50 protein-coding genes and 1 tRNA gene (1 of these 51 only partly in view) are annotated in these 56,070 nt (G+C 66.9%); 36 read left to right on the plus strand and 15 right to left on the minus strand.

What is annotated here, in order from left to right; translation table 11 throughout:
• Both SB816_RS24260 and SB816_RS24265 read left to right on the plus strand, forming a co-directional pair.
• Positions 1 to 269: GTP-binding protein (locus tag SB816_RS24260; protein ID WP_410547652.1), on the plus strand; the 269-nt coding region annotated here is incomplete at its 5' end.
• Positions 270 to 404: 135 nt separating this feature from the next.
• Complete coding sequence (locus SB816_RS24265) at positions 405 to 1,304, plus strand: LysR family transcriptional regulator (RefSeq protein WP_116792300.1); 900 nt, start codon at positions 405 to 407, stop codon at positions 1,302 to 1,304.
• A gap of 731 nt (positions 1,305 to 2,035) precedes the next feature.
• Here the strand turns inward: SB816_RS24265 and SB816_RS24270 are convergent.
• Positions 2,036 to 2,112, minus strand: a tRNA-Met gene (locus SB816_RS24270).
• A 67-nt stretch (positions 2,113 to 2,179) separates the two neighbouring features.
• On the opposite strand from SB816_RS24270, the gene scpB reads away from it, so the two are divergent.
• The 8 genes from scpB to typA all read left to right on the plus strand — a co-directional run bounded on the left by scpB (position 2,180) and on the right by typA (position 13,837).
• A complete protein-coding gene (gene scpB, locus SB816_RS24275; RefSeq protein WP_410547653.1) occupies positions 2,180 to 3,397 on the plus strand; it encodes an SMC-Scp complex subunit ScpB in 1,218 nt (405 codons plus the stop codon).
• A 35-nt stretch (positions 3,398 to 3,432) separates the two neighbouring features.
• Positions 3,433 to 5,205, plus strand: a complete 1,773-nt coding sequence (gene rluB / locus SB816_RS24280; RefSeq protein WP_410547654.1) for a 23S rRNA pseudouridine(2605) synthase RluB — start codon at positions 3,433 to 3,435, stop codon at positions 5,203 to 5,205.
• Between the two features lie 476 nt (positions 5,206 to 5,681).
• A complete protein-coding gene (gene rimP, locus SB816_RS24285) occupies positions 5,682 to 6,185 on the plus strand; it encodes a ribosome maturation factor RimP (RefSeq protein ID WP_054501415.1) in 504 nt (167 codons plus the stop codon).
• Positions 6,182 to 7,660 (plus strand): transcription termination factor NusA, encoded by a 1,479-nt coding sequence (gene nusA, locus SB816_RS24290; protein WP_006396231.1) that lies wholly within the window; start codon positions 6,182 to 6,184, stop codon positions 7,658 to 7,660. Before rimP ends, nusA begins: the two co-directional genes overlap by 4 nt.
• A 92-nt stretch (positions 7,661 to 7,752) precedes the next feature.
• Positions 7,753 to 10,803: a translation initiation factor IF-2 gene (gene infB / locus SB816_RS24295; RefSeq protein WP_144655022.1), complete on the plus strand. Its 3,051-nt coding sequence runs from the start codon at positions 7,753 to 7,755 to the stop codon at positions 10,801 to 10,803.
• Between the two features lie 23 nt (positions 10,804 to 10,826).
• On the plus strand, positions 10,827 to 11,228 hold the full coding sequence (gene rbfA / locus SB816_RS24300) for a 30S ribosome-binding factor RbfA (protein ID WP_410547655.1): 402 nt from the start codon (positions 10,827 to 10,829) through the stop codon (positions 11,226 to 11,228).
• A 39-nt stretch (positions 11,229 to 11,267) separates the two neighbouring features.
• Entirely contained in the window at positions 11,268 to 12,017 is a 750-nt protein-coding gene (truB, locus tag SB816_RS24305; RefSeq protein ID WP_006388334.1) for a tRNA pseudouridine(55) synthase TruB, read from the plus strand.
• Positions 12,014 to 13,837 (plus strand): translational GTPase TypA, encoded by a 1,824-nt coding sequence (gene typA / locus SB816_RS24310; protein WP_006388335.1) that lies wholly within the window; start codon positions 12,014 to 12,016, stop codon positions 13,835 to 13,837. Before truB ends, typA begins: the two co-directional genes overlap by 4 nt.
• Before the next feature lie 181 nt (positions 13,838 to 14,018).
• On the opposite strand, the gene SB816_RS24315 is transcribed toward typA, so the two are convergent.
• Positions 14,019 to 14,411, minus strand: a complete 393-nt coding sequence (locus tag SB816_RS24315) for a tautomerase family protein (RefSeq protein ID WP_116792296.1) — start codon at positions 14,409 to 14,411, stop codon at positions 14,019 to 14,021.
• Positions 14,412 to 14,517: 106 nt separating this feature from the next.
• Between SB816_RS24315 and SB816_RS24320 the strand changes: the two genes are divergently transcribed.
• A complete protein-coding gene (locus SB816_RS24320; RefSeq protein ID WP_054501412.1) occupies positions 14,518 to 15,378 on the plus strand; it encodes a LysR family transcriptional regulator in 861 nt (286 codons plus the stop codon).
• A gap of 19 nt (positions 15,379 to 15,397) precedes the next feature.
• Here the strand turns inward: SB816_RS24320 and SB816_RS24325 are convergent, their stop codons facing one another.
• Positions 15,398 to 16,342 (minus strand): LysR family transcriptional regulator, encoded by a 945-nt coding sequence (locus tag SB816_RS24325; RefSeq protein WP_410547656.1) that lies wholly within the window; start codon positions 16,340 to 16,342, stop codon positions 15,398 to 15,400.
• A gap of 133 nt (positions 16,343 to 16,475) precedes the next feature.
• Between SB816_RS24325 and SB816_RS24330 the strand changes: the two genes are divergently transcribed.
• Complete coding sequence (locus SB816_RS24330; protein WP_410547657.1) at positions 16,476 to 17,459, plus strand: Bug family tripartite tricarboxylate transporter substrate binding protein; 984 nt, start codon at positions 16,476 to 16,478, stop codon at positions 17,457 to 17,459.
• A gap of 70 nt (positions 17,460 to 17,529) precedes the next feature.
• Positions 17,530 to 18,954, plus strand: coding sequence for a M20 family metallopeptidase (locus tag SB816_RS24335; RefSeq protein WP_054501409.1), 1,425 nt, complete (start codon positions 17,530 to 17,532; stop codon positions 18,952 to 18,954).
• 69 nt (positions 18,955 to 19,023) lie between these two features.
• On the opposite strand, the gene SB816_RS24340 is transcribed toward SB816_RS24335, so the two are convergent.
• The gene (locus SB816_RS24340; protein WP_054501408.1) at positions 19,024 to 19,650 is read right to left on the minus strand and encodes a TIGR00730 family Rossman fold protein; all 627 of its coding nucleotides are present in this window, start codon (positions 19,648 to 19,650) and stop codon (positions 19,024 to 19,026) included.
• A 76-nt stretch (positions 19,651 to 19,726) separates the two neighbouring features.
• On the opposite strand from SB816_RS24340, the gene polA reads away from it, so the two are divergent.
• The 3 genes from polA to SB816_RS24355 all read left to right on the plus strand — a co-directional run bounded on the left by polA (position 19,727) and on the right by SB816_RS24355 (position 24,338).
• A complete protein-coding gene (polA, locus tag SB816_RS24345; RefSeq protein WP_144655025.1) occupies positions 19,727 to 22,444 on the plus strand; it encodes a DNA polymerase I in 2,718 nt (905 codons plus the stop codon).
• A gap of 154 nt (positions 22,445 to 22,598) precedes the next feature.
• Positions 22,599 to 23,432, plus strand: a complete 834-nt coding sequence (locus SB816_RS24350) for a ZIP family metal transporter (protein ID WP_064526897.1) — start codon at positions 22,599 to 22,601, stop codon at positions 23,430 to 23,432.
• Positions 23,433 to 23,549: 117 nt separating this feature from the next.
• Positions 23,550 to 24,338 carry a dienelactone hydrolase family protein gene (locus tag SB816_RS24355; protein ID WP_054501405.1) on the plus strand — a complete coding sequence of 263 codons (789 nt, stop codon included), beginning with the start codon at positions 23,550 to 23,552 and terminating at the stop codon, positions 24,336 to 24,338.
• A 690-nt stretch (positions 24,339 to 25,028) separates the two neighbouring features.
• Here the strand turns inward: SB816_RS24355 and SB816_RS24360 are convergent.
• The gene (locus tag SB816_RS24360) at positions 25,029 to 26,690 is read right to left on the minus strand and encodes a Na/Pi cotransporter family protein (protein ID WP_054501404.1); all 1,662 of its coding nucleotides are present in this window, start codon (positions 26,688 to 26,690) and stop codon (positions 25,029 to 25,031) included.
• A 175-nt stretch (positions 26,691 to 26,865) separates the two neighbouring features.
• Between SB816_RS24360 and SB816_RS24365 the strand changes: the two genes are divergently transcribed.
• Positions 26,866 to 28,257, plus strand: coding sequence for an L-serine ammonia-lyase (locus SB816_RS24365; RefSeq protein WP_410547658.1), 1,392 nt, complete (start codon positions 26,866 to 26,868; stop codon positions 28,255 to 28,257).
• Positions 28,258 to 28,397: 140 nt separating this feature from the next.
• Here the strand turns inward: SB816_RS24365 and htpX are convergent, their stop codons facing one another.
• A complete protein-coding gene (gene htpX, locus SB816_RS24370; RefSeq protein ID WP_410547659.1) occupies positions 28,398 to 29,279 on the minus strand; it encodes a protease HtpX in 882 nt (293 codons plus the stop codon).
• Positions 29,280 to 29,433: 154 nt separating this feature from the next.
• On the opposite strand from htpX, the gene SB816_RS24375 reads away from it, so the two are divergent.
• Together SB816_RS24375 and SB816_RS24380 are read left to right on the plus strand one after the other, a co-directional pair.
• The gene (locus tag SB816_RS24375) at positions 29,434 to 30,288 is read left to right on the plus strand and encodes a DMT family transporter (RefSeq protein WP_054501402.1); all 855 of its coding nucleotides are present in this window, start codon (positions 29,434 to 29,436) and stop codon (positions 30,286 to 30,288) included.
• Between the two features lie 36 nt (positions 30,289 to 30,324).
• Positions 30,325 to 31,176, plus strand: coding sequence for a sulfurtransferase (locus SB816_RS24380; RefSeq protein WP_054501401.1), 852 nt, complete (start codon positions 30,325 to 30,327; stop codon positions 31,174 to 31,176).
• Positions 31,177 to 31,249: 73 nt separating this feature from the next.
• Here the strand turns inward: SB816_RS24380 and SB816_RS24385 are convergent, their stop codons facing one another.
• The gene (locus SB816_RS24385) at positions 31,250 to 31,819 is read right to left on the minus strand and encodes a phosphonate degradation HD-domain oxygenase (RefSeq protein ID WP_049072430.1); all 570 of its coding nucleotides are present in this window, start codon (positions 31,817 to 31,819) and stop codon (positions 31,250 to 31,252) included.
• Positions 31,820 to 31,872: 53 nt separating this feature from the next.
• Positions 31,873 to 32,736, minus strand: a complete 864-nt coding sequence (locus tag SB816_RS24390; RefSeq protein ID WP_006388352.1) for a LysR family transcriptional regulator — start codon at positions 32,734 to 32,736, stop codon at positions 31,873 to 31,875.
• A gap of 160 nt (positions 32,737 to 32,896) precedes the next feature.
• Here SB816_RS24390 and SB816_RS24395 point away from each other — a divergent pair, with 160 nt between their 5' ends.
• From SB816_RS24395 to SB816_RS24415, 5 genes are all read left to right on the plus strand, one after another.
• Complete coding sequence (locus SB816_RS24395; protein ID WP_064526894.1) at positions 32,897 to 34,027, plus strand: putative 2-aminoethylphosphonate ABC transporter ATP-binding protein; 1,131 nt, start codon at positions 32,897 to 32,899, stop codon at positions 34,025 to 34,027.
• A 28-nt stretch (positions 34,028 to 34,055) separates the two neighbouring features.
• Complete coding sequence (locus SB816_RS24400; protein WP_116791101.1) at positions 34,056 to 35,786, plus strand: putative 2-aminoethylphosphonate ABC transporter permease subunit; 1,731 nt, start codon at positions 34,056 to 34,058, stop codon at positions 35,784 to 35,786.
• A 27-nt stretch (positions 35,787 to 35,813) separates the two neighbouring features.
• Complete coding sequence (gene phnX / locus SB816_RS24405; RefSeq protein ID WP_054501397.1) at positions 35,814 to 36,635, plus strand: phosphonoacetaldehyde hydrolase; 822 nt, start codon at positions 35,814 to 35,816, stop codon at positions 36,633 to 36,635.
• Positions 36,636 to 36,750: 115 nt separating this feature from the next.
• The gene (locus tag SB816_RS24410; RefSeq protein ID WP_059269632.1) at positions 36,751 to 37,773 is read left to right on the plus strand and encodes a putative 2-aminoethylphosphonate ABC transporter substrate-binding protein; all 1,023 of its coding nucleotides are present in this window, start codon (positions 36,751 to 36,753) and stop codon (positions 37,771 to 37,773) included.
• Between the two features lie 87 nt (positions 37,774 to 37,860).
• Entirely contained in the window at positions 37,861 to 38,991 is a 1,131-nt protein-coding gene (locus SB816_RS24415) for a TIGR03364 family FAD-dependent oxidoreductase (RefSeq protein WP_410547660.1), read from the plus strand.
• Positions 38,992 to 39,057: 66 nt separating this feature from the next.
• Here SB816_RS24415 and SB816_RS24420 read toward each other — a convergent pair whose 3' ends face one another.
• The 3 genes from SB816_RS24420 to SB816_RS24430 form a co-directional block, all read right to left on the minus strand.
• On the minus strand, positions 39,058 to 40,206 hold the full coding sequence (locus SB816_RS24420; protein ID WP_064526889.1) for an aromatic ring-hydroxylating oxygenase subunit alpha: 1,149 nt from the start codon (positions 40,204 to 40,206) through the stop codon (positions 39,058 to 39,060).
• Positions 40,207 to 40,547: 341 nt separating this feature from the next.
• Positions 40,548 to 41,558, minus strand: coding sequence for an acyltransferase (locus SB816_RS24425; protein ID WP_054501393.1), 1,011 nt, complete (start codon positions 41,556 to 41,558; stop codon positions 40,548 to 40,550).
• Positions 41,559 to 41,778: 220 nt separating this feature from the next.
• Complete coding sequence (locus tag SB816_RS24430; RefSeq protein ID WP_054501392.1) at positions 41,779 to 42,747, minus strand: Bug family tripartite tricarboxylate transporter substrate binding protein; 969 nt, start codon at positions 42,745 to 42,747, stop codon at positions 41,779 to 41,781.
• 176 nt (positions 42,748 to 42,923) lie between these two features.
• Between SB816_RS24430 and SB816_RS24435 the strand changes: the two genes are divergently transcribed.
• The 12 genes from SB816_RS24435 (at position 42,924) to SB816_RS24490 (ending at position 53,071) form a co-directional block, all read left to right on the plus strand.
• Complete coding sequence (locus SB816_RS24435; protein WP_054433369.1) at positions 42,924 to 43,778, plus strand: IclR family transcriptional regulator; 855 nt, start codon at positions 42,924 to 42,926, stop codon at positions 43,776 to 43,778.
• A gap of 82 nt (positions 43,779 to 43,860) precedes the next feature.
• Entirely contained in the window at positions 43,861 to 44,127 is a 267-nt protein-coding gene (locus SB816_RS24440) for an exodeoxyribonuclease VII small subunit (RefSeq protein WP_006393710.1), read from the plus strand.
• 7 nt (positions 44,128 to 44,134) lie between these two features.
• On the plus strand, positions 44,135 to 45,046 hold the full coding sequence (locus tag SB816_RS24445; RefSeq protein WP_054501391.1) for a polyprenyl synthetase family protein: 912 nt from the start codon (positions 44,135 to 44,137) through the stop codon (positions 45,044 to 45,046).
• A gap of 53 nt (positions 45,047 to 45,099) precedes the next feature.
• A complete protein-coding gene (gene dxs, locus SB816_RS24450; RefSeq protein WP_410547661.1) occupies positions 45,100 to 46,962 on the plus strand; it encodes a 1-deoxy-D-xylulose-5-phosphate synthase in 1,863 nt (620 codons plus the stop codon).
• 191 nt (positions 46,963 to 47,153) lie between these two features.
• On the plus strand, positions 47,154 to 47,951 hold the full coding sequence (gene folE2 / locus SB816_RS24455) for a GTP cyclohydrolase FolE2 (RefSeq protein ID WP_006388366.1): 798 nt from the start codon (positions 47,154 to 47,156) through the stop codon (positions 47,949 to 47,951).
• 7 nt (positions 47,952 to 47,958) lie between these two features.
• Positions 47,959 to 48,873 carry a DUF817 domain-containing protein gene (locus SB816_RS24460; protein WP_054501389.1) on the plus strand — a complete coding sequence of 305 codons (915 nt, stop codon included), beginning with the start codon at positions 47,959 to 47,961 and terminating at the stop codon, positions 48,871 to 48,873.
• 234 nt (positions 48,874 to 49,107) lie between these two features.
• Positions 49,108 to 49,482 (plus strand): 30S ribosomal protein S6, encoded by a 375-nt coding sequence (rpsF, locus tag SB816_RS24465; protein WP_020924524.1) that lies wholly within the window; start codon positions 49,108 to 49,110, stop codon positions 49,480 to 49,482.
• A gap of 51 nt (positions 49,483 to 49,533) precedes the next feature.
• Entirely contained in the window at positions 49,534 to 49,857 is a 324-nt protein-coding gene (priB, locus tag SB816_RS24470) for a primosomal replication protein N (protein ID WP_054419768.1), read from the plus strand.
• 107 nt (positions 49,858 to 49,964) lie between these two features.
• On the plus strand, positions 49,965 to 50,237 hold the full coding sequence (gene rpsR / locus SB816_RS24475; RefSeq protein ID WP_006218308.1) for a 30S ribosomal protein S18: 273 nt from the start codon (positions 49,965 to 49,967) through the stop codon (positions 50,235 to 50,237).
• 14 nt (positions 50,238 to 50,251) lie between these two features.
• A complete protein-coding gene (gene rplI / locus SB816_RS24480; RefSeq protein ID WP_020924523.1) occupies positions 50,252 to 50,707 on the plus strand; it encodes a 50S ribosomal protein L9 in 456 nt (151 codons plus the stop codon).
• 145 nt (positions 50,708 to 50,852) lie between these two features.
• A complete protein-coding gene (locus tag SB816_RS24485; RefSeq protein WP_054501387.1) occupies positions 50,853 to 51,692 on the plus strand; it encodes an RIO1 family regulatory kinase/ATPase in 840 nt (279 codons plus the stop codon).
• Positions 51,689 to 53,071 (plus strand): replicative DNA helicase, encoded by a 1,383-nt coding sequence (locus SB816_RS24490; protein ID WP_006388372.1) that lies wholly within the window; start codon positions 51,689 to 51,691, stop codon positions 53,069 to 53,071. The genes SB816_RS24485 and SB816_RS24490 overlap by 4 nt, the downstream gene beginning before the upstream one ends.
• A gap of 73 nt (positions 53,072 to 53,144) precedes the next feature.
• Here the strand turns inward: SB816_RS24490 and SB816_RS24495 are convergent, their stop codons facing one another.
• The 4 genes from SB816_RS24495 to SB816_RS24510 form a co-directional block, all read right to left on the minus strand.
• Entirely contained in the window at positions 53,145 to 54,122 is a 978-nt protein-coding gene (locus tag SB816_RS24495; protein WP_049072445.1) for a bile acid:sodium symporter family protein, read from the minus strand.
• A gap of 134 nt (positions 54,123 to 54,256) precedes the next feature.
• Positions 54,257 to 55,237 (minus strand): 4-hydroxythreonine-4-phosphate dehydrogenase PdxA, encoded by a 981-nt coding sequence (gene pdxA / locus SB816_RS24500; RefSeq protein WP_081273564.1) that lies wholly within the window; start codon positions 55,235 to 55,237, stop codon positions 54,257 to 54,259.
• Positions 55,238 to 55,251: 14 nt separating this feature from the next.
• Positions 55,252 to 55,560, minus strand: a complete 309-nt coding sequence (locus SB816_RS24505) for a hypothetical protein (protein ID WP_054501386.1) — start codon at positions 55,558 to 55,560, stop codon at positions 55,252 to 55,254.
• A 68-nt stretch (positions 55,561 to 55,628) separates the two neighbouring features.
• Positions 55,629 to 56,070: the 3' portion of an Lrp/AsnC family transcriptional regulator gene (locus tag SB816_RS24510; protein ID WP_054501385.1), read on the minus strand. The gene runs 17 nt beyond the window's last position; the window shows 442 of its 459 coding nt (coding positions 18–459); its start codon lies off the right edge, out of view; its stop codon occupies positions 55,629 to 55,631.

Here is a 56,070-nt window from a genome sequence, read left to right on the forward strand (position 1 = left end):
TCGGCCGAGCCGTCTTTCTGGCGGGTGTGTCCCGCGTGCAGGAGCGGTTCGGCACGGCGTTGTTGCGGATGAAGGGGCTGGTCTGCTTCGAGGGCGAGGCTTTGCCCTGCGAGGTTCATGGCGTCCATGGCGAGCTCTATCCGATCCGGCCGTTGCCGCAGTGGCCGGACGACGAGCGTCTGTCGCGGCTGGTCTATATCGTCAGGGGCGCGGACGTTGATGCGGTGCGGGCCGAAGTGTGCGCGGCGCTGGGCCAGTTTCCCGCATGAGGGGCCGGTCGCGGCGCTGCTCGCGGGTGGTGCTTGCCGATTGTCTTGAAAGGGCTGGGTGGCCGTCATTTCATTGCGGAAAATGCATGGAAATACGGTATAACCAGAAAGTCTGATGCAAGAATCGAGACAATCATGGACCGATTGAAAGCGATGCAGGTATTCGTGGAGGTCGCCGACAGAGGCAGTTTGTCGGCGGCGGCGGTTCATCTGGATATGTCGCGGGCGATGGTGTCGCGCTACCTGGCCGAAATGGAGCAGTGGGTCGGCGTGCGCCTGTTGCATCGCACCACCCGCCGCCTCAGCCTCACGCCTGCCGGTGCCGAGACGCTGCCACGTTGCCGGCAGATGCTCGACATGGTGGGCGACCTGCGCAGCGCGGTATCCACGCCCGAGGATACGCCGCGCGGCCTGTTGCGCATGACCACCAGCATGTCGTTCGGCTCGCGGCATCTGGCGCGGGTCATCACCGACTACGTCAAGTTGCATCCGGGCACCTCGGTCGACCTGATGCTGGTCGACCGGACGGTCAATCTGGTCGAGGAACGGGTCGACCTGGCGGTGCGCATCACCAATGACCTGGATCCCAACCTGATCGCGCGCAAGCTGGCCGTCTGCCGTTCCATCGTCTGCGCTTCGCCGGACTACCTGCAGCGCGAGGGCGAGCCGGGGCGGGTCGAGGATCTGTCGCTGCGCAATTGCCTGACCCATTCCTACTTCGGCAAGAGCCTGTGGCGCTTCGAGCGCGAGGGTGTGCCGGTCGATGTGCCGGTCAGCGGCAATATCAGCGCCAACGAGGTATCGGTGCTGCTGCAGGCTGCGCTGGAAGGCGCCGGCGTCGCCATGTTGCCAACGTACTACGCCGCCGAGTACGTGGCGCAGGGGCGCCTGAAGGCCATCCTGCCGCAGGCCAGGCCACAGGAACTCGGCATATATGGCGTCTATGCGTCGCGCCGGCAGATGCCCCTGATCCTGCGCTCGATGCTGGATTTCCTGGTGGAGCGTTTGGGGCCGGCGCCCTGGGATCAGTCCTAAGGTGTTATCGGGAGCCCGCGTTTGGCGGCGCTGGGTTGAGGGCAGGGTATATAGCGGTATAATTTGGCTGCTGCCTCGACGGACCGGGCGCTGTGCATCAGGGCCTTTGTCATCGTCCGCCAGCATGTAGTCTTGGAAAATATCTAAGAATCGTGGTTCCGGCGCATTGGGGTTCGGGCTTGTCAGGCCAGTGTCCTGCACGGCCGGGCGCCAGGAACACCAGGGGAGAGGCGCGCCGGATTTTCCGGATGGCGGCCGCAGGCGCAGTGTGCCATTGGCCGATGCCTGACGATTCAGGTCCTTGATCTCGAATACCGCAATATCGATTACCGCAATGTCGGTTGCCGCGGCTATAGCGCCAAATGATGGCGTGTTCCGCAGGCGCGTTGGCGCTTTTGCCAGCTTCCAGATTTTGCTTGAACAAGTCCGTCGCTGATGGATTTGTCCCCGCCATGGCCGGGGCGCTGCGCGCAGCCCTCTTGAATGGCGTGAGTATCGCCGCGCGAGCCCGCGGCGGTTGGTGGTAAATACAGGATTCTCGTGAGAAATACGCAAATCAGCGCTGTCTGTAGCCGTTCCGCCCATGGTGTGGTTCGGGTGGCTGCGCGGGCCGCCGCCTCGCGCGGGCTTGCCTTGGCCGATAACGCCCTGCATGTCTTGAACGTATTTGTTTTCAACATGCCGGCCGCAAATGAAAAAGGCCCGGCGCATTCGCCAGGCCTTGATCAATTTGGTTGCGGGGGCAGGATTTGAACCTACGACCTTCGGGTTATGAGCCCGACGAGCTGCCAGACTGCTCCACCCCGCGTCTGAGAAATGAATAGTAGCCTTGTTTTCAACCTAACGCAAGTTAGCCCTTTTGAATTTGAATCTCGATGAACGATAGCGAGGCGATACTCGTGCTGGAAACCGCGCTGCTTTGCGCGGTGCAGCCGATGCAACTGTCCGAAATGCGCAAGCTGTTCGGGGACGATGAACAATTCGACAACAGCGCCTTGCGCACGTTGCTGGAAACGCTGCAGAACAACTGGGCCGATGGCGGCCTGGAATTGGTGCAACTGGCGACGGGGTGGCGTTTCCAGAGCCGCCCGCACATGCAGCGCTACCTGGAACGGCTCAACCCCGAAAAACCGCCGAAGTATTCCCGCGCGGTGATGGAAACACTGGCCATCGTCGCCTGGCGCCAGCCGGTGACGCGGGGCGATATCGAAGATATCCGCGGCGTGACGGTGTCGTCGAACATCGTGAAGGCGCTGGAGGATCGGGGCTGGATCGAGGTCATCGGCCACCGCGATGCGCCGGGCCGTCCGGCCCTGTTCGGCACTACGCGTCAGTTCCTCGATGATCTCGGCCTGCGCGCGCTGGACGAATTGCCCGCGCTGGAATCCACGCATGCCGCCGCCGCGCTGGCGGGCCTGGACCTGGGCGAAGTGCAGCAGTTGGCGGATGCCGCCGACGCCGCCGAAGGCGCCGATGCCGCCAATACCCCAGATCTCGTCGAAGGCGCGGAAACCGCAGGCGCAACGGAAGCCGCCGAGCATGCGGAAGGGCGGCAGGCGGTTGCCGAGGCCGATGTGCAAGCCAGTATTCCAGGGGCGGAATTGTCTGTTTCGGACGAAGACGCCCCCATGGCGGCGGATGATGGCGTAGAATCCCCCCTTTCGCGCTCAGAAGAAGACGCGATTCCCGCCGACGATTCCACCGTCCGGGCGCAAGCCGAAAGCTTGTCCGATGCGCCATCCGTGGGCATCGAGAATGCCGGGCGCTTCGATGAAGCCGATGCGCCGGGCGTGGATGTCGCCCAAGAGGCGCATGGCGGGTTGTCAGAAAATCCCGCACAGACTGGCAGTTCCGACGCGCGCACCGAATCCGGCGCCGCGGATGAGCTTGTCGAGCACGCGGAAAGCGCGAAGCCGACCGAACCGATAGACGAGGCCGAACCCCTGGCGCCTGGCGCCGGGCCGTTTGAGCCTGATACCGGCTCCGCCGTGGCGGAGCCTGCCGAGCCGGATTCCGCTCAGCCCGAGGCTGAGCGCGGACCGGCTTCCCCAGATGATGATGCGCCTGCCCCCGGCAGGCCTCCCCAAGTTTGAAATTCGGAGCTGTCCCAGTGACAACGAATACAGCAATGCAGGACGACAATCCCCGTCCGGATGACGCCGTTTCCAATGCGCCCGCGGAAGCCTCCGCCAGCCGTGAGCCGGCCGCCGAAGGCGAGGCCCGTGGCCGTGGTCGCAAGCTGCGCACCCCGTTCCGGCGCCGTCGCGGCGACGCCGCCGCCGAGCAGGCGCCGGCTGCCGAAGGGCATGCCGCCGCGCCCGCCCAGGCTGCCGCCGACACCCCGGACAGTCGCGGGGGCGAACAAGAAGCCGAGCAGGCCCTGTCGTACCTGGACACCGCTGACCGCATGGAGCAGCGCCTGGGCAAGTACCTGAACAGCGAAGCGGTGATGCCGAAGCTGCACAAGGTGCTGGCCGATGCCGGTATCGGTTCGCGCCGCGAGATGGAAGAGCTGATCGTCGCCGGCCGCGTGTCGGTCAACGGCGAGCCGGCCCATATCGGCCAGCGCGTGGCCCCGAACGACCAGGTGCGTGTCAATGGCAAGCCCATCATGCGCACCAACACCAAGAAGCCGCCGCGCGTGATCCTGTATCACAAGCCGGCCGGCGAGATCGTCAGTCATGATGATCCGGGCGGCCGCGCCAGCGTGTTCGCGCGTCTTCCCAAGCTGCGCACCGGCAAGTGGCTGTCGGTGGGTCGGCTCGACCTGAATACCGAAGGCCTGCTGATCTTCACGACCTCGGGCGACATGGCCAACCGCATCATGCACCCGCGTTACGGCACCGAGCGGGAATACGCGGTGCGCGTCCTGGGCGAGATGGACGAGGCGCAGCGTCAGTCGCTGGTCGATGGCATCGAGCTGGAAGATGGCGTGGCCGCGTTCGGCGCGCTCGACTACTTGGGCGGCGACGGCAGCAACCGCTGGTACCGCGTGACCCTGCAGGAAGGGCGCAACCGCGAAGTGCGCCGCATGTTCGAGGCGGTGGGCGTGACGGTCAGCCGATTGATCCGCACCCGTTTCGGCGACGTGGTGTTGCCGCGCACGCTGCGCCGTGGCCGTTGGGAAGAACTCGACGCCTCGCTAGTCACTGCGCTGATGGTGCAGTTGGGCTTGTTGCGCGAAGACGACGAATCCGGCGGCAACCGCCGCCGTTCCAAGCAGCCGCAGTCGCATGACAGCGCCTTGCCCCCCGGCTTCGGCACGATGGAGCGCAATGGCATGAACGGCGCCCGTATCGGCCGCCGCGGCAAGATCCAGGGCGGCCGTGCCGGCAGCGCCGGCCAGGTGGCGGCGTGTCCCTCCGATCCTTTCGGCACCGGTCTGATGATCGCTGGCGGTTACGCCAACGGTCACCCCCTGGCGGGCGAATCCGCCGGCAGCCGCAAGGGTGGCAAGGCCGCGGGTGGTCGCGGCGCGGGTGGTGGCGGCAAGCCGGGCGGTCGTGCGGGTGGCAAGGCGGGCGGCGGCAAGCCGCGCGGCGCGCGTGCCGCAGCCGCCAATGGTCCGGCCGCGGCAGCGGGTGGGGTGGATGCGCCTTCGGGCGCTGGTCGCAAGCCCGCGGGAGGCAAGCCTGGCGGCAAGCCAGCGGCCGCGCGTGGCGGCAATGCCGCTCGCGGCGGCAAGCCGACGGGTGCCGGCCGTGGCGGCAACAAGGCTGACGGCCCGCGCGCGGGTGGCGGTGGCTCGAACGGCGGCAACAAGGGCCCGGGCGCGGGCGGCAAGCCGCGTGCGGCCCGCAATGCGGCGTCGCCCCGTGGCGATGACTGGCAGCCTCGCGGCGCGTCGGCCCATGAGTCGCGCCTGGGCGTGATGGGTGGCCGGGGCGGCCGGGGCCGCTAAACCCGCGCCGTAGCGGCGTCCGCGCGGCGCCGCTGGCTCGATCCGTCCCACATAAACGTAAGCCCGTGACGAATCAGGCGTTTTTCCAGTTTATCTGGTAAAATCAATGGTTTTCATGGCTTCGCGTCTGTCGGTTCGCGCCGTTGCTTTGCCGCTCATGCGGCGTTTTTCATGGATGCGCGGGTTGTAAGGCTATAGGGCTACGGGTCGCTGACGGGTCGTCAGGTGGGTCGTTGCCCGGTTTCATGGCGGGTCCAGGTGGTCGCGGTGGTTTGCGGCGCAGGTGGTCTCGGTGAAACAGGTGTGGGCTGGCTGGCCCTCGCGAAGTTGGCGGGCGCGCTGCAAGGGTGGCGCGAGCCGAAATTTAGGTCGCAATATAGGGCACTGCCCAGCATTGCTCCTTACGTGCAGTAGGGTGGCGGCTGGGCACTGTGCAATACGGTGGGCTGGGCGTGCAGCCCATTTTTTTTGAGTATATGGCTGATTTATTCGCATTGACCGAAGAGGCACTGGCCGGCATGGACGTCGAACTCGTTGACGTCGAACGTGCCGCGCTGGGCCTTTTGCGCGTCACGATCGATCGGGTCGGCGGTGTGCGCATCGAAGACTGCGAGCAGGTGTCCCGCCAATTGTCGCGGGTGTACGAGGTCGAGAACATCGACTACAAGCGGTTGGAAGTCGGTTCGCCGGGCGTTGACCGCCCGCTGCGCAACGAGGCCGACTTCCGCCGTTTCGCAGGCGAACGCATCGAGATCAAGCTGCGCGAGGCATTGGACGGACGCAAGGTCTTTTCCGGTACGTTGACCGTGCCCGAGGACGCGCCCGCAGCTTCGGACGCCGCGGCTGGGATGCACAAGACCGTGTTCGGTCTCGAATTTGAGGCAAAAAAGAACGAAGTCCAGGTGTTGAATTTCACGGTCGAGGATATCGAGCGTGCAAAACTGGATCCCGTTCTGGATTTCAAGGGCAAAAAGCGATGAGTCGCGAAATTCTTCTGTTGGTCGATGCCTTGGCGCGTGAAAAGAACGTCACGCGTGATGTCGTGTTCGGGGCGCTGGAAAGCGCGCTGGCCTCGGCCATGAAAAAGCGCTTCAAGGATGATGCGGACATTCGTGTTGCCATCGATCGTGAAACCGGTGACCACGAAGGTTTCCGCCGCTGGCTGGTGGTGCCCGACGAAGCGGGCCTGCAAGAGCCCGACAAGCAGGAAATGCTGTCGGACGCGGTCGAGATCGTGCCCAACATCCAGGTTGGCGAATACATCGAGGAACCCCTCGAGCCGATCGAGTTCGGCCGTATCGGCGCCCAGGCCGCCAAGCAGGCGATCCTGCAGAAAATCCGCGACGCCGAGCGCGAGCAGGTCCTGAACGACTTCCTGGATCGCGGCGAAACCATCGTGTCCGGCACCATCAAGCGCATGGACAAGGGCGACGCCATCATCGAGACCGGCAAGATCGAAGCGCGCCTGCCGCGCTCCGAAATGATCCCGAAGGAAAACCTCCGGGTCGCCGACCGCGTCCGCGCTTTTGTCCTGCGCGTCGACCATGCGGCCCGAGGCCAGCAGGTGATCCTGTCGCGCACCTCGCCCGAGTTCATCCGTCAGTTGTTCGAGAACGAAGTGCCCGAGATCGAGCAGGGCCTGCTCGAGATCAAGGCGGCGGCGCGCGACGCCGGCGTGCGTGCGAAGATCGCCGTGGTGGCATACGATAAGCGTATCGACCCGATCGGCACCTGCGTCGGCATGCGCGGTTCGCGCGTGACCGCCGTGCGCAACGAGCTGGGCGGCGAGCAGGTCGACATCGTGCTGTGGTCGGAAGATCCCGCGCAGTTCGTCATCGGCGCCCTGGCGCCGGCCAACGTCGAGTCCATCGTGGTGGACGAAGACAAGCACGCGATGGACGTGGTGGTCGACGAGGAAAACCTGCCCAAGGCGATCGGCGCCAAGGGCCAGAACGTGCGCCTGGCGTCCGAGCTGACGGGTTGGCAGATCAACATCATGACGCCGGAAGAAAGCCTGAACCGCCAGGAAGTCGAGCGTTCGGGCCTGCGCACCACGTTCATGAACAAGCTGGACGTCGATGAGGAAGTCGCCGACATCCTGATCGACGAAGGTTTCACCGGTATCGAGGAAATCGCCTACGTCCCGATGCAGGAACTGCTGGAGATCGAGGCGTTCGACGAAGACACCATCAATGAGTTGCGCGCCCGTGCCCGCAATGCGCTGCTGACCGAGGCCATCGCCCAGGAAGAGCGTCTTGAAACGGCGCAGGATCTGCTCGAACTCGAAGGCGTGACGCCCGAACTGGCCGCCAAGCTGGCCGAGCGTCAGGTGCACACGCGTGATGATCTGGCCGAACTGGCGACGGACGAGCTGGCGGAAATCGCCGGCCTGACCGAACAGGAAGCCAGCGACCTCATCATGCGTGCCCGCGCCCATTGGTTCGATGAAGAATAACCAAATGGACACGGGTCTGCGGCGGATGGCCGTCAAGTCCGCCGCAAGTTCACGTTGTTTGTAATAGCTGCATATAGGGAAGAGAGAGCCTAATGTCGAGTAACACCGTCGCCCAGTTCGCTACCGAGCTGAAAATGCCTGCCAATGTGCTGCTGGAACAGCTGCGCTCGGCTGGCGTTGACCTCAAATCGGTGGACGATTCCGTCACCGACAGCGACAAGGCGAAATTGCTCGAATCGCTGCGTCGCGCCCACGGCGCGACCGAAGGCAAGAAGATCACCCTGACGCGCCGCCAGACCTCCGAGATCCGCCAGGCAGATGCCACCGGCCGCTCGCGCACCATCCAGGTCGAGGTTCGCAAGAAGCGCGTGTTCGTCAAGCGTGATCCCTCCGAAATCGCCCTGGAGCAGGCCGCCAGCGCCCGCGCTGAGGAAGAATCGTCCGTCGAGGAAGCACAGCCGGTGTCCGCACCCGTCGTGCCCGAAGCGGCCAAGCCGGCCGAACCGCGCGAAGCCACGCCCGTCCAGGCGCCGGCTCCTGCCCCGGTGCAAGAGCCCGCTGCTGTCGAAGCGCCCGCACCGGTAGAAGCGGCCGCGCCTGTTGAACCCGTCGCGGCCGAAGTGCCCGCCCCCGTTGCGGCTCCCGCCGCCGAAGTCCAGGCCCAGCCTGAACCGGAACCGACGCCGGCGCCTGCTCCTGCCGAGCCCGTGGCCGAAGAGGCCAAGCCCGAAGTCAAGACTGAATCCACCGAGCCCAAGGCTGAAGAAGCCAAGCCGGAACCCGTTGTGCTAGCCAATAAGTCCGAACCATCGTCCTCTCAGGCCGCCGCGCCTGTCGCCCAGGTGCCGCCTGCCGCGAAGTCTGAACCCGTGAAATCCGCCGCCAAGCCGGTCGAGTCCGCTGCGCCCGCCGCCAAGGTCGGGAACCGCGCCGACAACCGCCGCGCCGGCCCGCCGCTCGCCGCCTCCGCCACCGGCGCTGGCCGCGACGAGGCCCGCCGTGCCGCCGAGGCCGAAGCCGCCGCCCTGCGCGAGATGCTGAACCGCCCGCGCAAGGTGCTGCGCGCTCCCGAACCGGAAGCGCCCGCCGCCGCGGCCGCCCCGATTTCGGGCACGCTGCACAAGCCGGCGGGCAAGGGCGCTGCCGCGCCTGGCGCCAAGAAGGATGCCAAGCCCGCCGCGCCCGGCACCAAGAAGACCATCAAGACCGCCGAAGTCGCTTCGACGTGGTCGGATGACGCGTCGCGCAAGAAGCCGGCCGACAAGCCGGCGGCGCCGGCCAGCCGCGACGGCTGGCGTGCCGGCGGCAAGGGCGGTGGCAAGAGTGGCGGCCGTGGTGGCCGCAACCAGCAGAACGACCGCCGCAACGAGCCCGCGCCGCAGGAATTCATCGCGCGTGAAGTGCACGTGCCGGAAACCATCAGCGTGGCCGACCTGGCCCACAAGATGTCCGTCAAGGCTGCCGAGGTCATCAAGCAATTGATGAAGCTGGGCCAGATGGTTACCATCAACCAGGTGCTGGACCAGGAAACCGCCATGATCGTGGTCGAGGAACTGGGCCACGTGGCGATCGCCGCCAAGCTCGACGACCCGGAAGCCTTCCTGGACGAAACCGCGAGCGTGTCGGAAGCCGAACAACTGCCGCGCGCGCCGGTCGTGACCGTGATGGGCCACGTCGACCACGGCAAGACCTCGCTGCTGGACTACATCCGCCGCGCCAAGGTCGCCGCGGGCGAAGCCGGCGGCATTACGCAGCACATCGGCGCCTACCATGTGGAAACCGAGCGTGGCATGGTGACCTTCCTGGATACCCCGGGCCATGAGGCGTTCACCGCCATGCGTGCCCGTGGCGCCAAGGCCACCGACATCGTCATCCTGGTCTGCGCGGCCGACGACGGCGTGATGCCGCAGACGCGTGAAGCCATCCACCATGCCAAGGCCGCGGGCGTGCCGATGGTGGTGGCCATGACCAAGATCGACAAGCCCAGCGCCAACCCCGAGCGCGTCAAGCAGGAACTGGTCGCCGAGGAAGTGGTGCCGGAAGAATACGGCGGCGATGTGCCGTTCGTGCCGGTGTCGGCCAAGACCGGCGAGGGCATCGACGCGCTGCTCGAGAACGTGCTGCTGCAAGCCGAACTGCTGGAACTGAAGGCGCCGGTCGACGCGCCCGCCAAGGGCCTGGTGATCGAAGCCCGCCTGGACAAGGGCCGCGGCCCGGTCGCGACCATCCTGGTCCAGAGCGGCACGCTGAACCGTGGCGACGTGGTGCTGGCTGGCGCCAGCTTCGGCCGCGTGCGCGCCATGCTCGACGAGAACGGCAAGCCGATCCAGGCCGCCGGTCCGTCGATCCCGGTGGAAATCCAGGGCCTGACCGAAGTGCCGGCCGCCGGCGACGAACTGATGGTGCTGTCCGACGAGCGCAAGGCGCGCGAAATCGCGCTGTTCCGCCAGGGCAAGTTCCGCGACGTCAAGCTGGCGCGCCAGCAGGCCGCCAAGCTGGAATCGATGTTCGACAACCTGGGCGAAGGCACCCAGACCCTGGCGCTGATCGTCAAGACCGACGTCCAGGGTTCGCAGGAAGCGCTGGTGCAGTCGCTGACCAAGCTGTCGACCGACGAAGTCCGCGTGCAAGTGGTGCACGCGGCCGTGGGCGGCATCTCGGAAAGCGACATCAACCTGGCGATCGCCTCGAACGCCGTGGTGATCGGCTTCAACGTCCGCGCCGAAGCCAGCGCCAAGAAGCTGGCCGAGACCAACGGCATCGACGTGCGCTACTACAACATCATCTACGACGCCGTGGACGAAGTGAAGGCAGCCATGTCGGGCATGTTGGCGCCCGAGAAGAAGGAAGAAGTCATCGGCCTGGTCGAGATCCGCGAGGTCTACAGCATCTCCCGCATCGGCAACATCGCCGGTTGCATGGTGCTCGACGGCCTGGTGCGTCGCGATTCGCAGGTCCGCCTGCTGCGCAACAACGTGGTCCAGTGGACCGGCCAGCTCGATTCGCTGCGCCGCTTCAAGGACGACGTCAAGGAAGTCAAGTCGGGCTTCGATTGCGGTCTTACGCTGCGCGGCAACAACGACATCCAGGTGGGCGACCAACTGGAAGTCTTTGAAATCAAGGAAATCGCGCGTACGCTGTAAGGCGTCGCGAGGCATTGCTTCTAATGAGCCGTCACAAGTCCAAAGCCATCCCCGGTCGCAATCTGCGACTGGCCGACCAGATCCAGAAGGATCTGGCCGGGATCATCCAGCGCGAGATCGACACGACCCGCACTGGCTTGATCACGCTCTCCGGTGTGGAACTGTCGACCGACTACGCGCATGCCAAGGTGTATTTCACGGTCCTGGGCGCCGAGCCCGAGGCCGCGACCGCCTTGCTGAACGAGAAGGCCGGCTGGCTGCATTCCCAGCTATACAAGCTGCTGCACATTCATACTGTCCCCACTTTGCGCTTCTTCCACGACGAGCAGATTGCCCGTGGTATCGAAATGTCGATCCTCATCGACCGCGCAAACCGGCCCGGCCCGCACTCGGGCGTGCCCGACGAACCTGAAGACCAGTCCTGATCGGGCTGTCGTCACTGCTTTAATTTCCGGATTCCGACGATGGCTAAACGACGCGGGCTTGCGCTCGACGGTGTGCTGTTGCTCGACAAACCCGTAGGTTTGTCGAGCAACCACGCCTTGCAACGCGCCAAGCGTGCCATGGACGCGGCGAAAGCCGGCCATACCGGCACCCTCGACCCCTTCGCCACCGGCCTGCTGGTGTGCTGCATGGGCCGGGCAACCAAGATTTCCGGCGCGATGCTTGACGCCGACAAGGCTTATCGCGCTACGCTGCAATTTGGCGAGGAAACCGATTCCGGCGACCTGACCGGCAACGTGGTGGCTACCGCCGCGCCCGGCTTCGTGGTCGAGGAACAGGCGCTGCGCGATGCGCTGTCACGTTTCTCGGGCACGATCGAGCAGATTCCGCCCATGTATTCGGCGCTCAAGCGCGACGGCAAGCCGTTGTACGAATACGCGCGGGCCGGCATCGAGCTGGAACGCCCGCCGCGGCAGATTACGATTTACCGCATCGAGCTGCTGTCCCTGAACGGGACGCAGGCAGAGATCGATGTGGCTTGCAGTAAAGGCACGTACATCCGGACGCTGGCCCAGGACATCGGGCGCGCGCTGGGCTGTTACGCCCACCTGGCGGCGCTGCGGCGCACGCACGTCGGGCCATTTTCTCTGGAACGCGCCGTTGCGCTGGATGCCTTGCAGGCGATGCCAGACCCCAAGCAGGCATTGCTTGCACTGAACGAATTGCCGGCGGGCTTGCTGCCCGCCACCACCTTAAAGGACTCGCTATGACTCGCGCCTTGCGCAACGTCGCCATCATCGCCCACGTGGACCACGGTAAAACCACCCTGGTCGACCAGCTGCTGCGCCAATCCGGCACCTTCCGCGAAAACCAGGCGCTGACCGAACGGGTCATGGACTCGAACGACCTGGAAAAAGAACGCGGCATCACGATTCTGGCCAAGAACTGTGCCGTTGAATACGAAGGCACGCACATCAACATCGTCGACACCCCGGGGCACGCGGACTTCGGTGGCGAAGTCGAGCGCGTGCTGTCGATGGTCGACGGCGTGCTGCTGCTGGTCGATGCCGTCGAAGGCCCGATGCCGCAGACCATCTTCGTGACCCGCAAGGCGCTGGCCCTGGGCCTCAAGCCCATCGTGGTGGTCAACAAGGTCGACCGTCCGGGCGCCCGCACCGACTTCGTCATCAACGCCACCTTCGACCTGTTCGACAAGCTGGGCGCGACCGACGAGCAACTGGACTTCCCGGTGGTGTACGCCTCGGGCCTGTCCGGCTACGCCGGCCTGACCCCGGACGTGCGCGAAGGCGACATGCGCCCCCTGTTCGAAGCCATCCTGCAGCACGTGCCGCAGCGCGACGACGATCCCAACGGCCCGCTGCAGATGCAGATCATCTCGCTGGACTACAACAGCTACGTCGGCAAGATCGGCGTGGGCCGCATCAACCGCGGCCGCATGCGTCCCGGCATGGAAGTGGCCTACAAGTTCGGTCCCGAGGGCCAGGGCGGCCGCGGCCGCATCAACCAGGTGCTGAAGTTCCACGGCCTGGAGCGCATCGTGGTGGATGAAGCCGAAGCTGGCGACATCGTGCTGATCAACGGTATCGAAGACCTGGGCATCGGCTGCACCGTGACCGACCCCGTGACGCAGGACGTGCTGCCGATGCTGCGCATCGACGAGCCGACGCTGACCATGAACTTCATGGTCAACACCTCGCCGCTGGCGGGCCGTGAAGGCAAGTTCGTCACCAGCCGCCAACTGCGCGACCGCCTGGACCGCGAGCTGAAGTCGAACGTGGCGCTGCGCGTGCGCGACACCGGCGACGACACCGTGTTCGAAGTGTCGGGCCGCGGCGAACTGCACCTGACCATCCTGCTGGAAACGATGCGCCGCGAAGGCTACGAGCTGGCGGTGTCGCGTCCGCGCGTGGTGTTCAAGGAAGTCGACGGCGTGAAGTGCGAGCCGTTCGAGTCGCTGACCATCGACGTCGAAGACGCCCACCAGGGCGGCGTGATGGAAGAGCTGGGCCGCCGCAAGGGCGATCTGCAGGACATGCAGCCGGACGGCCGTGGCCGCACCCGCCTGGAATACCTGATCCCCGCCCGCGGCTTGATCGGTTTCCAGAACGAGTTCCTGACGCTGACGCGCGGCACCGGCCTGATGAGCCACATCTTCCACGAATACGCGCCCATCAAGGAAGGCTCGATCGGCGAGCGCCGCAACGGCGTGCTGATCAGCCAGGACAACGGCGACGCCGTGGCCTACGCGCTGTGGAAGCTGCAGGATCGCGGCCGCATGTTCGTGAACCCGGGCGATGCGCTGTACGAAGGCATGATCATCGGCATCCACAGCCGCGACAACGACCTGGTCGTGAACCCGATCAAGGGCAAGCAGCTGACCAACGTGCGCGCCTCGGGCACCGACGAAGCCGTGCGCCTGGTGCCGCCGATCCAGATGTCGCTGGAGTACGCCGTGGAATTCATCGACGACGACGAACTGGTGGAAATCACGCCCAAGTCGATCCGTCTGCGCAAGCGCTACCTGCAGGAAAACGAGCGCAAGCGCGCCGCGCGCGAATCCGCCGTGTAAGGCGGGGCGGGGTTCAGGCCCCGCGCGCCTGGCAATCGGAAAGCCGCACACCCTTCGGGGTGCGCGGCTTTTTTTCATTCGTGGCCGCGGGCTTGCCGGCGGCGCTGTTCAAGCGGTCGACGGCGTACACGCTGCCGACCAGGCGGCGCAGCGGCGGCCGCCCGTGCGCCGGCACGCGGCATCAGGCGTGCTGGTGCCGGTATTCCTGCGTCTTGCCGCCATAGCCATAGGCCGCCGCGCGCGCGTCGATCACGTGCACGTAGGAGCATTCGTGCAGCTCGCCAAGGATCTCGCCGAAGGCTGCGTAGATTTCCTGGATGAAGCGGGCTTTCTCGGCCTTGGTGTTGGTCTCGTCGGTGACGCTGATGTCCAGGTGGAAGGCGTTCCTGCCCAGTTCCGACAGCGGGCGCGCGCCGATGAACCATTGGTCGTGGGGAATGTGCTGCAGCGTGATGGCGATGACGGGCAGCTTCTTGCCGAGCACCGACTGGGTCAGGCCGACGACCGAATCGACGAGGCGGCGGTTGCGGGCGGCGTCGGGCTGGCCGGAAACGTGGACGACGATGTGGGGCATGACAGGCTCCTTGGGTGAGGGGAATGGAGCCAGTGTAGGGACGGCATTGACATCGGAAAAGCGGGAATTTACGATTCCTTCCATCGTTTAAGCCGTTGGATGAGCCATGTCCGGGTTCGATCTCGACCAGTTGCGAACGTTGGTGGCCGTGCTGGATGCGGGCAGCCTGACGGCGGCCGCGCCCAAGGTGTTTCTGTCGCAGTCATCCGTCAGCGAGCAGATGCGCAAGCTGGAGGAGCGGGCTGGCCAGCCGCTACTGATACGCGGCAAGTCTGGCGTGGTTGCCACCCCCGCCGGCGAACGCCTGCTGGCGCATGCGCGCGCCATCCTGGCGCTCAGCGACGAAGCCTACCGCGACCTGCGCGGCGTGGCGCTGCGTGGAGAGTTGCGGCTGTGCATCACCGACTACTTCCGGCCTGGCGACGTGGCGCGTCTGCTGCGTCGCCTGAACGAGCAGTATCCCCAGGTGCGCATGCACGTCACCATCATGAAAAGCGGCGCGATCGAGGCCGCTTACGAACGCGGCGAAGTCGATGTCGGCATCTCGATGGTGATCCTGGAGCGCGGCGCGTCGAAAGGGCGGGCGTTGGGACCCTTGCTGCGGCGTGAGTCGCTGCTGTGGATGGGGGCCGAGGGCGCGCCGGCGCCGCCGGAGCCGTTGCCGTTGCTGGCGCTGCCCGAGACCTGCGCGTTGCGCCAGTACGCCGAGCGGTTGCTGGCGCGGCGCGCCGTGCCCTACGCGGTGGCGCACGTGGCCTCGGGCGTCGCGGGGTTGCAACTGGCGATCGGTGCGGGGCTGGGCGTGGCCTGCCTGAACGAGTCGGCGCTGGCGCCAGGCATCGGCCGCCTGCAGGCGCCCGGCCTGCCGCCATTGCCCGACGTCGAATTCCGACTGTTGCCGGCGCGGCCGGGCGAAGATGCCTTTATCGGCCAGGCGCGCGAGGCGATCGAGCGGGCGCTGCGGTGAGCCAGTCTGGAGGCGGCGGTCAGGAGGCTGTTTGTTGCGGGGCGCGCATCAGCCAGTGCAGAAAGTCGCGGCCCGGACCCGCCTGTCCGACGATGGCGCCGATGGGCTGGAAGGCGCCCGGTGATTCGATCCGCACGCGCTGAAAGTGGCCATGTTGCAGATACCAGCCGGCCAGCGTCAGCGGCACCATGGCCAGCGCCTGCTGTGCCTGCATGACGGCGATCAGCAGTGGCATGGGCGGCGCGGCGCTGGCCAGGCGGCATAGCCGCGGGACCACGTCGGCGCGTTCGAAGAAAGCGGTGAAGACGGCGTGGATCGCCAGTTCCGGGCGGGGCCGGATCCAGAGTTGGGTGGCGACCTGCGCCAATGTCGGCGCGGTGTCGCTGGCGAGCAATGGATGGCCGGGCGTGGCGACGATGACGGCGTCATCCCGTTGCAGCGGCACGAAGTCCAGGCCGGTCGGCACCGCCTCCGGGCGCCGGCACAGCAGCATGTCCAGATTGCCCGCGGCCGCCAGCGGCAGCAACTGTTCGCGGCTGCCTTCCTGCAAGTCCACCTGCAGGCCCGGATGGGCGCGCATGTAGGCGGGCAGGTGTTGCGCCAGCAGCCCGCTGCTCGCTGCCTGGATGGCGCCCAAGCGCAGGCTGCCGGAGGCGCCGCCGCGCAGGGCCGCGACCGAGTCGGTCGAGGCGCGCAGCGAGATGAGCATGCCGCGTGCGCAATCGGCCATCAATTGACCGCAGCGGGTGGCGCGCATGCCGCGCGCATGACGTTCGAACAGCTCCACGCCCAGCAGGGATTCGATGTCCGCCAGGGCATGGGTGGCGGCCGGCTGGCTCATGCCGATCTGAGCGGCGGCCTGCTGCAGGCTGCCCAGTTCGGCAACCCCGGCCAGCAGTTGCAGGTGGCGCAGGCGTCCCTTGGCCAGCAGCCGGGCAAGCAGGGTGGCGGGGGCGACGTCCATGGGTGTGGAATTCCTGATCTTGATATTCAAAATTCGAATATATGGGTCCGTTAATGTATTTGAAATAAGGATATGCCCTGGCCAGAATGACGTGACGCCGGCTACCGGTTTCCACGCAAGGATTCGCCGTTCCATGAAGTCCCGTCTGTTGCATGCTTTCGTCTGCGCCGCACTGGTCGGCGTTTCGTTCCTGGCGCACGCGCAGGGCGTCTATCCCTCGCAGCCGGTGCGCCTGATCGTGCCGTTCGCTCCCGGCGGTTCCACCGATGTCCTGGCGCGGGCGGTGGCCGATGGCCTGCGCAAGGAACTGGGCCAGAGCGTGGTGGTGGAGAACCGCGCCGGCGCCGGCGGCCTGATCGGCACCGAGGCGGTGGCGCGGGCCGAGCCCGATGGCTATACGCTGGGCATGGCCACCGTCAGCACCATGGCGGTCAATCCGCTGTTGTACGGTACGGCGCGCGTCGATCCGGCAAAACAACTGACGGCGGTGGGTTCGGTGGCCAACGTGCCGGTGGTGTGGATGGTGAACCCGGCCTTTCCTGCGACGGATTTCGCACAGTTCCTGGCCGAATTGCGGGGACATCCCGGCAAGTATTCCTTCGGTTCGCCCGGCGTGGGATCGCTCGGTCACCTGAACCTGGCGGCCATGAATGCGGACCTCCAGGTCGAGGTGTTGCACGTGCCCTACCGGGGCATGGGCCCCGCATTGACGGCCGCCGTGGGCGGCGAGGTGCAGGTGCAGCAGGACCAGTACGCCTCGGCCCAGTCCTTGATCAAGGTCGGCAAGCTGCGTCCGATCGCGGTGGCCGCCCCCGCGCGATTGCCGGGCCTGCCGCAACTGCCGACGCTGGCCGAATTGGGCTACCCGCAATTGAATGCGCTGGGCCAGACCTGGTTCGGCCTGGTGGCGCCGGCGGGCACGCCCGACGCAGTGGTGCGGCGTCTCAATGACGCGGTGCGCCGGGCGCTGGCCGAGCCGGCGCTGGTGCAGCGGCTGGCCACCCTCGGCGCCGAGCCTGATACCGGCACGCCGCAGGAATTCACCCAGCGCATCGCGCAGACGCTGGCCGCCAATCGCAAAATCATTGAAACTGCCGCCATCAAGCTCGACGAATGACGTTTTGCCGCCGCCGGCGACGTACCGTGGCCGGCGCCCCCAGATCCTGTAGACCGCCACTGGAGACACGATGGGAGCCATCGATATTCTTGCCCCGTTCATCGACGCGCGCAGCGACCGCTACGCCGAGTTGAGCGACCGCATCTGGAGCCTGGCCGAATTGCGCTACGACGAGCACAAATCGGCCGAACTGCACATCGCCATGCTGGAAGAGGCCGGCTTTCGCGTTACCCGCGACGCGGCCGGCATTCCGACGGCGTTCGTCGCCGAGGCGGGCGCCGGCGGCCCGGTGATCGGCATCCTGGGCGAGTACGACGCCCTGTCGGGCCTGAGCCAGGAGAGCGGCGCCTATGCCTGCCAGCCGTCGCCGGAAACGCCCAATGGCAACGGCCACGGTTGCGGCCACCACCTGCTGGGCACGGCGGCGCATTTCGCCGCGGTGGCGGTCAAGGAATTCCTCGAGCGCAATGGCCTGCCGGGCCGCATCCGTTTCTATGGCTGTCCGGCCGAGGAGGGCGGGTCGGGCAAGACCTTCATGGCGCGCGCCGGGCTGTTCGACGACCTGGACGCGGCGCTGACCTGGCATCCGGCCTCGCACACCGGCATCTTCCACCAGTCGTCGCTGGCCAATATCCAGGCCTATTTCCGCTTTCGGGGCGTGGCGGCTCACGCGGCCAATTCGCCGCACCTGGGCCGCAGCGCGCTGGACGCGGTGGAGCTGATGAACGTGGGCGTGAACTACCTGCGCGAGCACATGGTGCCGGACGCGCGGGTGCACTACGCGGTGACCAACAGCGGCGGCATCTCGCCCAACGTGGTTCAGGCCCGCGCCGAGGTGCTGTACCTTGTGCGCGCGCCGATCAATTCGCAGGCCGCCGAGCTGTACGAACGGGTCAAGAACGTGGCCCGCGGCGCGGCGCTGATGACCGGTTGCGAACTGGAGATCGTGTTCGACAAGGCCTGCTCCAACTACATTCCCAACGGCGTGCTGAACCAGGTCATGTACGCCAACATGCAGGCGCTGCAAGGCCCGGCCTACACAGAAGGCGAACAGCAGGCTGCGCGCCGCATGTGGGACGCGATTTCGGCCGACGACATCGACAACGCCGGCAAGAACCTGGGCGCGGTGCTGCGCAATCCGACGCCGCTGTTCAGCGGCGTCGCGCCTTACGAACCCGGCAAGCATGAAATCAGCTATGGATCGACCGACGTCGGCGACGTCAGTTGGGTGACGCCCACGGCACAGTGCTGGGGCGCCTGCTATGCCTACGGCACGCCATTCCATTCCTGGCAGATGGTGGCGCAGGGCAAGTTGTCGCTGGCGCACAAGGGCATGGTGCATGCGGCCAAGATCATCGCGGCCACGGCGGCGGATCTCTATCGGCAGCCCGGGACGCTGGCGCGCGCCAAGGAAGAGCTGTTGGAAATGCGCCGCGGCCAGCCGTATGTCTGCCCGATTCCGGCGGACGTGCTGCCGTCGTTCATGCGCAAGTAGGGGCGCGCGGGCGGCCGCGATTCGCGGCCGCCCGGCATTGCCGGGTGCGTCTTTCCCGGCCAGCGGCCGTCAGGCCGGCAGCGAGGGCGCGTATTGCGCTTCCGTGCTGACCTTCTGGTGGAACTCGACCACCTTGCGCACGACCTTGCGCGGATCGTCCTCGATGATGAAAAGATCCAGGTCATGCGCGCCGATCATGCCGTTGCCGAGCACCTGGCCCCCCAGCCATTCGACCAGGCCCGACCAGTATTCGCTGCCCACCAGCACGATGGGCGCGGGCGGGACTTTGCCGGTCTGGATCAGTGTCAACGCTTCGAAGAGCTCGTCCAGGGTGCCGAAGCCGCCCGGCATCGCCACGTAGGCGAAGCTGTGCATGAAAAAGGTGGCTTTGCGTGAAAAAAAGTACTCAAACGATAGACTGATGGTTTGATATTCGTTGTTGTGCGCTTCGTGCGGCAGGCTGATGTTCAGCCCGATGCTGGTGCCGCCGGTTTCGAACGCGCCCTTGTTGGCGGCTTCCATGATGCCGGGGCCGCCGCCCGCGATGACCGCAAATCCCGCCTCGGCCAGGGCGGCCGAGATTGCCACGGTGGTTTCGTAGTGGGGGGAGTTGCGGCTGACGCGCGCACTGCCAAAGACACTGACCGCCGGCCCGATGTTCGCGAGCTTTTCGGCCGCCGTCCGTATCTCTGACATAATCAGCGGAATTTGTTTTTCGGCGGGCGTCGCCGCAATTGTTGCCGCAGTTGTTGCCATATCTGCCTTTGTAACCATGAAAAAAACCTTATTGCTGGTCGACGGTTCAAGCTACTTGTACCGCGCTTTTCACGCTATGCCTGATTTGCGCAATGCGCAAGGCGAACCTACGGGTGCGCTGTACGGCGTGGTCAATATGTTGCGCAAGCTTGTATCCGACTATAAGGCAGAGTATGCCGCATGTATTTTCGATGCGCGTGGCAAGACCTTCCGGGACGATCTGTATCCGGAATACAAGTCGCACCGCCCGCCCATGCCGGAAGATCTGGCCGCCCAGATCGAGCCCATCCATCGCGCCGTGCGCGCGCTGGGCTGGCCGGTGCTCGCGATCGAGGGCGTCGAGGCCGATGACGTGATCGGCACGCTGGCCTGCCGCGCCGCCGAGCGCGGCGTGCACACGGTGGTGTCCACCGGCGACAAGGACCTGGCGCAGTTGGTCAACAGCCATGTCACGCTGGTCAACACCATGAGCGGCGAGGTGCTGGACGAGGCTGGCGTGGTCAACAAGTTCGGCGTGCCGCCGGACCGCATCGTCGATTACCTGATGCTGGTGGGCGACACCGTCGACAACGTGCCGGGCGTGACCAAGGTCGGCCCCAAGACGGCCGCCAAGTGGATCACCGAATTCGGCTCGATCGACAAGCTGGTCGAGGGCGCCGAGGGCATCAAGGGCGTGGCCGGCAGCAACCTGCGCGAAGCCATTCCCAACTTCCCGCTGACGCGCCAGCTTTTGACGGTGAAGTGCGACTGTGACCTGACCGGCCACGTCGACAGCGTCGACGACCTGACCCCTCGCGGCCGCGACGAAGCGACGCTGACGGAACTGTACGAGCGCTACGGTTTCCGCACCTGGCTGCGCGACCTGACTGGCGACGCCGAGCGCGTGCCGACGGGCGATGCAAGGGTGGCGGCCGAGGTGCCGGCCGCGCCGACGGAACTGGATTACCGCATCATCGCCGACTGGGCGGCGTTCGACGCCTGGATGGCGTTGGCGCAGGGCGCCGAGCTGGTGGCGCTGGACACCGAGACCACGTCGCTCGATGAGATGCAGGCCAAGTTGGTCGGCCTGTCGATGGCGGTGGCGCCGGGCGTGGCCTGCTATATCCCCGTTGCGCACCGCGGCCCGGACGGCGCGACGCAACTGCCCAAGGACGAGGTGCTGGCGCGCCTGCGTCCTTGGCTGGAAGACGCCTCGCGCCCCAAGCTATTGCACCACGCCAAGTACGATACACACGTGTTCGCCAACGAAGGCATCCGCCTGGCGGGCATCGCCGAAGACACCATGCTGCAGGCCTACGTGCTGGAGTCGCATCGCGGCGTCGGCCTGAACGACCTGGCGCAGCGCTACCTTGGCCGCAGCGGCGTGTCGTACGAGGACCTGTGCGGCAAGGGCGCCAAGCAGATCGGCTTCGATGAAGTGGCGGTGGACAAGGCCGGCCACTATGCCGCCGAGGATGCCGACTTCACGCTGCAACTGCACCGGGTGCTGCGCCCGCAGGTGGCGGCCGATGCCGGGCTGGAGCGTATCTACCTGCTGGAGATGCAGGTGTCGGCGGTGCTGACCACGATCGAGCGCAATGGCGTCAAGGTCGACGCCGCTGAACTGGGCCGCCAGAGCCACAAGCTGGGCCAGGAAATGCTGCAGCTCGAGCAGAAGGCCTACGAACTGGCCGGGCAGCCCTTCAACCTGAATTCGCCCAAGCAACTGGGCGAGATCCTGTTCGGCCGCATGCAGTTGCCGGTGGTGCGCAAGACCGCGGGCGGCGCGCCGTCGACCGACGAGGAAGTGCTGAGCAAGCTGGCGCAGGACTATCCGCTGCCGCAGGTGCTGCTCGAGTACCGCGGGCTGTCCAAGCTCAAGTCCACCTACACGGACAAGCTGCCGCGCATGATCAACCCTGCCACCGGCCGCGTGCACACACACTACTCGCAGGCTGCGGTCATCACGGGCCGCCTGGCTTCGTCCGATCCCAATCTGCAGAACATCCCCGTGCGCACCGAAGCCGGGCGCCGGGTGCGCGAGGCGTTCGTCGCCGAGCAGGGCCTGCTGCTGTCGGCCGACTATTCGCAGATCGAACTGCGCATCATGGCGCACGTGTCGGACGACGCCAATCTGCAGCGCGCCTTCGCCGCGGGCGAGGACATCCATCGTGCCACGGCCTCGGAAGTGTTCGGCGTGTCGCTGGCGGACGTGTCTTCCGAGCAGCGGCGCGCGGCCAAGGCCATCAACTTCGGCCTGATCTACGGCATGGGCGTGTTCGGCCTGGCGTCGAACCTGGGCATTACGCGCGACGCGGCGCAGGCCTATATCGACCGCTATTTCGCCCGCTATCCCGGCGTGGCGATGTACATGGAGAACACGCGCCGCGTGGCGCGCGAGCAGGGCTACGTCGAGACCGTGTTCGGGCGCCGCCTGCAACTGCCGGAGATCCGCGGCGCCTCGGGCCCGCGTCGGCAGGGCGCCGAGCGCGCGGCGATCAACGCGCCGATGCAGGGCACCGCGGCCGACCTGATCAAGATGGCCATGGTGGCGGTGCAGGACTGGCTCGAGGCCGAAAAGCTGCGGACGCGCATGATCATGCAGGTGCACGATGAACTGGTGCTGGAAGCGCCCGACTCGGAACTGGAGCTGGTCAAGGAAGCCCTGCCGCGGCTGATGTGCAACGTGGCCGAACTGCGCGTGCCGCTGGTGGCCGAGGTGGGCGTAGGGAAGAACTGGGAACAGGCGCACTGATCCCGGGACGAGCGGCGCGCTCGGGAAGCGCCGCTCGTCCCGGAGTCCCTCGTATCGGGCCGTTCGGGGCGCGCAGCGATCCGGCGGCCCATTTCCGCTTTTGTGGCTGCAACAATATAATGTTGCGCTTCCCCTGACCATATACGTCCCCCAAATGCTGCTGCTCTGGGTCCTGCTTGCCACCGTCACCGGTGGCCTCATCGCCGTCCTTGTCGCCAGTTGGCTGGCCTACAAGGTGTTCGCCCATTACCTGCATCACATGGTCAGTCTGTCGGTGGGGGTGCTGCTGTCGGTGGCGTTGCTGCACCTGTTGCCGGAAGCCTTCGAAAGCGGGGTGGCCGATGCCCATGTGCTGTTCGGGCTGATGCTGGCGTCGCTGATCGGTTTTTTCGTGCTGGAGAAAATCGCGCTGCTGCGCCACAGCCATCACCACGAGGGCGACGGGCATCACCATCATCATGGTCATGACCAGCACGAGGCGGGACGCGGAGGCGTGCTGATCCTGATCGGCAGCTCGCTGCATAACCTGTGCGACGGTGTGCTGGTGGCGGCGGCCTTCCTGACCGATCCGTTGCTGGGCGTGCTGACGGCGGCCTCGATCATCGTGCACGAAGTGCCGCACAAGCTGGGCGACTTCGTCGTGCTGCTCAATGCCGGCCTGGCGCGGCGCCGCGCCTTCGCGCTGATCCTGTTCACCAGCTTGTGTTCAGCCTTGGGCGGCATAATAGGTTACTTCGTGCTGCAGCAGGCCCAGGATTGGGTGCCGTACGTATTGGTGGTTGCCGCCAGCAGCTTCCTCTACATCTCGGTGGCCGACCTGATGCCGCAGATGCACGAACGGGTATCCCTGGCCGATGCGGTGCCGCAACTGCTGCTGGTGGGCGTGGGTGTCGTGCTGATCTACAGCGTGACGACCCTGATGCATCACGGGCATGAGCACGAGACGGGCGCCGGCGCGGCACGCACGGAGCACGTCCACACACATTGAGGCGTGGCGGTCGCGATACCCGGCTTTGCTTCCGATCCTGGCCGGTCCTGTCGCGCTCGCCCCGATGGCGAACCGCGGCGCGCCGGCTCCGCGTTGATCCCTACACAGGAGTTCGCCATGAGTTTTTCCGCCGCCGCCGGCAACGTCGCCCCCACCGTGATCCACACGGACGCCCAGGGGCTGGTTCACGGGGATTTCCAGTTGCCCGTGGCCGATGGATCCATCAGCGCCTATTACGCCGCCCCCGAGGGCAAGCGCGACCTGCCCGTGGTGCTGGTGGTGCAGGAGATCTTCGGGGTGCACGAGCACATCAAGGATATCTGCCGCCGCGTGGCCAAGGCCGGTTACCTGGCCGTGGCCGCAAACCTGTACGAGCGCCAGGGCGATGCATCGACCTATACCGACATTCCCAAGCTGATCGCCGAGATCGTCAGCAAGGTGCCCGACGAACAGGTGTTCGCCGACCTGGACGCCAGCGTGGCGTGGGCCGCGCAGCATGGTGGTGACCCGAAGCGGGTGGCGGTGACGGGGTTCTGCTGGGGCGGGCGCCTGACGTGGATGTACGCGGCGCACAATCCGAACGTGAAGGTGGGCGTGGCCTGGTACGGCAAGCTGAGCACGGGGCATGGTCCGTTGATCAAGCGCTATGCGTTCGATGTGGTGAACGACCTGCATGCGCCGGTGCTGGGGTTGTATGGGGCCAAGGATGCCAGCATTCCGGTGTCGGATATCGAGATCATGAAGACGAAGCTGGCGGCGGGCAATGAGAATGCCCGGCGGTCGGAGTTCGTGGTGTATCCGCAGGCGGATCATGCATTCATGGCGGATTACCGGGCGAATTATCAGGCGGAGGCGGCCAGGGATGGGTGGGGGAGGATGCTTGAGTGGTTCAAGCGGTACCTTTGAGGGGGGGGGCTCTTGGCGTCATGAGAAGCCGCTGCGCGTTTGCGTGGCGGTTTTTTTTGGGGCGTTGTTGCTTTCGTAGGCCGCCCGGCGCGGGTGGCGCATGGGTGGGCGCGCCTGCGATTGCGGTCCGGAGCCTTCGCTCCGGACTTCCCCGTGCTCAACCTCGTCCGCCTTCGGCTCCCTACGGTTTCCGCCGGGCGCATCTGACGGCGCGCCCACCCATGCGCCACCCGTGCCGGGCTACCGGTTTCGAGGCATGGGGCGCTGCTGGACCGCGGCGGCATGCGAGAGGTTTGCGGGGCCCGCCAGGATCGGCTGCGCGGGCAGCCGATCCTGGCATACGCGGCGTGGGGCGTCGGGGCTTGGTTCGCTACGCGCGGGTGAGGGTGCGCGTGCTCGGGGGGGCGCGTGTCGTGAAGAGAGACTTGTTGCCCTACCACATAGCGTTGATGAACGATGCGAGCGCGATCACATGTGGGCATGCTGCCGCCTTGTGACACAAGTGCCTCAAGCCGGGGTAGCCCCTTCGCTGGCAGCCATTGTGGGGCATCGAAGGCGGGGCAGCCCCCTCGGGGGGGCAGCAAGCGCGCGAGGCGTGCGCGGCGTGGGGGCCGCCCCGCCGCCCGGCCGCCCGAAGGCGGGGCAGCCCCCTCGGGGGGCAGCAAGCGCGAAGCGCGCCGCGTGGGGGCCCTAATTCCCCGCTTCGCGCAGCCGGCTGGGGAGGAGTTCGCCGTGGCGGGCCAGGAGGGGATAGGCGGCGGCGCCGACCAGGTGGGAGTTGATGCCCTTCATGTCGCGCAGGATGTCGAGATAGAGGGCGCCGACTTCGGCGGCGTCGACCTGACCTCCCTTGATTTTCTGCAGGTGGGCGTCGGCCGCCTGCGTTTCGATGGTGCGGAAACGCGACTTTTCACCGGCCAGGGCGCGGGCCTGGCGCAGGTCGTCGTTGACGAAGAGGGCGGCGGCCTGGCGTTGGTTGGCGATCAGTTCGCCCAGCGTGTCGTCGAGGCTGGCGCGTTGTTCGGGAGAGAAGGTCCAGCCCTGCTTGCGCAGCTTGGCGATGTGGCTGAGCAGGCCATGGTGGGCGATGTCGCCTGCGTGGCCGATGTTGCTGATGAAGGCGAGGATGTCGTCCATGCGCTGCACGTCGTCGCGCGTCATGTTTTCCTGGTCCAGCGTGGCCAGGTAAGTGGTGATGGCGCTTTCGAGCTTGTCCAGGGCGGCGTCCAGTTGGCGCGCCTGCACCATGCGGTGGCGGTTGTCGCGCTTGAAGCCGGCGCGGGCGTACAGCAGCAGTGTCTGCAGCATATCGGCCATGCGCAGCGCTTCGCGGGCGGCGTTGCCAAGGGCGACTGCCGGCACGTCGTGGGCCCATTCGTCCAGGTATTGGGGGCGGGACGGGTCGTTGGGGTCGGTGCGTTTGGGCAGCCAGCGGGTAAGCAGGGCGGCGTAGGGGGCCAGCAGCGGCAGGAACGCCAGCGCGATGACGGCGTTGAAGAGCGTGTGGAAGTTGGCGACCGCGCGGGCCGGGTCGCTGGACATATCGCTCATCAGCGGTTGCAGCCAAGGCAGCAGCACCAGTCCGGCCAGCACGCCCAGGATGCGGGTCAGCAGGTTGCCCAGCGGCAGGCGGCGGGCCGCGGGATCGTCGCCGGTGACGCCCTCGATCATGGGGTTGATGGCGGTGCCCAGATTGGCGCCCAGCACCAGCGCGAAGGCGACGTGCGGCGCCACCATGTGGTGGCTGGCCAGCGACATGACCAGCACCACAACGGCGACGCTGGAGTGGGCGGCCCAGGTGAAGGCGGCCGACAGTAGCACTGCGGCGACCGGCTGGGTCGCCAGGGCGTCCAGGATCATGCCCAGCATTGGGGCGGTTTGGAACGGCTCGAACAGTTCGACGAGCTGGTGCAGCGACAGCAGCAGCAGGCCCAGGCCGATGAAGACCCGCCCCAGGTCGCGGGTGCGGCCCGGCGGATAGCGGCGGAACATCCAGACGCCTGCCAGGATCAGGATGGGCGCCAGCGAGGTCAGGTCGAACGACAGCAACTGCACGATGAGGGTGGTGCCGACGTTGGCGCCCAGCATGGCGGCCAGGGCCGGCACCAGCCCGACCACGCCGCCAGCGGCGAAGCCGGTGATCATGAGGCCGGTGGCGGTGCTGCTTTGCAGGGCGGCGGTGATGCCGAGGCCAGCGGCGAAGGCTCGCAGGCGGGTGCCAAGGGCGCGGCCCAGCGCGGCGCCCAGGGCGGCGCCGAAGGCGCGCTGCACGCCCGTCTGGACCATGTGCACGCCCCAGAGCAGCAGGGCGACGTAGCCGGCGAAGTCAAGCAGGGTGATGAGTCCGGACATCCTGGGGCAGTTCCATTCTTTTTATGACAAGAAATAATTCTGTAATGATCGCATGCCGGGACGGGCGGGGAAACCCGTGCCGTGAATACAGCATACGCCCCGCGGGGCTTTGCTGCGCAGGGCCGGACCTTGCGCGTATCATTGCCGGATCATTCTTGGATGCAGGGGATTTCCGGTGGCCGTTTCCGTCTTCGATCTGTTCAAAATAGGCATAGGCCCGTCGAGTTCCCATACCGTCGGCCCCATGCGGGCCGCTTTGTTGTTCGCCCAAGGGCTGGAGCGCGACGGCCTGCTGCCGCGGGTGGCGAACGTGCGCGCCGAACTCTATGGCTCGCTGGGCGCCACCGGCAAGGGCCACGGCACCGACAAGGGCGTGCTGCTGGGCTTGATGGGCGAGGCGCCCGATACGGTCGACCCGGCCGCCATCGCCGGCATGATCGCGTCGGTGCGGGCCAGCCGCCAGTTGCCGCTGCTGGGCCACTATCCGGTGCCGTTCGTGGAAAAGGAACACATGATGTTCTACCGCCGCGAGGCCATGGCCGAGCACCCCAACGGCATGAAATTCCACGCCTTCGATGCCGAAGGGCAGTCGCTGCGCGAGGCCCGCTACCTGTCGGTGGGCGGTGGTTTCGTGGTCACGGCGGGCGCCTCCAACAGCCAGGTCATCGCCGCGCACGACCAGTTGCCGTACCCGTTCCGCACCGGCCGCGAACTGCTGACCATGTGCCGCGAAAGCGGCCTGAGCGTGGCACAGCTCATGATGAAGAACGAGCTGACCTGGCGCGAGGCCGGCGAGGTCGCGGGCGGGCTGGACCGCATCTGGCAGGTGATGCAGGACTGCGTGTCGCGCGGCTGTGGCATCAATTACCCCGAAGCCGATGGCGAACTGCCGGGTCCGCTGCGGGTGCGCCGCCGCGCCCCCGAGCTGTACCGCAACCTGACCCAACGGGCCGAGCGCACGCTGTCCGATCCGCTGTCGGTGATGGACTGGGTCAACCTGTACGCCATGGCGGTGAACGAGGAAAACGCCGCCGGCGGGCGCGTGGTGACGGCGCCGACCAACGGGGCCGCGGGCATCATCCCGGCGGTGCTGCACTACTACGACCGTTTTGTCCCCGGTTCCAGCCGCGAGGGCGTGCGCGACTTCCTGCTGACCGCGGCGGCGGTGGGCCTGCTGTACAAGTACAACGCCTCGCTGTCCGGCGCCGAAGTCGGCTGCCAGGGCGAGGTCGGCGTGGCCTGTTCGATGGCGGCCGGCGGCCTGGCCGCGGCGCTGGGCGGCTCGGTCGAGCAGGTCGAGAACGCGGCCGAGATCGGCATGGAGCACAACCTGGGCCTGACCTGCGACCCGGTCGGCGGACTGGTGCAGATTCCCTGTATCGAACGCAACGCGATGGCCTCGATCAAGGCGGTCAACGCGGCCCGCATGGCGCTGCGCGGCGACGGCCAGCACTACGTGTCGCTGGATTCGGTCATCAAGACCATGCGCGAGACCGGCGCCGACATGAAGACCAAGTACAAGGAAACGGCGCGTGGCGGCCTGGCGGTGAACATCGTCGAGTGCTGAGGCGGGTCCGCCCCCAACAAAAAGCCCCTTGATCGCTCAAGGGGCTTTTTTCATTGCCGAGCCGCCTCACGATGAAAGCGCCCCGGGGGGACGCAAGCCGAAGGCGCGGCGTGGAGGCTTTTCCCAGGCCTGTGCCCGGATCAGATCACGCGGGCGTTCTGCAGCGCGGCGATGCGGGCCGGGATCGGCGGGTGCGAGGCGAACATGGCCGCCAGGCCGCCGTTGCCGGTGATGCCGGAAGCTTCGAACGACTTGGGCAGCTCGCCCGGCTCCAGGCCGCCCAGGCGGGCCAGGGCGCGGATCATGGGTTCGCGGGCGCCCATCAGGTGGGCCGAGCCGGCGTCGGCGCGGTATTCGCGCTGGCGCGAGAACCAGGCCACGATGATCGAGGCCAGGATGCCGAAAATGATCTCACAGACGATCACGGTGACCATGTAGCCCGGGCCGAGGCCGCGTTCGTTCTTGAACACCACGCGATCGATGAAGTAGCCGACCACGCGCGCCAGGAACACCACGAAGGTGTTGACCACGCCCTGGATCAGGGTCAGCGTGACCATGTCGCCGTTGGCGATGTGGGCCACTTCGTGGGCCAGCACCGCGGCCACTTCCTCTTCGCTCATGCTTTCGAGCAGGCCGGTGGACACCGCCACCAGCGAATCGTTCTTGAAGGCGCCGGTGGCGAACGCATTGGGCGCGCCGTCGTAGATGGCGACTTCCGGGCGGCCGATGCCGGCGCGATCGGCGAGCTGGTGGACGGTGTCCAGCAGCCAGGCCTCGCGCTGGTTGCGCGGCGCGTTCGGATCCAGCACCTGGGCGCCGGTGCTCCATTTGGCCATGGGCTTGCTGATCAGCAGCGAGATGATGGCGCCGGTGAAGCCGACCACGACCGAGAAGATCAGCAGCGCCTGCAGGTTCAGGCCGTTGGCGGTCAGGTAGCGGTCTACGCCCAGGATGCGTAGCGTGGCCGACAGCACGAGCATGACGGCCAGGTTGGTAATGACGAAAAGGATGATGCGTTTCATGCTTTTTTTGTTCCTCAGCGAGCGGGACTTGTGCGGGATTGGACTGTGCCGCGGCGCAGCAGTTCCCCGACTGCCGGCGCCGCCCCGGTGACGGAGAGTATAGTATCGCTTTCCCCTATTTCCCCCTCACTTTCACCTGAGCGCTGACCCCCAAATGCAGGCACTTTGGATGTTGCTGGCGTCCGCCATGTTCGCCATCATGGGGTCGTTCGTGAAGCTGGGCACCGAGCACGGCGCGACGCTGCCGCAAGTGGTGCTGTTCCGCGGCCTGCCGTCGGTGGTGCTGCTGCTGATCTGGGCGCGCGCCGGGCGCCAGTCGATCGTGCCCACCAGTTGGAAGCTGCACCTGTGGCGCAACCTGTCCGGCGTCACTTCGATGTGGCTCGGTTTCTTCGCCATTTCCCATCTGCCGCTGGCGACCGCCACCAGCCTGAACTACACGGCGCCGCTGTTCATCGCCTGCTGGATGCTGGGATGGGGCGGGGCGCAGCGCGACCCGGTGCGGATCGCGGCCGTGGCCCTGGGTTTCCTGGGCGTGATCGCCGTGCTGCGCCCCAGCATCAACGAAGACCAGTGGCTGGCGGCCCTGCTGGGCCTGGGGGCGGGCGCCATGTCGGCCATCGCCATGATGCAGATCCGCCAGCTAGGCCGTATCGGCGAGCCGGAATGGCGCACGGTGCTGTTCTTTTCGGTGGCGGTGTGCGCGTCCAGTTTCGCCGGCCTGGGCTTCGAGGGCTGGGGCCATGCGGACTGGACCGGCTACAGCTCGCTGCTGGGCGTGGGCGTGACCGGCCTGTTCGGCCAGTTGGCCATGACGCGGGCGTTCGGCCTGGGCTCGGCGCTGCTGACCGCGGCCCTGCAATACAGCACGATCATCTTCGCGGCCCTGCTCGGCATGGGTTTCTGGGGCGATACCCTGGACGGCCTGGCCTGGGCCGGGATGGGCCTGATCATTTCGGCGGGCCTGCTGTCGGTCTGGCGCACCATGCGTGACCCCAAGCCGACCTGATCCCGCCAACCCGACCCTATCAGAGGAGAATTTCCGGTGACGATGACCCTGATTTCCGCGGCCGACCTGGCCACGCACCTGGGCGCGGCGGACGTGCGCGTGTTCGACGTGCGCCACGACCTGACCAATCACGCGGCCGGTCGTGAGGCCTATGCCGCCGGCCATATTCCCGGCGCCCGGTACCTCGACCACGAAACCGAGCTGGCGGCCCCCCGGACCGGCAGGAATGGCCGCCATCCGCTGCCCGACCGCGGCCAGTTCGGCGCCTTGATGGCGGCGCACGGCGTCACGCCCGAGACCCTGGTGGTGGCCTATGACGCCAGCGGCGGCATGTACGCCGCGCACCTGTGGTGGATGCTGCGCTGGCTGGGTCACGACCGGGTCGCCGTGCTCGACGGCGGCTGGCAGGCCTGGCAGGCGGCCGGGCTGCCCACCTCCACCGAGGCGGCCGCGCCGGTGCAGGCGGGCGCGCCGGTCACGCCGGCGGCGCCGCTCGTGGGCAGCGTGGATGCGCAGGCGGTGCTGGACAACATCGCCCGGCCCGCGTTCACCGTGATCGACGCGCGCGCCGCCAACCGCTATCGCGGCGAGGTCGAGCCGATGGATCCCGTGGCCGGCCACATTCCCGGCGCGCTGAATCGTCCGAACGGCCAGAACCTGCAGGCCGACGGCCGTTTCAAGGACGCGGCGCAATTGCGCGAGGAATTCACCGCCTTGCTGGACGGCCGCGACCCCGCGGCCATCGTGCACCAGTGCGGCTCGGGCATCACCGCGTGCCACAACCTGCTGTCGATGGAAATCGCCGGCCTGGCCGGCTCGCGCCTCTATCCGGGCTCGTGGAGCGAGTGGTGCAGCGATCCGTCCCGGCCGGTGGCCAAGGGCGAGTGAGCGCGCCGGCCGGCCCGGCCGCAAGCCGGGCCTGAAACCGCGCCGTGGTATTCCGACGGCGCGGGTGGCGGCCTTACCAGACCGCCGCCAGCTTGACCCGTCCGGAGACGCTTTCGGCGATCTCCAGGAAGTGGTCCAGCGGCGGCGTGGCCAGCCCTGGCACCTTGGCCATGTCGTCCCAGCGCCTCAGGCGGATCGCATCTGGCGCGCCCGGCATGCTGGCGAAATCCACCGCCTGGCCCGCATCGAAGCTGCCCCCCTGAAGCGCCAGGCTGCGTTTCGAATCCTCCGAAAGCGACGCTTCATACTGCGGCTCCACATAGCAGAGGTAGCGCTTGGCCTCCACGTGCAGCCGGATCGGGTCCAGCACCGCCGAACTGAACAGCCCGCGCAGGAACGGCAGCACGAAATACTGGTGCTTGTCGTCGATGCCGCGCAGCGTGGGCGTGTCGGGATGGTCGGCGATCAGATGCCCGAGGTCGTGCAGCAGGCAGGCGGTGATCAACTGGGCATTGGCGCCATGGCGTTCGGCCAGCGTCGCGGTCTGCAGCGCATGGCGCAGGTGGCTGACGGATTCGCCATGATAGGAACGGTGCCCGCGTTCCAGGAAAAGCTGTTCGATGTCCTGCAGGGTCAAGGCCATGGTTGTCTCCTGAGTGGCCGCAAGGGGAAGAGGCGGGGCAGTGATCCCACGGATCAGCCGGCTGCCGGCGCCATCTCCAGAAAGCGCGCGATGAGCTGCACCGGTTGGCGCTCGCGCAGGCAGTACAGGTATTCATGCATCACGACATCGGCGCCCTCGATGTCCAGGGCCGCCAGTTCGGGATGGGACGGGATCTCGCGCGACGGGATCAGGCTGATGCCCAGTTCGCACAGGATCGCCTGGCGGATCGATTCGCGGCTGCCGATTTCCAGCGTGCGCTTGACCGTCACGCCAGCCGCCTGCAACGCTTCTTCGGTCAACTGGCGCGTCATCGAGCCGGGTTCGCGCAGCAGCAGCGCGTGGTCGGCCAGGTCCGCCAGCGCCACCTTGCCGCGCCGCGCCAGCGGGTGGCCGCGGTGCGTCACCACGCGGATCGGATCGGCCGCGATCATGCGACGGTACAAATGCTTGTCATCCATCAGAAACGAGGACGTGGCAATCTCGATACGATAATCATGCAGCGCCTGCAGCATGCTCTGCGAGTTGCCGATGGCCACGGTCAGGTCGATGCCGGGGTAGAGCTGGTTGTAGCGGCGCACCGTGTCCATGATGTAGTACGGACCGGTGGCGCCGATGCGCAGGTTGCCCTCGCGCAGGTCGCTGGCGTCGCGCAGGCGGAAATCGATCTCGGTCTCCTGCTGCACGAGTTTTTCCACCATGGGCATCAGGCTGTGCCCGGCGTCCGACAGCCGCATGCCGCGGCCCTGGCGATGGAACAGTTCGACGCCGTAACGCGACTCCAACTGGCGCAGTTGCCCCGTCACCGTGGGTTGGCTCACGCCCAACTGGGCTGCGGCCTTGGTGACGGTGCCGCAGCGAGCCACGGCATAGAAGGATTTGAGTTCGGCGACGAGCACGGTGGACGGGGCCTGTGTGGGGACGAATGGGTGGACGCAATGCGCAAGACCGCCAGTACACCAAAATAATTTGATGTTTTTATTACTGCATTTGCGCGAAGTGTCATAAACACTCAATACGCGCCTTCCATACTGCCTTCGTTCCCAGACCGGAGGCCCCATGGCCCAACAGCTCCAGCGCGATACCAATACTGTTCCGACGGGCGCTTCGCCCCAGCCCGGAGCGCAGCGCGGGGGCTTTCTTTCGGTCAGCAATCTCGTCAAGCGCTTCGGCAGCCATACGGCGCTGTCGGATGTGTCGCTGGATATCCGCGCCGGTGAACTGGTGTGCCTGCTGGGCCCCTCGGGCTGCGGCAAGACCACGCTGCTGCGCGCCATCGCCGGCCTGGAGCGCCAGGACAGCGGCACCATCCTGCTGTCGGGCCGTGACATCTCCCATGCCGAGCCGCAAGAGCGCGACTACGGCATCCTGTTCCAGTCCTATGCGCTGTTTCCCAACCTGACCGTGGCCCAGAACGTGGCGTATGGCCTGAGCGGCAAGCGCGCCCATCGCAAGCACGTGGCCGACCGGGTCGAGGAAATGCTGACGCTGGTGGGCCTGGCCGGCGCCTCTCATAAATATCCAGGACAGATCTCCGGGGGCCAGCAGCAGCGCGTCGCCCTGGCCCGCGCCCTGGCGCCGTCGCCGTCCCTGTTGCTGCTGGACGAGCCGATGTCGGCACTGGATGCGCGGGTGCGCGAACATCTGCGCATCGAATTGCGCGCGCTGCAGAAACGCCTGTCGATCACCACGCTGATGGTGACGCACGACCAGGAAGAGGCCATGGTCATGGCCGACCGCATCGCCGTTATGAACGGCGGCGTCATCGAACAATTCGGCACCCCGCGCGAGCTATATCGCCAGCCGGGTTCTGCCTTCATCGCCGATTTTGTCGGCGAGGCCAACTGGCTGCCGTTCGAGCGCATCGATGCGCACCACGCCCGCGTCGGCCGCCAGGAACTGGCGGTGGACGAGGCGCTGGAGCGCAACGTCGGCAAGCTGTTCGTGCGGCCCGAGGCAGTGCGCGTGAGCGTGGCGCGTCCGGAGCAACCCAACACCATGCTGGCCGACGTGCTGGACGGTGTGTTCCTGGGCCGCGGCTACCGCCTGGCGCTGCGCCTGGAAGGCGTGCCCGGCGCCACCGTCCACTCGATCGTGTCCCCTGAAACCGGAGATGCCCTGCTTGGGCCTCACGCCGCCAGCCGTTGCTGGGTGGAGCTGCCGCGCCATGCGATTCGCGCCTACGCTTGATCCGGCTTCGGGCCGTTCCCCCGTCGTCATGTCCGCGCCTGTCGACGCCCCCGCTGTCTCGCTTGGCCGCCGCCCCTTGCCCGCCTGGGTCGGCGCCTTCGGGCTGACGCTCGGGCAGGGCGCCCTGGCGCTGGGACTGGCACTGTTCCTGGCCCTGCCGCTGGTGGCGATCCTGGCCAAGTCGGTCACCGATGCCAATGGCGATTGGGCCGGCCTGTCGGTGGTGCTGGGCATCATCGGCGCCGACGGTTTCCTCGGCATGGTCGGGCGCAGCCTGACGGTGGGCGTGGTCACCATGATGCTGGTGGTGCCATGCGCCTATGCCTTCGCCTACGCCCTGACGCGCAGCCGCATTCCTGGCAAGGGCCTGCTGCGCACCATCGCGCTGCTGCCGCTGCTGGCGCCGTCGCTGCTGCCGGGCATCGCGCTGGTCTACCTGCTGGGCAACCAGGGCCTGCTGAAAGGCCTGTTCGGCGGCGCGACCATCTATGGCTTCTGGGGCATCGTGGTGGGCGAGGCGTTCTATACCTTCCCGCACGCGCTGATGATCCTGCTGACCGGCCTGACGCTGGCCGACGGCCGCCTCTATGACGCGGCGCGCGCCATGGGCGCCGGGCCGTTGCGCACCTTCATGACGGTGACCCTGCCCGGCACGCGCTATGCGGTGTTCTCGGCCTGCTGCGTGGTGTTCACGCTGACGGTGACCGACTTCGGCGTGCCCAAGGTGGTGGGCGGCGACTACAACGTGTTGGCGATGGAAGCCTACAAGGCCGTGGTCGGCCAGCAGAACTTCCCCAAGGGCGCCGCCATCGGCATCCTGCTGTTGCTGCCGGCGCTGCTGACCTTCGTGCTGGACCGCCGCCTGCGGGCCCGCCAGGGCGCCCAGTTGAGCGGCCGCGCCCAGCCCTACGCGGCCGGCGCCAACCGCCGGCGCGACACGGCCTTCCTGCTGCTGGCAGGCGCCATGGCCGGGTTCCTGCTGCTCATCATCGGCGTGGCGGTGTGGGCCTCGTTCGTGAAGATGTGGCCCTACAACCTGTCGCTGTCGCTGCGTTCTTACGACTTCGACAACATGGATGGCGGCGGCTGGCTGGCCTGGCGCAACAGCCTGGAACTGGCCTTCTGCACCGCGCTGATCGGCACGGTGGTGGTGTTCCTGGGCGCCTGGATGATGGAAAAGGTGCCGGCCCGCAGCGCCTCGTCGCGCGGCCTGCGCGGCGTGCTGGGGATGCTGGCGCTGATGCCGATGGCGGTGCCCGGCCTAGTGCTGGGCCTGGGCTACATCTTCTTCTTCAACGGCGCCGCCAATCCGCTCAATGTGCTGTACGGCACCATGCCGCTGCTGGTGCTGTGCACGGTGGTGCACTTCTACACCAGCGCGCACCTGACGGCCGCCACCGCGCTGAACGCGCTGGACCCGGAGTTCGAAGCCGCCTCGGCCTCGCTCAAGGTGCCGCGCCTGACCACCTTCCTGCGCGTGACGCTGCCGATGTGCCTGCCGGCCGCGCTGGACGTCGCCCGCTACCTGTTCGTTTCCGCCATGACCACCGTGTCGGCCGTGGTGTTCCTGTACAGCCCGTCCACGGTGCTGGCCGCCGTCGCGGTGCTGAACATGGATGACGCCGGCTTCATCGGCCCGGCCGCCGCCATGTGCACCGTGATCATGGCCAGCTCGGCGGTCGCGGCGCTGCTGCTGCACCTGGCCAGCCGCGCCCTGGTGGCGCGCAGCCAGGCGTGGCGCCGGCCCGCGACCCTTTGATTTGAATACTCAGCAAGGAAGACCCTCATGACTGTTTCGCCTCTGCCCGTCCGCCTGGAAGCGGTGATTTTCGATTGGGCCGGCACGCTGGTCGACTTCGGTTCCTTCGCGCCGACCAAGGTGTTCGTCGACGCCTTCGCCGAGTTCGGCATGGAAGTCACGCTGGAGCAGGCCCGCGGCCCGATGGGGGTGGGCAAGTGGGACCATATCCGCGCGCTGTGCGACGAGCCCGCCATCGCCAACCAGTACCAGGCCCGGTTCGGCCGCCTGCCGACCGACGACGACGTCACCGCCATCTATGAGCGCTTCCTGCCGATGCAGTTGGACAAGGTGGCGCAGTACTCGGCCGCCATTCCCGGCGCGGCCGAGCTGCTGCGCGCGCTGCGCCAGCGCGGCCTGAAGATCGGCTCCTGCTCCGGCTACCCCGGCAGCGTGATGCGCCGCGTGGTCGAGCGCGCCGCCGGCGAAGGCCTGCAGCCCGATTGCATCGTCGCCAGCGACGACGTGCCGCGCGCGCGCCCGGCGCCGGCCATGGCGCTCAAGAACGTGGTGGAGCTGGGCCTGACGGATGTGGCCGGCTGCGTCAAGGTCGACGACACCGCTCCCGGCATCGAGGAAGGCCGCCGCGCCGGCATGTGGACCGTCGGCCTGCTGCTGTCGGGCAATGCCGCCGGCCTGACGCTGGACGAATACCTGAGCCTGGACGACAACGGCCGCCAGGCGGCCCGCGAGCGCGCCGGCCGCGAACTGTCGGGCGCCGCGCCGCATTACCTGATCGACACCGTGGCCGACCTGCCTGGCGTGATTGCCGATATCGAATCCCGCCTGGCGGCGGGGCAGCGACCCTGAGGCTGCCCACGCCGGGAATCCTGACCCAACCTTTTTTCGCAACGCTCCGCGGCGGGCATGGGCCGGCCGCGGCGACCCGACTCACCCTTTTTCCGCTCACCCACGGAGTACCCTCATGAAACGCTTCACGCTGCTTGCCTTGGCCGCCGCTTTCGCCGGCATCACCGGCGCCGCTTCCGCCGAGACCACGCTGACCGTCTACACGGCGCTGGAAGCCGACCAGATCAAGGCCTACCAGGCCGCCTTCGAAAAGGCCAACCCCGACATCAAGATCCAGTGGGTGCGCGACTCCACGGGCATCATCACCGCCAAGTTGCTGGCCGAAAAGAGCAACCCCAAGGCCGACGTGATCTGGGGCCTGGCCGGCACCTCGCTGGGCCTGATGGACAAGGAAGGCATGCTGCAGCCCTACGCCCCCAAGGGCCTGGACCAGATCGCCGCCAACATGCGCGATGCCAAGGCCGAGCCCACCTGGGTCGGCATGGACGGCTTCGCCGCCGCCATCTGCTTTAACACCGTCGAAGCCGAAAAGCAGAAGCTGCCCAAGCCCGAATCGTGGCAGGACCTGACCAAGCCGGTCTACGCCGGCAAGATCGTCATGCCGAACCCGGCCTCGTCGGGCACGGGCTTCCTGGACGTCAGCGCCTGGCTGCAGATCTTCGGCGAAGAAAAGGGCTGGGCCTACATGGACGCCCTGCACAAGAACATCGGTTCGTATACGCACTCGGGCTCCAAGCCGTGCAACATGGCCGCCGCTGGCGAATTCCCGATCGGCGTGTCGTTCGACTACCGCGCCGCCAAGCTCAAGGCCGACGGCGCGCCGGTCGAAGCCGTGTTCCCGTCGGAAGGGCTGGGCTGGGAAGTCGAAGCCACCGCCATCGTCAAGGGCACCAAGAACCTGGAAGCCGCGCGCAAGCTGGCCGACTTCTCGGCCAGCCGCGAGGCCAACGAACTGTACAAGGCCAACTTCGCGGTGCTGGCGATTCCCTCGATCGCCACGTCCAATCCCAACCTGCCGGCCGACCTGACCAAGCGCATGATCAAGAACGACTTCGTCTGGGCCGCCACCAACCGCGATCGCATCATCGCCGAGTGGACCCGCCGCTACGACGGCAAGTCCGAGCCCAAGAAGAAGTAATCGGGCCACCGCGGCGGCCACGCCGCCGTGGCAGGGGAGGCGCCCGGGCGGGCGCTTCCCGCGCAACCTCTCTGCCTCGTTTTCCAAATGAAAAAATTCGACGTAGTCGTGGTCGGCGCCGGCATGCTCGGCATCGCCCACGCCTGGGCCGCCGCCAAGCGCGGCCTGTCGGTGGCCGTGATCGAACGCAGCCGCCAGGCGCATGGCGCGACCATCCGCAATTTCGGTCAGGTGATCGTCACCGGCCAGGCTCCCGGCATGATGCTGTCGCACGCCCAGCAGGCGCGCGAGCTGTGGCTGGACCTGGCGTCCAGGGCCGGCTTTCATGTTCGCGCCAACGGCGCGCTGGTGCTGGCGCGCGACGCCGGCGAAGCCGACGTGCTGGACGAATTCGCCCGGACCCGCCTGCAACAGGAAGGCTATCGCGCCGAGCTGCTGTCGGGCCGTGAGGTGGCAAAGCTGTATGACGGCCAACTGGCGCACCACTGCGCCGCGCTGCGCGGGCTGGACGACCTGCAGATCTATTCGCGCGAGGCCTTGCCGGCCATCACGCGCTACCTGGCCGATTCGCTGGGCGTCGAATTCGTCACCGGCACCCTGGCGCGCGCCGTCGAGCAAGGGCAGGTCGCGACCACCGCGGGCGACTTCGCCGGCGCGCACGTCTTCGTCTGCCCCGGCCATGACTACCTGACGCTGCTGCCCGAACAGTTCGCGCCGCTGAACCTGGAGGTGACGCGCCTGCAGATGCTGCGCGCGGCCTTCGAGACGCGTCCCATGGCGCTGGACCGCCCGCTCTTGACTGGCCTGTCCTGCGTGCACTACGGCGCCTTCTCCGACCTGCCGTCGGCGCAGGCGCTGCGCGCGCAGATCCAGGCGCGCACGCCGATGCTGCTGGAAAACGGCATCCACCTGCTGATCAGCCCCACGCCTTATGGCGAGCTGATCATCGGCGACTCGCACCGCTACGGCCAGGATGCCTTCCCGTTCAACGACGAGGCGGTCGACAACGCCATGCTGGACCTGGCGTCGCAGGCGCTGGGGGCGCGGCTGCGGGTGCTGGAGCGCTGGCAGGGCGTCTATGGCACGCACGGCCCCGCGCCGTTCTCCGTGATGCCGGTGGATGCCGCCACCACGGTGGCGGTGATGCATTCGGGCGTGGGCATGACGGTCGGGCTGGCGATCGGGGAGCGCACGGTCGCCGCCGCCCTCGGCCGCTGAACTGCCGCCCCGGCAAAAAGAAAGGGCTCGCGATCGCGAGCCCTTTTGCGTTGGCGGAGCGTGTCCTCAGAGCCGCTCCTGCATGATGCGGCGGTACCACTCATGGAAGTGCTGCATGCCGTCTTCCATCGGCGACTGGTACGGACCGGTCTCGTTCACGCCGCGCAGCATCAGCGCCTTGCGGCCGGCGTCCATGCGCTCGGCGATCTCGTCGTCCTCGATCGCCGTTTCCATGTAGGCCGCGCGCTGCGCCTCGACGAACTCGCGCTCGAAAGCGGCGATTTCCTCGGGATAGTAGAACTCGACCACGTTGACCGTTTCCTGCGGGCTCTTCGGGTACAACGTCGACAGCACCAGCACGTGCGGATACAGCTCGATCATGTGGGTCGGGAAATACGTGACCCAGACGGCGCCGAAATCCGGCGCGTCGCCGTCGCGGAACGACAGCAGGCGATCGTGCCATTGCTTGTAGACGTCAGAACCCGGCTGGGCCAGCGCGTTATGCACGCCGACCTTCTGCAGGCTGTACCAGTCGTTGAACTCCCAGGTCAGGTCGTCGCAGGTGACGAAGCGGCCCAGTCCGGGGTGGAACGGGCCGACGTGGTAGTCCTCCAGGTACACCTCGATGAAGGTCTTCCAGTTGTAGTTGCACTGGTGCACTTCGACGTGGTCCAGCACGTAGTCGCCGAAGTCGAACTCCGGGCGCGCGAACAGCGGCGCCATGTCGGCGGCCGGGTCGCGCGGGCCTTCGAACAGCAGACCATGGCAATCGCGCAGGCGGAACTTCTGCAGGTTCATGCACGGCGTGGTGTCGAACTGCGGCGCGCCCAGCAGCTCGCCCTGGTTGTTGTAGGTCCAGCGGTGCAGCGGGCAGACGATGTTGCCGCCGGTGGCCTTGAGGCTGCCGTGCGAATTGCAATGGCCGGTGACGTCGCCGGCCTGGCCGCCCAGCATCAATGCCTGGCGGTGGCGGCAGACATTTGAGATGAGGTCAACGCCCTGCTGGTTGCGAACCAGCACGCGCCCTCCATTTTCCTGGGCCAAGGTGCGCCAATCCCCGATTTCGGGCACCAGCTTCTGGTGGCCGACGTACAGCGAGGATTGCTTGAAAATGAGTTCTTGCTCGCGGGCAAAGAGGGCTTCGTCAAAGTAAGCACTGACGGGTAGCTGGGTGCGAGCTGGCACAACATGTGCCATCCGACCGATGTCGGTCATGATTCCCTCCGCTCGGATGAATATTTCCCCCAACGCCGTGCCCACTCAGTACTGCGTACGCGGTGGGCGGGCTGCCCTCAAAGGGGGCCTCTTTCTTGGGGCGGCCCGGCGTTAAAAAGCCAGGACGGCTTGAGCTTCACCACGCCCTAGCTGTTCGGAAGGGGATGGTTAAATCCGTTCTGGCGCGAAGAAAAATCGGTGTCTGGCCGATCAAGTAAGCCGTCAATTGTACCCCAACCCCATACGCCCCGCCCGTGAAGATCGGTGAAGCTTGGTGAAGATCCGGCCCTGGCGGTTTGACCCCGCGCAAATCGTGATTAACCCTTCGCGCCGTAGGCTTTTCAGACCAGCCTGCGGGTGGCGGGATGGCGTCGCAACAGCCAACTGCTGCCCGCGGACAAAGCGAACACGGCCAGCGTCAGCAACGGCACGACCCAGGCATCGCGACGTCCGCCGCCGATGGCGCCGGCCCGGTGCGCCACATCCAGGAACACCGGATGGATCAGGTAGACCCCGAAGGTCAGCGGGGCCAGCGATGCCAGCCGCGGCAGGCGCGGCGACGAGACGATGCACTGGAACGCCGCCAGCGACATGAACGGCACGGTCAGGCTGAAGTAATCGTAGAAATAGGTGTCCAGCGTCCGGTTGCTGGACATGGTGTGCACGCCCAGTGCCGTGGCCGCCACGCTCACGGCCAGCACCAGGGTCGGACGCGGCACGCGCAGTTCGCCATCGAAGATCTGGCGGCCGGCGACGAAATAGCCCAGGTAGGGCAGGAACCAGGTCAGGAAGAAGCCGGGCTGGGCGCCGAGCGCGCGTCGGTAGAGCGCATCCAGGATGGCCAGGCCCAGAATGCCCACCACCCAAAGCGAACGCGCGCGCGGCGTGCTGCGCACGTACAGCAGGCGCACCAGCGGCGCGAACAGGTACAGTCCCACGATCATGTACAGATACCAGAGGTGGTAGTACGGCTCACCCTGGGCGACCTTGCGCGGCCAGAACGAAAAGTCGACGTGGCCGTCGTCCCACCAGTCCAGCCCGGTGCGCCAGGCCAGGTAGAAGAGGGTCCAGAACAGCAGCGGCGCGCAGATCCGCGTGACCCGCTTGCTGTAGAACCGCCTCGCATCCTGCGGCTTGTCGGGATCGAGCAGCAGGGCGCCGCTGACCATCACGAACACGGGCACACACCAGCGGACCGCGGAGTCATACAGATTGGCGGCCAGCCAGGCGCCGTTGCCGTAGGCAGACGGGTCGCTGACGATCAGGGCGGCGCTGTGCAGCAACACCACCGCCGCGGCGGCGAGCCAGCGGGCGGAATCCAGCCGGGCGTAGCGGTCATCGGTCAGTGGCATCGGGCTCCCTGGCGAAGGTGAGTCGGGCGGGGCCGGCGCGGCGGCCATCCTCGCTTTTCACCTTAGCAGCCAGGCCGATACGGGTTCTGTATCCAGGGGTTAGGGGGCGCATGAAAAACCGACAGGGCCTGCGAGGCGCTGTCGGTCGGCGGCCCCGGCGGCGCGGGCGCCCGGGCCCGCGCGGCGGCATGAACGTTTTGTCACGAAACGGATGCGACCGTCATTGCAGGACGATGTTGGCCTGCTTGATCAATTGCGACACGATGGGCTGTTCACTCTTGACCTGCCTGTCCAGCTCGGCGGCGCTGCCCGAGCGCGGCTCGATTCCCATGTCGAGCATGCGCTTTTGCACCGCCTCGTCCTTGAGCGTCTCGGCCAGCGCGGCCTGCAGTTTGTCCAGCACCGGCGCCGGCGTGCCCTTGGGGGCCACGAAGCTGAACCAGGCCGTCATGTCGAAGGACGGATAGCCTTGTTCGGCCAGCGTCGCCAGCTTCGGTTCGGTGGCCAGGCGGCTGGGGCTGGTGATCGCGAACACCTTGACCTTGCCGGCCTCGGCCTGCGGCATGCCGGTGGCGACCATGTCGAAGAACAGGTCCACGTCGCCGCTGATCAACGCCGGCAGGGCCTGGGTCGCGCCCTTGAAGGGCACGTGCAGGATGTCGATGCCGGCGCGTTCCTTGAACAGTTCGCCCGCCAGGTGCGACGAAGTGCCCGCGCCGAAGGTGGCGAAGGTCAGCTTGCCCGGATTCTGCTTGGCATAGGCGACCACGTCCGCGGTGCTGTTGAACGGGCGCTTGGGGCTGGACAGCAGTACCAGGGGGCCAATCCCGACCATGCCGATGGGCGCGAAGCCGTCGGGATCGTAGGGCAGCTCCTTATACAGATAGCGGTTGGTGACCAGCGTGGAGTTGGTGGCCATCAGGATGGTGTAGCCGTCCGGCGCCTCGCGCGAGACGAAGGCGGCGCCGATCGACGTGCCGGCGCCGGCCTTGTTCTCGACGATCATGGGCTGGCCCAGCGTCTTGGCCATGCGTTCGGCCAGCACCCGCGTCAGCACATCGGTGGCGCCGCCCGCCGGGAACGGCGAGACCACCTTGATCGGGCGGGACGGATAGGTATCTGCCTGGGCGCCCAGCGCGGCAATGCTGAGCAGTAGACCCGCCAGGAACGGGTAGCGCTTGCGAATCATGTTTTCCCCTTGAAATCGCGTGCTTGAGTGATAGGTCGGGCCCGGCTCGGCCCGGTCCGCGTGCCGGTGAAGGCGGGCGGGCAAGGCTTGCCAGGTCTCCTAGGATGTTTTAAATTCCGATAAATGGAATTTAGTTTTGTTATTCGGAATAAACTATAAAAACGAAGCGAATAGAAATGCAATCTTTTTCTGACCCCAAGCGCATCCCCCATCCCGCGGCCAAACCCGACCAGAAGCTGGCGCTGAGCGCCCCCGCGCGCCGCAAGCGCGCCGGCGCCGTGGGCGAGGGGCCCGTGTCGCCCGACTTCATCACCGCGCTGGCGCGCGGCCTGGAAGTGCTGCGCTGCTTCCGGCCGGGCGTGGCGGCGCTGGGCAACCTGGACCTGGCGCGCCTGACCGGCCTGCCCAAGCCCACCATCAGCCGCATCACCTACACGCTGACCGAGTTGGGCTACCTGCGCTATCACCCGGACACCGGCAAGTACTCGCCCGGGTACGGCGTGCTGGCGTTGGGCTTCGGCCTGTTGGCCGGGCTGGAGGTGCGCGAGCTGGCCAAGGCCTCCATGACCGACCTGGCGCGCGAAACCGGCGGCGCGGTGGCGCTGGGCGCCTTCGACGGCGACGCCATGACCTATGTCGAGGCCATCCATGGTTCGTCCGCTCTCTACCTGCGCCTGCCGGTGGGCTATCGCGCCAGCCTCGACAGCGCCATGGGCCGCGCCTACCTGGCCAGCCTGCCGGCGGCGGCCTGCGCCGACGTGCTGGAACGATTGGGGCCGGCCGCGCCGGCGGCTGCCGCGATCGAGCGCGCCCGCGCCGAGTTGCGCGACACGGGTTGCTGCTTCGCGATCGGCGAGTGGCAGTCGGGCATCAATGCCGTGGCGGTGCCATTCACGTCCGTGACCGGGGAGGGCGTGTTCGTCATGAGTTGCGGCGGCCCCGAAGGCCTGCTGCCCGAGGCCGGGTTGCGCACCCAGGTGGCGCCGGCGCTGCGGGCCGCCATCGCGGGCCTGGCGGGCGCTCCCGCCTGAGCGCAAAGGCGCGGCGTGGCGCGACCGTGGTATCTCGTACAATTCACGGATTGATCCACCCCTAGTGCCCCCGGAGGCCCGTTTGGCCAAACCTTCTCAAGCCGATCCGCAGACCGACGACCGTCCCTTGCCCCAGGATTTCGAAACGGCCCTGGCCGAACTGGAATCGCTGGTCGCGGCCATGGAAGACGGTTCGCTGCCGCTGGAGCAGTCGCTGGCCGCCTACCGGCGCGGCGTGGCCCTGACCCGCGTCTGCCAGGAGCGCTTGGCGCAGGCCGAACAGCAGGTCAAGGTCCTGGAGGGCGACTTGCTGCGCCCGCTGGATGCCGCCGCGCTGGATGACGAATAAGAATCGGATGAAGCAAATACAACTCGCTTTCCCGGAGTGGCTGCAGGGCCGCGTGCGGCATGTCGAAGACGTTCTCGACGACCTCCTGCCGCCTGCCGACGCCGTGCCCGCCCGCCTGCACGAAGCCATGCGTTACGCCGTGCTCGGCGGCGGCAAGCGGGTGCGGGCCGCGCTGGTCTACGCCGCCGGCCAGGCCTGCCCGGTCAGCGGCAGCGTGCTGGCTGTCGAGGCCTCGCTGGACCGCGCCGCCGCGGCGGTGGAACTGATCCACGCCTACTCGCTGGTGCACGACGACCTGCCCTGCATGGACGACGACGTCCTGCGCCGCGGCCGTCCCACCGCCCATGTGCAGTTCGACGAAGCCACCGCCATGTTGGCCGGCGACGCGCTGCAGCCGCTCGCCTTCGAGCTGCTGGCCTCCATGCCCATCGCCCCGGCCCTGATCGTGCAGGCCACGCAGTCGCTGGCGCGCGCGGCGGGCAGCCAGGGCATGGCCGGCGGCCAGGCCATCGACCTGCTCAGCGTCGGCCACCGGCTCTCGCGCGACGAGCTGCAGCAGATGCACAGCATGAAAACCGGCGCCATGCTGGCCTGCAGCGTGGCGCTGGGCGGCATCGTCGCCGGCGCCAGCTCGGCCTCGCGCCAGGCGCTGGACGTCTACGCCCAGGCCATCGGCCTGGCGTTCCAGGTGGTGGACGATATTCTGGATGTGACCGCCGATTCCGCCAGCCTGGGCAAGACGCCGGGCAAGGACGCGGCCGAAAACAAGCCGACCTACGTTTCGTTGCTGGGGCTGGACGAAGCGCGCGCGTTCGCGGGCGAGCTGCGCGAAGCCGCGTTGTCCGCGCTCGAGCCGCTGGGCGACGCCGGCAAGCGCCTGGCCGAGCTGGCTGATTTCATCGTCCTTCGAGACCGCTGATCCGTGACCCGTCCGGGCTGGCCGCAGGCCGGGCATACGAACCCCATACAAGCATGACGACAGAATTACTGGACCGCATCCAATCCCCGGCAGACCTCAAGCGCCTGGATCGTCGCGAGCTCAAGCGCCTGGCCGACGAGTTGCGCGGCTTCGTGCTGGAGTCGGTCTCCAAGACCGGGGGCCACCTGTCGTCGAACCTGGGCACGGTGGAGCTGACGCTGGCCCTGCACCAGGTCTTCGACACGCCGCATGACCGCATCGTCTGGGACGTGGGCCACCAGTCCTATCCGCACAAGATCCTCACCGGACGCCGCGCCGGCATGGCCAAGCTGCGCCAGCAGGGCGGCATCTCGGGCTTTCCCAAGCGCAGCGAATCCGAATACGACGCCTTCGGCACCGCGCATTCGTCCACGTCGATCTCGGCCGCGCTGGGCATGGCGGTGGCCTCGCGCAACGCCGGCGTGCAGCGCCAGCACATCGCCGTGATCGGCGACGGCGCGATGTCCGCCGGCATGGCCTTCGAGGCCATGAACAACGCCGGCGTCACCGCCAACATCAACCTGCTGGTGATCCTGAACGACAACGACATGTCGATCTCGCCGCCGGTGGGGGCGCTGAACCGCTACCTGGCGCGCCTGATGTCCGGCCGCTTCTACGCCGCCGCGAAGAATGTCGGCCGCGCCGTGCTGCAGCACGTGCCGCCGGTGCTGGAACTGGCGCGCCGCTTCGAGGAACACGCCAAGGGCATGGTCACGCCGGCCACGCTGTTCGAGGAATTCGGCTTCAACTACGTCGGCCCGATCGACGGCCACGACCTCGACGCGCTGGTGCCGACGCTGCAGAACCTGAAGGCGCTGCAAGGCTTGCAGTTCCTGCACGTGGTCACCAAGAAAGGGCAGGGCTACAAGCTGGCCGAGGCCGATCCGGTGCTGTACCACGGGCCGGGCAAGTTCGATCCCGCCGTCGGCATCCAGCAATCGAAGGCGCCGGGCAAGCGCACCTTCACCCAGGTGTTCAGCGACTGGCTGTGCGAGATGGGCGAACAGGATGCGCGTCTGGTCGCCGTCACCCCGGCGATGCGCGAGGGCAGCGGCCTGGTCGAATTCGAGAAGCGCTTCCCGCAGCGCTACTTCGACGTCGGCATCGCCGAACAGCACGCCGTGACGTTCGCCGGCGGCGTCGCCTGCGAGGGGCAGAAGCCGGTGCTGGCGATCTACTCGACCTTCCTGCAGCGCGGCTACGACCAGTTGATCCACGACGTGGCGCTGCAGAACTTGGACGTCACCTTCGCGCTCGACCGCGCCGGCATCGTCGGCGCCGACGGCGCGACCCACGCCGGCAACTACGACACCGCGTTCCTGCGCTGCGTGCCGAACATGGTGGTGGCTACGCCCTCGGACGAAAACGAAGCCCGCCTGCTGCTGTCCACCTGTTATCAGTATCCCGGCCCCGCTTCGGTGCGCTATCCGCGCGGCGCGGGCTGTGGCGCGCCGGAAACGGCCGGCCTGGACACGGTCGAGCTGGGCCGCGGCGTGGTGCGGCGCAAAGGGCGCAAGATCGCCATCCTCGGTTTCGGCACGCTGCTGCAGCCGGCGCTGGCGGCGGCCGAAAAACTGGACGCCACCGTGGCCGACATGCGCTTCGTCAAGCCGATCGACCGCGCCCTGATCCTCGATCTGGCTGGCAGCCACGACGCCCTGGTGACGATCGAGGATGCCGCCATCATGGGCGGCGCTGGCAGCGCGGTGCTGGAGGTGCTGGCCGCCGAAGGTGTCGCGATCCCGGTGCTGCAAATGGGCTTTCCCGACGAGTTCATCGACCACGGCGACCAATTGGCGCTGTTGGCCGGTATCGGCCTGGATGCCGCCGGGATCGAGCAGTCGATCCGGGCGCGCTACGCCTCGCTGCTGGCCTGATTGCCCGCACCCACGGACCGGCCCCGGCGGTTTGGTCCGTGTGGCGAAACAGTGTGTTCCGGCCCCGCCAGCCTACGAATGAAAGGGTTTTCCCTGGCGCTGGCGGGACTTTGGGCGATAATGGCCCCCTCCTAAAGATTCCTGGGTCTGCGTGTTCACGCCACGCTCGTCGCCCAGACTGGTAAGCCGAAATGAATTCTCCGATCGACCCCGCCATCGTGATGCCCGACGTCCAGAGCTCGACGGACACGCGGCACATCCCGATCCAGCGCGTGGGCATCCGTGGCGTGCGCCACCCCATGCTCATCGAGAACGCCGACGGTTCGCCCCAGGGCACCGTGGCCAACTGGACCCTGACGGTGGCGCTGCCCCCCGAAGAAAAGGGGACGCACATGTCCCGCTTCGTGGCGCTGCTGGAAAAGTACCGCAGCACCCCCATGACGCCGACGCTGTTCCGCGCCATGGCGGCCGACATGCTGCCGTTGCTGCACGCCGAGCGCGGCGACATCACCGCGGCCTTCCCGTACTTCATCAACAAGTCGGCGCCGATCTCCGGCGTGCAGAGCCTGCTGGACTACGAAGTGCAGTGGATCGCCCGCGCCCAGGGCGACCAGGTCGAGTTCGAGCTGGTGGTGCAGGTGCCGGTGACCAGCCTGTGCCCGTGTTCCAAGGCCATCTCCGAATACGGCGCGCACAACCAGCGCTCGCACGTGACGGTCTCGGCCATCCTGGAATCGGACATCAGCATGGATGGCGTCATCCGCCTGATCGAAGACGAAGGCTCGTGTGAGCTCTGGGGCCTGCTCAAGCGGCCCGACGAGAAGTACGTCACCGAGCGCGCCTACGACAACCCCAAGTTCGTCGAAGACCTGGTGCGCGACGTGGCGGCCCGCCTGAACGCGCACCCCGGCATCGCCCGCTACCGCGTCGAGGCCGAGAACTTCGAATCGATCCACAACCACTCGGCCTACGCCGTGGTGGAAGGCTGAGTCCTCCGTGCGGCATCCGGCGGCCAGCGACTGGCCGCTCATTGCGCGACTGGCGGGATGGGAAGCGCGGCTGGCCGATCACCTGGCCGGCCGCGGTCGTTTGGGCGTCGCGCTCTATGAGTTCTTCCGTTTCGGCGTGAAGCAGGGTTGGGCCTGCCTGTTCGGCGGCCTGATGTGCGCGCTGCTGCTGGGCACGCACTGGTGGTATCCCAAGGACGCCTGGCTGGCGCGCTACGATTTCCTGACGCTGGCGGCGCTGGCGATCCAGGCCGCGCTGCTGGCCCTGCGCATGGAAACCTGGGACGAGGCCAAGGTCATCCTGATGTTCCATGTGGTCGGCACCGGCATGGAACTGTTCAAGACAGCGGCTGGCTCCTGGATCTACCCCGAGGCGAGCGTGCTGCGCATCGGCGGCGTGCCGCTCTTCACCGGCTTCATGTACGCCGCGGTCGGCAGCTACCTGGCGCGGGTCTGGCGCCTGTTCGACTTCCGCTTCCGTGCCCATCCGCCGCTGGCGGCGACCGTGGCGCTGTCGGTGCTGATCTACGTGAACTTCTTCGCGCACCATTTCATTGTCGACTTCAGGCTGGCGCTGTTCGGCCTGACGGCGCTGCTGTTCGCCCGCACCTGGGTCTATTTCCGCATCTGGCGCGACTACCGCCGCATGCCGTTGCTGCTGGGCTTCGTGCTGGTGGCGCTGTTCATCTGGTTCGCCGAGAACATCGGCACCTTTGCCAACGCCTGGCGCTATCCCAACCAGTCGCAAGGCTGGGAGCTGGTGTCGATCAACAAGCTGGGTTCGTGGTTCCTGCTCATGATCATCAGCTATGTGATGGTCAGCGTGGTCAGCCGGCCCCGGGAGATCGGCGTGGCCGATATGCCGCGCCCGGCAGGGGCGAATAACGCGTCCCCGATTTCCTGACCGCCCCTGGCTTGCGTCCAACGGTCCGATCGGCGATAATCGAGAGCTTTCTTGCTCGACCGCCCATGTTTTTTGGGCAGCGGGCTGCCCCTTGCAAGCCATACGCCTCGAAGAAAAAGACCAGTGATAGAGAAAGCACTGGAAAGCCGGAACTGACCGCGAACGCGATGCGCGCGCGGACTGATGACGGTGTCAGGCGAGCGGCAGGCAAGACATCCTCAAGGAGTTTTACTCATGCGTCACTACGAAGTGGTGTTTATCGTTCACCCCGACCAAAGCGAGCAAGTGCCCGCCATGGTCGAGCGTTACCAAGCGCTGGTCACGGGCCAAGGCGGCTCGGTGCACCGCCTGGAAGACTGGGGTCGCCGTCAACTGGCCTACCCGATCCAGAAGCTCGTCAAGGCTCACTACGTCTGCCTGAACATCGAGTGCGGCCAAGCCACGCTGGATGAGCTGGAACACTCGTTCCGCTACAACGACGCCGTGCTGCGCCACCTGGTCATCAAGACCAAGAAGGCCCAGACCGCTCCCTCGATCATGATGAAGTCGGTCGAGCGCGAAGAAGCCCGCAAGGCTTCGGCGGAAGCTGTCGCGGCTCAGGCCGAGTAAGCAGGGCTCAGGCAGAGCCCATCCCATGAAGTCCCCTTGGTGCCTGGCAGGATGAACAAGCTGGAACTCAGCGCCCGCGTTCTCGAATGCGAGCCTTTGCGCCACACTCCCGCCGGTCTGCCAGCCCTGGAAATGGTGCTGGCGCACGAATCCGAGGTCATCGAAGCCGGCCATCCGCGCCGTGTCGAACTGACAATCTCGGCCGTGGCACTGGGCGATCTGGCGTTGCTGTTGCAAGGAACGGCGCTGGGGTCCGAATTGCTGGTGCAGGGGTTTCTGGCCCCCGTGCGCAAGGACTCGGTGAAGTTCAAGCTGCATCTGCAGCAGGCGCGCAGGATCAGCGGCAGCGCAGGACGCGATCCGCTGGTGGCTTGACAGGGAAGGGCAACGGGCGCGAGAGCGCCTTCTGAATACGGATAGGTTACGGGGAGTCGGGCCCGATCAAGGCAGACCCGGTCCCCTCAAACATAGAGGCACATATCATGGCTTTCTTCGGAAAACGCAAGGAAAAACGCAAATTCACGCAGCAGAACCCGCTCTTCAAGCGTCGTAAGTTCTGCCGCTTCACCGCCGCCGGCGTCGAAGAGATCGACTACAAGGATCTGGACACCCTGCGCGACTTCGTGCAAGAAAACGGCAAGATCATCCCGGCTCGCCTGACCGGCACCAAGGCAATCTACCAGCGCCAACTGGACACCGCCATCAAGCGCGCGCGCTTCCTGGCCCTGTTGCCTTACACCGACAACCACAACTAATCCGGGGCACTGAAATGCAAGTTATTCTGCTCGAAAAAGTCGTCAACCTGGGTAACCTCGGCGAAGTCGTCCGCGTGCGTGATGGCTACGCCCGCAACTTCCTGATCCCCCAGAAGAAGGCCCGTCGCGCAACCGACGCCGCCCTGAAGGAATTCGAAGCCCGCCGCGCCGAACTGGAAAAGATCCAGGCCGAGAAGCTGGCCGCCGCCCAGGCCCTGGGTGAGCGCGTCAACGGCTACCAACTGAAGATCGTCCAGAAGGCTGGCGTCGACGGCCGTCTGTTCGGCTCGGTGACCAACGCCGACATCGCCGAAGGTCTGAAGAAGGCCGGTTTCGAAGGCATCGAAAAGGCCCAGGTGCGCATGCCCAATGGCCAGCTCAAGGCCATCGGCGAGTTCCCGATCCAGGTCGCCCTGCACGCCGACGTCGTCGTCGACGTCACGGTGCTGGTCGAAGGCGAACTGTCGTAAGCCTGACCCCGCGGTAGAAAAAAGCCGGCCCGCGTGCCGGCTTTTTTTCTTTGCGCCTTGTTTCTCCTCGCTTTACCCGCCGCCATTTACGTGTAGTCTTGCGGGCTGCACGCTTGTCTCCCACGCTGTTTCGTCCGAGGACCTCTTGACCCCGCCGCCCGTCCATCACAATGCCCCCCCCGGATTGCGCGCCTGGCTCGACAGCGTGGATGCCGAGCGCGAGCCGTCGGTGCGCGATGTGACCATCGACGGGGTGCGCTGCATCATCAAGCGCCGGCGTCCGAGCCTGGCCAGCGGTGTGAGCTACGTGTTGCGCTATGCGCGCGCGCTGTTCCTCGGCCTGGGGTGCAAGCTGTTCCTGGGCGAATTCCCGCGGCCCGGCATCCTGCTGCGCAACGGTCTGGAACACGAGGCCCGGCGCCTGAAGCAGTTGCTGCAGGCCGGCTGTCGCGTGCCCGAGGTCTGGTGGCAGGAGCAGGGTCTGCTGGTGCTGGAATTCGTCGGCGAAGACCTGGCGGACCTGATCCGCAACGAGGACACCACCTCGCGCCTGTGGCTGACGCGCGCCGCCGCGACCGACCTGGCCGCCTTCCACGCCCGCGGGCTGTGGCATGGCGGCGCGCAGATTCGCAACATCACCCTGCAGGACGGCGAGCTGTGGCGCATCGATTTCGAAGAGAACATCGGTTCGACGCTGTCGCGTCCGCTGGCCCAGGCCTATGATCTGTTCCAGATGCTGGCCTCGCTGGTGTCGTTGCGCAAATTGCCCGACGACGTGGGCCGGGCGCTGGGTAAACTGGCGCTGGACGTCTATTTCGAATGCAATCCCGACCCCGAGGTCAAGGCCCGCCTGCGCCGCCTGACCCGGGTGCTTTCCTTCATCGCCACGCCGCTGCGGCCCCTGCTGGGCCGCCTGCCGTCGCGCGATGTGCAGGGTTTCTTCCGCGTCGCGGATATCCTGCAGCCGTTATTATTGAAGCCATGAACACACCTGCCGATTCCCAGCTTGAATACCTGCGCGTTCCCCCGCATTCCATCGAGGCGGAGCAGTCGGTGCTGGGCGGCCTGCTGCTGGACAACGCAGCCTGGGACCGCATCGCCGACGTGCTGGTCGAGGAAGACTTCTACCGCCACGACCACCGTCTCATCTGGCACCACATCGCCCGGCTGATCGGGCTGGCGCGGCCGGCCGACGTCATCACCGTGCACGAATCGCTGGTCAGCGCCGGCAAGGCCGAAGACGCTGGCGGCCTGGCGTATCTGAACGCGCTGGCGCACAACACGCCGTCCGCCGCGAACATCCGCCGCTATGGCGAGATCGTGCGCGAGCGCGCCATGCTGCGCAAGCTGGTGTCTATCGCCGACGAGATCTCCTCGGCCGCCATGAACCCGCAGGGCAAGGAAGCGCGCCAACTGCTGGACGAGGCCGAGTCCAAGGTGTTCCAGATCGCCCAGGAAGGCGCGCGCGGCGCCGCCGGCTTCCAGGAAATCCAGCCGCTGCTGACGCAGGTGGTGGAACGCATCGACGAGCTCTACCACCGCGAAAGCACTTCTGATGTGACCGGCGTGCCCACCGGCTTCACCGATCTCGACAAGATGACCTCGGGCATGCAGGGCGGCGACCTGATCATCGTGGCCGGCCGTCCGTCGATGGGCAAGACCTCGTTCTCGATGAACATTGGCGAACACGTGGCCATCGAAGAGGGCCTGCCGGTGGCGGTGTTCTCGATGGAAATGGGCGCGGTGCAGTTGGCCATGCGTATGCTGGGGTCGGTCGGCCTGCTCGACCAGCACCGCATGCGGACCGGCAAGCTGATCGCGGAGGACTGGCCGCGCGTGACCCACGCGGTGCAGCTAATGCAGGACGCGCAGGTCTACATCGATGAATCGCCCGCGCTCAGCCCGATGGAAGTGCGCGCCCGCGCGCGCCGCCTGGCGCGCCAGTGCGGCCAGCTCGGCCTGATCATCATCGACTACCTGCAACTGATGTCCGGCAACGGTTCGGGCGAGAACCGCGCCACCGAAGTGTCGGAAATCAGCCGTTCGCTCAAGGGCCTGGCCAAGGAGCTGAACTGTCCGCTGATCGCGCTGTCGCAGTTGAACCGAAGCCTGGAGCAGCGTCCCAACAAGCGCCCCGTGATGAGCGACCTGCGCGAATCGGGCGCCATCGAACAGGATGCCGACGTGATCCTGTTCATCTACCGCGACGAGGTCTACAACCCGGATTCGCCAGACAAGGGCACCGCCGAGATCATCATCGGCAAGCAGCGTAACGGCCCCATCGGCACGGTGCGCCTGACCTTCCAGGGCTCGAGCACGCGCTTCCTGAACTTCTCCGGCGCGCAGCCTCGCGACATGTATTGAGCGTGCGCAGCCGCCTGGCCAGAAAGAAAAGCCGCGCCCGAGGGCGCGGCTTTTTCATGCTGGCGTGCCGGAATCATTCTTCCGTTTCGGGCCGCTTGCCGTAGCGCGCGGCCAGCACGCCGCAGACCATCAACTGGATCTGGTGGAACAGCATCAGCGGCAGCACGATGGCGCCTACCGCGTGGCCCGCGAACAGCACCTGGGCCATCGGAATGCCGCTGGCCAGGCTCTTCTTGGAGCCGCAGAACAGCAGCGTGATGCGGTCGGGCAGGTTGAAGCCGAACATCCTGCCGGCCAGCGCAGACAGGCCCAGCGCCAGCGCCAGGATGACGGCGCAGCACGCCACCAGGCCCAGCAGCGCCGGGATCGGCGTGGAGCGCCACAGGCCCTCGTTGATGGCTTCCGAAAACGCGGTGTAGACCACCAGCAGGATCGAACCCTGGTCGACGAATTTCAGCATCGCCTTGCGCTTGTGGACCCACGCGCCGATCCAGCGACGCGCGAACTGACCCAGCACGAACGGCAGCAGCAACTGCAGCATGATCTTGCCGACCGCGTCGAACGAAATCGGCGCGCTGCCGGCGTTGGCGACCACCGTGCCGACCAGCAGCGGCGTCAGGAAAATGCCCAGCAGGCTCGAGGCCGAGGCGCTGCAGACCGCCGCCGGCACGTTGCCGCGCGCCATCGAGGTGAAAGCGATGGCCGACTGCACCGTGGCCGGCAGGCAGCACAGGAACAGGATGCCGAGGTAGAGCTCGGGCGTGACCAGCGGTTCCAGCACCGGCTTGAGCGCCAGGCCCAGCAGCGGGAACATCAGGAAGGTGGCCGAGAAGATCGTGAGGTGCAGCTTCCAGTGCGTCAGGCCGGCGATGATGGCTTCGCGCGACAGGCGGGCGCCGTGCAGGAAGAACAGCAGGCCGACCGCGATGTTGGTGATCCAGCCGAACACCACCACGCCCTGGCCATGGGCGGGCACGATGCTGGCGATGATGACGGTGCAGATCAGGTAGAGGGTGAAGCGATCGGGCAGGAGACGGACAAGACGTGACATGGAGGGGGTAGGGGCAATGACGGAAAGCGGCGGCGCGCCAGGGCGCCGGAATCGGGGCGTATTGTAGACCTCGGGCGCGTGCCGCCCTATGGCGGGCCGGGCGGGTGTCCGCCTGCCGGCCCCGCCGTGGGCGGTCAGGGCGTCATGGCCAGGGCCAGGTCGAAGGCGGCGATCAGCGAGGCCTGGTCGGCCACGCCCTTGCCGGCGATGTCGAACGCGGTGCCGTGGTCGACGCTGGTGCGCACGAACGGCAGGCCGACGGTGACGTTGACGCCGTGGTCCACGCCCAGGTATTTCACCGGGATCAGGCCCTGGTCGTGGTATTGGGCCACCACGATGTCGAACTCGCCGCGGCGGGCCCGCATGAAGACTGTGTCGCCGGGCCACGGACCGCTGGCGTCGATGCCCTCGTCGCGTGCCTGACGGATGGCCGGCTCGATGATGTCGATGTCCTCGCGGCCGAACTTGCCGCCTTCGCCGGCGTGCGGGTTCAGGCCAGCCACCGCGACGCGCGGATGGGCGATGCCCATCTGGCGGCAGGCGCGGTCGGCCAGGCGCATGGCGGTCAGCTCGGCCTCCGGCGTGATGCGCGCCATGACGTCGGCCAGGGCGACGTGGATGGTCACCAGCAGCACGCGCAGTTCGTCGTTGGCGAGCATCATGGCGAAGTCGTCGGTGCCCGAGCGCTCCGCCAGGATTTCGGTGTGGCCGGGATAGTCGATACCGGCCTCGTGCATGGATTGCTTGTTCAGCGGCGCGGTGACGATCGCGCGGATGCGTCCGGCCTGGGCGTCGTCGATGGCGGCGCACACGTACTCGTAGGCGGCGCGTCCGGCCGCGGCGTTGACCTGCCCGAAGGGCAGGTCGGGCGGCAACGCGCCGCCACAGGCGATGACCTCGATGCGGCCGGCATCGCCGCTGGCCAGGCCGGCGTGCGCGATTTCCGTGATCTCCAGGCGCGCTCCCAACGCGCCTGCGGCGCGGCGCAAGGCGCCAGCGTCACCGTATACCACGCAAGGCGCGTTCAGGCCCTGGGCGCAGGCCTTGACGACGATTTCGGGGCCGATGCCGGCGGCATCCCCCATGGTGATGCCCACGGGTGGGGGAGTGTTCACGATGTGTTCCTGGATTACTGCTTGGCGCCCTTTGGCGGTTCGATCTGGCCACATTCGAACGTGACCGTTGCGCGCTTGGAGCCCAGGCCCGTGGCGTGGTTGGACGTCACAGACGGCTTTTGCAGCTTGCGCCCGATGGACTGGCAGTACTGGTCGGCGCGCTGCAAGGCCTGGTTCTTGATTTCGACCCACGTCAGCAACTGCGTGCCGGAACTGTAGGTGACGCTGTAGCCATTCTTGCCCGTGGGCGTCACCTCGCTCATGCTGGAACAGGCGGTCAGCAGGGCGAGCATGGCGGAGACGAAGGCAAGGCGTGCGAGCATGGGAGATCCGTAAAAGGCAATTGGCCACATTACAACATTATGCCGCCCCCGCCGCCCGCCGGGGAGGGCTACGGGGCGCCGACCGCGCTGCGGCGGTCGACCTTGCGGCTGAGCACGATGGAGGTCTGCGTCTGCTTGACGCCTTCGATCAGGCCGATGCGGTCCAGCAGCGCGTCGAGTTGTTCATGGGTTTCGCAACGCAGGAAGATCAGGTAGTCATGCGGTCCGCTGACCGAGGACACTTCCTCGACCTCCGGCATTTTCTCGAGTTCGCGGATGACGGCCGCTGGCGTCTTGGGCAGGACGCTGATGAAGCAGTAGGCACGCACCGCGGCCTCTTCGAGCAGGCGGCCGAGGCGCACGCCGTAGCCAGCCACGATGCTCTCGCGTTCGAGCCGGGCGATGCGCGCCACCACGGTGGTGCGCGCCAGCCCCAGCTTGCGCGCCAGGATGGCGGCGGGTTCGCGGGCATTGGCCTGCAGCAGGCTGAGCAGTTGCCGGTCGATGGCA

It is taken from the genome of Achromobacter sp. SIMBA_011 (assembly GCF_046535435.1).
GTDB classification, from domain to species: domain Bacteria; phylum Pseudomonadota; class Gammaproteobacteria; order Burkholderiales; family Burkholderiaceae_B; genus Achromobacter; species Achromobacter dolens.

Excerpts from the sequence above, each read along its gene's own strand:
- SB816_RS24265 (WP_116792300.1), top strand. The coding sequence starts at position 405 with ATGGACCGATTGAAAGCGATGCAGGTATTCGTGGAGGTCGCCGACAGA.
- scpB (WP_410547653.1), top strand. The coding sequence starts at position 2,180 with ATGAACGATAGCGAGGCGATACTCGTGCTGGAAACCGCGCTGCTTTGC.
- rluB (WP_410547654.1), top strand. The coding sequence starts at position 3,433 with ATGCAGGACGACAATCCCCGTCCGGATGACGCCGTTTCCAATGCGCCC.
- rimP (WP_054501415.1), top strand. The coding sequence starts at position 5,682 with ATGGCTGATTTATTCGCATTGACCGAAGAGGCACTGGCCGGCATGGAC.
- nusA (WP_006396231.1), top strand. The coding sequence starts at position 6,182 with ATGAGTCGCGAAATTCTTCTGTTGGTCGATGCCTTGGCGCGTGAAAAG.
- infB (WP_144655022.1), top strand. The coding sequence starts at position 7,753 with ATGTCGAGTAACACCGTCGCCCAGTTCGCTACCGAGCTGAAAATGCCT.
- rbfA (WP_410547655.1), top strand. The coding sequence starts at position 10,827 with ATGAGCCGTCACAAGTCCAAAGCCATCCCCGGTCGCAATCTGCGACTG.
- truB (WP_006388334.1), top strand. The coding sequence starts at position 11,268 with ATGGCTAAACGACGCGGGCTTGCGCTCGACGGTGTGCTGTTGCTCGAC.
- typA (WP_006388335.1), top strand. The coding sequence starts at position 12,014 with ATGACTCGCGCCTTGCGCAACGTCGCCATCATCGCCCACGTGGACCAC.
- SB816_RS24315 (WP_116792296.1), bottom strand. The coding sequence starts at position 14,411 with ATGCCCCACATCGTCGTCCACGTTTCCGGCCAGCCCGACGCCGCCCGC.
- SB816_RS24320 (WP_054501412.1), top strand. The coding sequence starts at position 14,518 with ATGTCCGGGTTCGATCTCGACCAGTTGCGAACGTTGGTGGCCGTGCTG.
- SB816_RS24325 (WP_410547656.1), bottom strand. The coding sequence starts at position 16,342 with ATGGACGTCGCCCCCGCCACCCTGCTTGCCCGGCTGCTGGCCAAGGGA.
- SB816_RS24330 (WP_410547657.1), top strand. The coding sequence starts at position 16,476 with ATGAAGTCCCGTCTGTTGCATGCTTTCGTCTGCGCCGCACTGGTCGGC.
- SB816_RS24335 (WP_054501409.1), top strand. The coding sequence starts at position 17,530 with ATGGGAGCCATCGATATTCTTGCCCCGTTCATCGACGCGCGCAGCGAC.
- SB816_RS24340 (WP_054501408.1), bottom strand. The coding sequence starts at position 19,650 with ATGTCAGAGATACGGACGGCGGCCGAAAAGCTCGCGAACATCGGGCCG.
- polA (WP_144655025.1), top strand. The coding sequence starts at position 19,727 with ATGAAAAAAACCTTATTGCTGGTCGACGGTTCAAGCTACTTGTACCGC.
- SB816_RS24350 (WP_064526897.1), top strand. The coding sequence starts at position 22,599 with ATGCTGCTGCTCTGGGTCCTGCTTGCCACCGTCACCGGTGGCCTCATC.
- SB816_RS24355 (WP_054501405.1), top strand. The coding sequence starts at position 23,550 with ATGAGTTTTTCCGCCGCCGCCGGCAACGTCGCCCCCACCGTGATCCAC.
- SB816_RS24360 (WP_054501404.1), bottom strand. The coding sequence starts at position 26,690 with ATGTCCGGACTCATCACCCTGCTTGACTTCGCCGGCTACGTCGCCCTG.
- htpX (WP_410547659.1), bottom strand. The coding sequence starts at position 29,279 with ATGAAACGCATCATCCTTTTCGTCATTACCAACCTGGCCGTCATGCTC.
- SB816_RS24375 (WP_054501402.1), top strand. The coding sequence starts at position 29,434 with ATGCAGGCACTTTGGATGTTGCTGGCGTCCGCCATGTTCGCCATCATG.
- SB816_RS24385 (WP_049072430.1), bottom strand. The coding sequence starts at position 31,819 with ATGGCCTTGACCCTGCAGGACATCGAACAGCTTTTCCTGGAACGCGGG.
- SB816_RS24395 (WP_064526894.1), top strand. The coding sequence starts at position 32,897 with ATGGCCCAACAGCTCCAGCGCGATACCAATACTGTTCCGACGGGCGCT.
- SB816_RS24400 (WP_116791101.1), top strand. The coding sequence starts at position 34,056 with ATGTCCGCGCCTGTCGACGCCCCCGCTGTCTCGCTTGGCCGCCGCCCC.
- phnX (WP_054501397.1), top strand. The coding sequence starts at position 35,814 with ATGACTGTTTCGCCTCTGCCCGTCCGCCTGGAAGCGGTGATTTTCGAT.
- SB816_RS24410 (WP_059269632.1), top strand. The coding sequence starts at position 36,751 with ATGAAACGCTTCACGCTGCTTGCCTTGGCCGCCGCTTTCGCCGGCATC.
- SB816_RS24415 (WP_410547660.1), top strand. The coding sequence starts at position 37,861 with ATGAAAAAATTCGACGTAGTCGTGGTCGGCGCCGGCATGCTCGGCATC.
- SB816_RS24420 (WP_064526889.1), bottom strand. The coding sequence starts at position 40,206 with ATGACCGACATCGGTCGGATGGCACATGTTGTGCCAGCTCGCACCCAG.
- SB816_RS24425 (WP_054501393.1), bottom strand. The coding sequence starts at position 41,558 with ATGCCACTGACCGATGACCGCTACGCCCGGCTGGATTCCGCCCGCTGG.
- SB816_RS24430 (WP_054501392.1), bottom strand. The coding sequence starts at position 42,747 with ATGATTCGCAAGCGCTACCCGTTCCTGGCGGGTCTACTGCTCAGCATT.
- SB816_RS24435 (WP_054433369.1), top strand. The coding sequence starts at position 42,924 with ATGCAATCTTTTTCTGACCCCAAGCGCATCCCCCATCCCGCGGCCAAA.
- SB816_RS24445 (WP_054501391.1), top strand. The coding sequence starts at position 44,135 with ATGAAGCAAATACAACTCGCTTTCCCGGAGTGGCTGCAGGGCCGCGTG.
- dxs (WP_410547661.1), top strand. The coding sequence starts at position 45,100 with ATGACGACAGAATTACTGGACCGCATCCAATCCCCGGCAGACCTCAAG.
- folE2 (WP_006388366.1), top strand. The coding sequence starts at position 47,154 with ATGAATTCTCCGATCGACCCCGCCATCGTGATGCCCGACGTCCAGAGC.
- rpsF (WP_020924524.1), top strand. The coding sequence starts at position 49,108 with ATGCGTCACTACGAAGTGGTGTTTATCGTTCACCCCGACCAAAGCGAG.
- priB (WP_054419768.1), top strand. The coding sequence starts at position 49,534 with ATGAACAAGCTGGAACTCAGCGCCCGCGTTCTCGAATGCGAGCCTTTG.
- rpsR (WP_006218308.1), top strand. The coding sequence starts at position 49,965 with ATGGCTTTCTTCGGAAAACGCAAGGAAAAACGCAAATTCACGCAGCAG.
- rplI (WP_020924523.1), top strand. The coding sequence starts at position 50,252 with ATGCAAGTTATTCTGCTCGAAAAAGTCGTCAACCTGGGTAACCTCGGC.
- SB816_RS24490 (WP_006388372.1), top strand. The coding sequence starts at position 51,689 with ATGAACACACCTGCCGATTCCCAGCTTGAATACCTGCGCGTTCCCCCG.
- SB816_RS24495 (WP_049072445.1), bottom strand. The coding sequence starts at position 54,122 with ATGTCACGTCTTGTCCGTCTCCTGCCCGATCGCTTCACCCTCTACCTG.
- SB816_RS24505 (WP_054501386.1), bottom strand. The coding sequence starts at position 55,560 with ATGCTCGCACGCCTTGCCTTCGTCTCCGCCATGCTCGCCCTGCTGACC.